At 62.4% G+C, this 55,335-nt stretch carries 57 protein-coding genes (2 of these 57 cut by a window edge); 14 read left to right on the top strand and 43 right to left on the bottom strand.

The window, feature by feature from the left end:
- Positions 1-566, bottom strand: the 5' portion of a protein-coding gene (locus tag V9T28_RS22030) for a PadR family transcriptional regulator (protein WP_199500161.1). It extends 55 nt beyond the left edge of the window; only the first 566 of its 621 coding nucleotides appear in the window; it begins with the start codon at positions 564-566; its stop codon lies beyond the left edge, outside the window.
- 83 nt (positions 567-649) lie between these two features.
- Positions 650-1,312 carry a TetR/AcrR family transcriptional regulator gene (locus V9T28_RS22025; protein WP_158554814.1) on the bottom strand — a complete coding sequence of 221 codons (663 nt, stop codon included), beginning with the start codon at positions 1,310-1,312 and terminating at the stop codon, positions 650-652.
- A 116-nt stretch (positions 1,313-1,428) separates the two neighbouring features.
- Here V9T28_RS22025 and V9T28_RS22020 point away from each other — a divergent pair, with 116 nt between their 5' ends.
- Positions 1,429-2,118 (top strand): MBL fold metallo-hydrolase, encoded by a 690-nt coding sequence (locus V9T28_RS22020; RefSeq protein WP_158554813.1) that lies wholly within the window; start codon positions 1,429-1,431, stop codon positions 2,116-2,118.
- 16 nt (positions 2,119-2,134) lie between these two features.
- Here V9T28_RS22020 and V9T28_RS22015 read toward each other — a convergent pair whose 3' ends face one another.
- The 6 genes from V9T28_RS22015 to hutI all read right to left on the bottom strand — a co-directional run bounded on the left by V9T28_RS22015 (position 2,135) and on the right by hutI (position 8,528).
- Positions 2,135-2,581 (bottom strand): RrF2 family transcriptional regulator, encoded by a 447-nt coding sequence (locus V9T28_RS22015; RefSeq protein WP_116401254.1) that lies wholly within the window; start codon positions 2,579-2,581, stop codon positions 2,135-2,137.
- Between the two features lie 81 nt (positions 2,582-2,662).
- Positions 2,663-3,217 carry a HutD/Ves family protein gene (locus tag V9T28_RS22010; protein ID WP_116401253.1) on the bottom strand — a complete coding sequence of 185 codons (555 nt, stop codon included), beginning with the start codon at positions 3,215-3,217 and terminating at the stop codon, positions 2,663-2,665.
- Between the two features lie 77 nt (positions 3,218-3,294).
- The gene (gene hutU / locus V9T28_RS22005; RefSeq protein ID WP_116401252.1) at positions 3,295-4,959 is read right to left on the bottom strand and encodes a urocanate hydratase; all 1,665 of its coding nucleotides are present in this window, start codon (positions 4,957-4,959) and stop codon (positions 3,295-3,297) included.
- Between the two features lie 10 nt (positions 4,960-4,969).
- Positions 4,970-5,785 (bottom strand): N-formylglutamate deformylase, encoded by an 816-nt coding sequence (gene hutG / locus V9T28_RS22000; protein WP_116401251.1) that lies wholly within the window; start codon positions 5,783-5,785, stop codon positions 4,970-4,972.
- Positions 5,782-7,323 carry a histidine ammonia-lyase gene (hutH, locus tag V9T28_RS21995; protein ID WP_116401250.1) on the bottom strand — a complete coding sequence of 514 codons (1,542 nt, stop codon included), beginning with the start codon at positions 7,321-7,323 and terminating at the stop codon, positions 5,782-5,784. Before hutH ends, hutG begins: the two co-directional genes overlap by 4 nt.
- A complete protein-coding gene (gene hutI / locus V9T28_RS21990; protein WP_116401249.1) occupies positions 7,320-8,528 on the bottom strand; it encodes an imidazolonepropionase in 1,209 nt (402 codons plus the stop codon). Before hutI ends, hutH begins: the two co-directional genes overlap by 4 nt.
- Positions 8,529-8,626: 98 nt before the next feature.
- On the opposite strand from hutI, the gene V9T28_RS21985 reads away from it, so the two are divergent.
- Positions 8,627-9,997, top strand: coding sequence for a formimidoylglutamate deiminase (locus V9T28_RS21985; protein WP_116401248.1), 1,371 nt, complete (start codon positions 8,627-8,629; stop codon positions 9,995-9,997).
- Here the strand turns inward: V9T28_RS21985 and V9T28_RS21980 are convergent.
- Positions 9,994-10,992 (bottom strand): AraC family transcriptional regulator, encoded by a 999-nt coding sequence (locus V9T28_RS21980; protein ID WP_245424120.1) that lies wholly within the window; start codon positions 10,990-10,992, stop codon positions 9,994-9,996. The two genes, V9T28_RS21985 and V9T28_RS21980, sit on opposite strands and share 4 nt — an antisense overlap.
- 29 nt (positions 10,993-11,021) lie before the next feature.
- On the opposite strand from V9T28_RS21980, the gene V9T28_RS21975 reads away from it, so the two are divergent.
- A complete protein-coding gene (locus tag V9T28_RS21975) occupies positions 11,022-11,909 on the top strand; it encodes a DMT family transporter (RefSeq protein ID WP_116401247.1) in 888 nt (295 codons plus the stop codon).
- On the opposite strand, the gene V9T28_RS21970 is transcribed toward V9T28_RS21975, so the two are convergent.
- Positions 11,877-12,614 (bottom strand): UTRA domain-containing protein, encoded by a 738-nt coding sequence (locus tag V9T28_RS21970; RefSeq protein ID WP_199500159.1) that lies wholly within the window; start codon positions 12,612-12,614, stop codon positions 11,877-11,879. The two genes, V9T28_RS21975 and V9T28_RS21970, sit on opposite strands and share 33 nt — an antisense overlap.
- A gap of 240 nt (positions 12,615-12,854) precedes the next feature.
- Here V9T28_RS21970 and sciP point away from each other — a divergent pair, with 240 nt between their 5' ends.
- Positions 12,855-13,130 (top strand): CtrA inhibitor SciP, encoded by a 276-nt coding sequence (gene sciP / locus V9T28_RS21965; protein ID WP_116401246.1) that lies wholly within the window; start codon positions 12,855-12,857, stop codon positions 13,128-13,130.
- A gap of 33 nt (positions 13,131-13,163) precedes the next feature.
- On the opposite strand, the gene V9T28_RS21960 is transcribed toward sciP, so the two are convergent.
- From V9T28_RS21960 to V9T28_RS21940, 5 genes are all read right to left on the bottom strand, one after another.
- Complete coding sequence (locus V9T28_RS21960; RefSeq protein ID WP_116401245.1) at positions 13,164-14,174, bottom strand: UPF0104 family protein; 1,011 nt, start codon at positions 14,172-14,174, stop codon at positions 13,164-13,166.
- A 100-nt stretch (positions 14,175-14,274) separates the two neighbouring features.
- The gene (locus tag V9T28_RS21955) at positions 14,275-14,724 is read right to left on the bottom strand and encodes a GNAT family N-acetyltransferase (RefSeq protein WP_116401244.1); all 450 of its coding nucleotides are present in this window, start codon (positions 14,722-14,724) and stop codon (positions 14,275-14,277) included.
- Positions 14,721-15,749, bottom strand: coding sequence for a peptidoglycan -binding protein (locus V9T28_RS21950; protein ID WP_116401243.1), 1,029 nt, complete (start codon positions 15,747-15,749; stop codon positions 14,721-14,723). Before V9T28_RS21950 ends, V9T28_RS21955 begins: the two co-directional genes overlap by 4 nt.
- A 2-nt stretch (positions 15,750-15,751) precedes the next feature.
- Positions 15,752-16,744, bottom strand: coding sequence for a flagellar motor protein MotA (locus V9T28_RS21945; RefSeq protein ID WP_116401242.1), 993 nt, complete (start codon positions 16,742-16,744; stop codon positions 15,752-15,754).
- 98 nt (positions 16,745-16,842) lie between these two features.
- Entirely contained in the window at positions 16,843-17,637 is a 795-nt protein-coding gene (locus V9T28_RS21940) for an inositol monophosphatase family protein (RefSeq protein ID WP_116401241.1), read from the bottom strand.
- Positions 17,638-17,802: 165 nt separating this feature from the next.
- Here V9T28_RS21940 and ppa point away from each other — a divergent pair, with 165 nt between their 5' ends.
- Positions 17,803-18,369, top strand: a complete 567-nt coding sequence (gene ppa, locus V9T28_RS21935) for an inorganic diphosphatase (protein WP_116401240.1) — start codon at positions 17,803-17,805, stop codon at positions 18,367-18,369.
- 190 nt (positions 18,370-18,559) lie between these two features.
- On the opposite strand, the gene V9T28_RS21930 is transcribed toward ppa, so the two are convergent.
- The 8 genes from V9T28_RS21930 to V9T28_RS21895 all read right to left on the bottom strand — a co-directional run bounded on the left by V9T28_RS21930 (position 18,560) and on the right by V9T28_RS21895 (position 25,440).
- Positions 18,560-19,414 (bottom strand): ABC transporter permease subunit, encoded by an 855-nt coding sequence (locus tag V9T28_RS21930; RefSeq protein ID WP_199500157.1) that lies wholly within the window; start codon positions 19,412-19,414, stop codon positions 18,560-18,562.
- The gene (locus V9T28_RS21925) at positions 19,407-20,216 is read right to left on the bottom strand and encodes a taurine ABC transporter ATP-binding protein (RefSeq protein WP_116401238.1); all 810 of its coding nucleotides are present in this window, start codon (positions 20,214-20,216) and stop codon (positions 19,407-19,409) included. The genes V9T28_RS21930 and V9T28_RS21925 overlap by 8 nt, the downstream gene beginning before the upstream one ends.
- A gap of 310 nt (positions 20,217-20,526) precedes the next feature.
- Entirely contained in the window at positions 20,527-21,555 is a 1,029-nt protein-coding gene (tauA, locus tag V9T28_RS21920; RefSeq protein WP_116401379.1) for a taurine ABC transporter substrate-binding protein, read from the bottom strand.
- Between the two features lie 336 nt (positions 21,556-21,891).
- Positions 21,892-23,238: an FAD/NAD(P)-binding protein gene (locus V9T28_RS21915; protein ID WP_116401237.1), complete on the bottom strand. Its 1,347-nt coding sequence runs from the start codon at positions 23,236-23,238 to the stop codon at positions 21,892-21,894.
- A gap of 156 nt (positions 23,239-23,394) precedes the next feature.
- Positions 23,395-23,601, bottom strand: coding sequence for a hypothetical protein (locus tag V9T28_RS21910; RefSeq protein ID WP_116401236.1), 207 nt, complete (start codon positions 23,599-23,601; stop codon positions 23,395-23,397).
- Positions 23,598-24,362 (bottom strand): COG4280 domain-containing protein, encoded by a 765-nt coding sequence (locus tag V9T28_RS21905; protein WP_116401235.1) that lies wholly within the window; start codon positions 24,360-24,362, stop codon positions 23,598-23,600. Before V9T28_RS21905 ends, V9T28_RS21910 begins: the two co-directional genes overlap by 4 nt.
- A 94-nt stretch (positions 24,363-24,456) precedes the next feature.
- Positions 24,457-24,882: a GFA family protein gene (locus V9T28_RS21900; RefSeq protein ID WP_116401234.1), complete on the bottom strand. Its 426-nt coding sequence runs from the start codon at positions 24,880-24,882 to the stop codon at positions 24,457-24,459.
- Between the two features lie 21 nt (positions 24,883-24,903).
- On the bottom strand, positions 24,904-25,440 hold the full coding sequence (locus V9T28_RS21895) for a GcrA family cell cycle regulator (RefSeq protein ID WP_116401233.1): 537 nt from the start codon (positions 25,438-25,440) through the stop codon (positions 24,904-24,906).
- Between the two features lie 514 nt (positions 25,441-25,954).
- Here V9T28_RS21895 and V9T28_RS21890 point away from each other — a divergent pair.
- Genes V9T28_RS21890 through V9T28_RS21880 form a run of 3 tightly spaced genes read left to right on the top strand, consistent with a single transcriptional unit; the run spans position 25,955 to position 29,081 of the window.
- Positions 25,955-27,160, top strand: coding sequence for an aspartate aminotransferase family protein (locus V9T28_RS21890; RefSeq protein ID WP_116401232.1), 1,206 nt, complete (start codon positions 25,955-25,957; stop codon positions 27,158-27,160).
- On the top strand, positions 27,157-28,086 hold the full coding sequence (gene argF / locus V9T28_RS21885; RefSeq protein ID WP_116401231.1) for an ornithine carbamoyltransferase: 930 nt from the start codon (positions 27,157-27,159) through the stop codon (positions 28,084-28,086). Before V9T28_RS21890 ends, argF begins: the two co-directional genes overlap by 4 nt.
- Entirely contained in the window at positions 28,083-29,081 is a 999-nt protein-coding gene (locus tag V9T28_RS21880) for an Hsp33 family molecular chaperone (RefSeq protein ID WP_116401230.1), read from the top strand. Before argF ends, V9T28_RS21880 begins: the two co-directional genes overlap by 4 nt.
- A 54-nt stretch (positions 29,082-29,135) precedes the next feature.
- On the opposite strand, the gene argE is transcribed toward V9T28_RS21880, so the two are convergent.
- From argE to V9T28_RS21860, 4 genes are all read right to left on the bottom strand, one after another.
- Positions 29,136-30,311 carry an acetylornithine deacetylase gene (argE, locus tag V9T28_RS21875; RefSeq protein WP_116401229.1) on the bottom strand — a complete coding sequence of 392 codons (1,176 nt, stop codon included), beginning with the start codon at positions 30,309-30,311 and terminating at the stop codon, positions 29,136-29,138.
- Positions 30,312-30,425: 114 nt separating this feature from the next.
- Positions 30,426-30,818 (bottom strand): Co2+/Mg2+ efflux protein ApaG, encoded by a 393-nt coding sequence (gene apaG, locus V9T28_RS21870; protein ID WP_116401378.1) that lies wholly within the window; start codon positions 30,816-30,818, stop codon positions 30,426-30,428.
- Positions 30,819-30,841: 23 nt separating this feature from the next.
- Positions 30,842-33,481 carry an FAD-dependent oxidoreductase gene (locus V9T28_RS21865; protein ID WP_116401228.1) on the bottom strand — a complete coding sequence of 880 codons (2,640 nt, stop codon included), beginning with the start codon at positions 33,479-33,481 and terminating at the stop codon, positions 30,842-30,844.
- Positions 33,482-33,561: 80 nt separating this feature from the next.
- Positions 33,562-34,023, bottom strand: a complete 462-nt coding sequence (locus V9T28_RS21860; RefSeq protein WP_158554812.1) for a Crp/Fnr family transcriptional regulator — start codon at positions 34,021-34,023, stop codon at positions 33,562-33,564.
- A 220-nt stretch (positions 34,024-34,243) separates the two neighbouring features.
- On the opposite strand from V9T28_RS21860, the gene V9T28_RS21855 reads away from it, so the two are divergent.
- Positions 34,244-35,899, top strand: coding sequence for a Na/Pi cotransporter family protein (locus V9T28_RS21855; RefSeq protein ID WP_158554811.1), 1,656 nt, complete (start codon positions 34,244-34,246; stop codon positions 35,897-35,899).
- Positions 35,900-35,906: 7 nt separating this feature from the next.
- Here the strand turns inward: V9T28_RS21855 and V9T28_RS21850 are convergent, their stop codons facing one another.
- Together V9T28_RS21850 and V9T28_RS21845 are read right to left on the bottom strand one after the other, a co-directional pair.
- The gene (locus V9T28_RS21850) at positions 35,907-36,623 is read right to left on the bottom strand and encodes a carbonic anhydrase (protein WP_116401225.1); all 717 of its coding nucleotides are present in this window, start codon (positions 36,621-36,623) and stop codon (positions 35,907-35,909) included.
- 44 nt (positions 36,624-36,667) lie between these two features.
- Positions 36,668-37,066 (bottom strand): hypothetical protein, encoded by a 399-nt coding sequence (locus V9T28_RS21845; protein ID WP_116401224.1) that lies wholly within the window; start codon positions 37,064-37,066, stop codon positions 36,668-36,670.
- Between the two features lie 130 nt (positions 37,067-37,196).
- Between V9T28_RS21845 and V9T28_RS21840 the strand changes: the two genes are divergently transcribed.
- The gene (locus V9T28_RS21840; RefSeq protein WP_116401223.1) at positions 37,197-38,072 is read left to right on the top strand and encodes an HpcH/HpaI aldolase/citrate lyase family protein; all 876 of its coding nucleotides are present in this window, start codon (positions 37,197-37,199) and stop codon (positions 38,070-38,072) included.
- Positions 38,073-38,291: 219 nt separating this feature from the next.
- Here V9T28_RS21840 and V9T28_RS21835 read toward each other — a convergent pair whose 3' ends face one another.
- The 3 genes from V9T28_RS21835 to V9T28_RS21825 all read right to left on the bottom strand — a co-directional run bounded on the left by V9T28_RS21835 (position 38,292) and on the right by V9T28_RS21825 (position 40,319).
- Positions 38,292-38,882: a helix-turn-helix domain-containing protein gene (locus V9T28_RS21835; RefSeq protein WP_116401222.1), complete on the bottom strand. Its 591-nt coding sequence runs from the start codon at positions 38,880-38,882 to the stop codon at positions 38,292-38,294.
- Positions 38,879-39,190, bottom strand: a complete 312-nt coding sequence (locus tag V9T28_RS21830; RefSeq protein WP_116401221.1) for a hypothetical protein — start codon at positions 39,188-39,190, stop codon at positions 38,879-38,881. Before V9T28_RS21830 ends, V9T28_RS21835 begins: the two co-directional genes overlap by 4 nt.
- A 214-nt stretch (positions 39,191-39,404) precedes the next feature.
- On the bottom strand, positions 39,405-40,319 hold the full coding sequence (locus V9T28_RS21825) for a LysR family transcriptional regulator (protein WP_116401220.1): 915 nt from the start codon (positions 40,317-40,319) through the stop codon (positions 39,405-39,407).
- A 105-nt stretch (positions 40,320-40,424) separates the two neighbouring features.
- On the opposite strand from V9T28_RS21825, the gene V9T28_RS21820 reads away from it, so the two are divergent.
- Entirely contained in the window at positions 40,425-40,823 is a 399-nt protein-coding gene (locus tag V9T28_RS21820) for a DoxX family protein (protein ID WP_116401219.1), read from the top strand.
- A gap of 101 nt (positions 40,824-40,924) precedes the next feature.
- On the opposite strand, the gene V9T28_RS21815 is transcribed toward V9T28_RS21820, so the two are convergent.
- From V9T28_RS21815 to V9T28_RS21795, 5 genes are all read right to left on the bottom strand, one after another.
- Positions 40,925-42,163, bottom strand: coding sequence for an RNA polymerase sigma factor (locus tag V9T28_RS21815; RefSeq protein WP_116401218.1), 1,239 nt, complete (start codon positions 42,161-42,163; stop codon positions 40,925-40,927).
- A gap of 37 nt (positions 42,164-42,200) precedes the next feature.
- A complete protein-coding gene (locus V9T28_RS21810; protein ID WP_116401217.1) occupies positions 42,201-42,551 on the bottom strand; it encodes a YciI family protein in 351 nt (116 codons plus the stop codon).
- 45 nt (positions 42,552-42,596) lie between these two features.
- Positions 42,597-43,697 (bottom strand): 3-deoxy-7-phosphoheptulonate synthase AroG, encoded by a 1,101-nt coding sequence (gene aroG / locus V9T28_RS21805; protein ID WP_116401216.1) that lies wholly within the window; start codon positions 43,695-43,697, stop codon positions 42,597-42,599.
- A 221-nt stretch (positions 43,698-43,918) separates the two neighbouring features.
- On the bottom strand, positions 43,919-44,188 hold the full coding sequence (locus V9T28_RS21800) for a hypothetical protein (protein ID WP_116401215.1): 270 nt from the start codon (positions 44,186-44,188) through the stop codon (positions 43,919-43,921).
- Positions 44,189-44,645: 457 nt separating this feature from the next.
- Positions 44,646-45,662 carry an Lnb N-terminal periplasmic domain-containing protein gene (locus tag V9T28_RS21795; protein ID WP_210210415.1) on the bottom strand — a complete coding sequence of 339 codons (1,017 nt, stop codon included), beginning with the start codon at positions 45,660-45,662 and terminating at the stop codon, positions 44,646-44,648.
- 341 nt (positions 45,663-46,003) lie between these two features.
- Here V9T28_RS21795 and V9T28_RS21790 point away from each other — a divergent pair, with 341 nt between their 5' ends.
- Positions 46,004-46,726: an MgtC/SapB family protein gene (locus tag V9T28_RS21790; protein WP_116401213.1), complete on the top strand. Its 723-nt coding sequence runs from the start codon at positions 46,004-46,006 to the stop codon at positions 46,724-46,726.
- A 113-nt stretch (positions 46,727-46,839) separates the two neighbouring features.
- On the opposite strand, the gene V9T28_RS21785 is transcribed toward V9T28_RS21790, so the two are convergent.
- On the bottom strand, positions 46,840-49,218 hold the full coding sequence (locus V9T28_RS21785; protein WP_116401212.1) for a heavy metal translocating P-type ATPase: 2,379 nt from the start codon (positions 49,216-49,218) through the stop codon (positions 46,840-46,842).
- An 85-nt stretch (positions 49,219-49,303) separates the two neighbouring features.
- Between V9T28_RS21785 and V9T28_RS21780 the strand changes: the two genes are divergently transcribed.
- Positions 49,304-49,576: a metal-sensitive transcriptional regulator gene (locus V9T28_RS21780; protein WP_116401211.1), complete on the top strand. Its 273-nt coding sequence runs from the start codon at positions 49,304-49,306 to the stop codon at positions 49,574-49,576.
- Positions 49,577-49,600: 24 nt separating this feature from the next.
- Here the strand turns inward: V9T28_RS21780 and V9T28_RS21775 are convergent, their stop codons facing one another.
- The 3 genes from V9T28_RS21775 to V9T28_RS21765 form a co-directional block, all read right to left on the bottom strand.
- Positions 49,601-49,999: a GFA family protein gene (locus V9T28_RS21775; protein WP_116401210.1), complete on the bottom strand. Its 399-nt coding sequence runs from the start codon at positions 49,997-49,999 to the stop codon at positions 49,601-49,603.
- 174 nt (positions 50,000-50,173) lie between these two features.
- Positions 50,174-51,364 (bottom strand): MFS transporter, encoded by a 1,191-nt coding sequence (locus V9T28_RS21770; protein ID WP_116401209.1) that lies wholly within the window; start codon positions 51,362-51,364, stop codon positions 50,174-50,176.
- 89 nt (positions 51,365-51,453) lie between these two features.
- Positions 51,454-53,016 carry a trimethylamine methyltransferase family protein gene (locus V9T28_RS21765; protein ID WP_245424119.1) on the bottom strand — a complete coding sequence of 521 codons (1,563 nt, stop codon included), beginning with the start codon at positions 53,014-53,016 and terminating at the stop codon, positions 51,454-51,456.
- A 248-nt stretch (positions 53,017-53,264) separates the two neighbouring features.
- On the opposite strand from V9T28_RS21765, the gene V9T28_RS21760 reads away from it, so the two are divergent.
- Positions 53,265-54,482, top strand: coding sequence for an MFS transporter (locus V9T28_RS21760; protein WP_116401207.1), 1,218 nt, complete (start codon positions 53,265-53,267; stop codon positions 54,480-54,482).
- Here V9T28_RS21760 and V9T28_RS21755 read toward each other — a convergent pair.
- A complete protein-coding gene (locus V9T28_RS21755; protein WP_147306448.1) occupies positions 54,479-55,018 on the bottom strand; it encodes a hypothetical protein in 540 nt (179 codons plus the stop codon). The genes V9T28_RS21760 and V9T28_RS21755 overlap by 4 nt on opposite strands.
- Positions 55,019-55,039: 21 nt before the next feature.
- Positions 55,040-55,335, bottom strand: the final stretch of a protein-coding gene (locus V9T28_RS21750; RefSeq protein WP_116401205.1) for a ketopantoate reductase family protein. Its footprint extends 709 nt past the window's final position; 296 of the gene's 1,005 nt are visible here — the last part of the coding sequence; its start codon lies off the right edge, out of view; the stop codon is at positions 55,040-55,042.

The raw sequence follows: 55,335 nt of genomic DNA, 5'->3' as shown, positions 1-55,335 counted from the left end.
CGAGCGATTTCCTCCGACGTCCAATGACCGGCGCGCAGGTGTAGCGCGTGGCGCATGGTGTGATAGGCTTCGCGTACCGCATCGGGGGTCGAGCGGCCTCGGAAAGCGCTTGCCGCCACGTCCATGCGCGCCATCAGCGCATCGGCCGTGTCGCGATTGGCCGCAAGAAAAGCCTCGCCCTCGGGGGTGATCGTGTAGAGCTTCTTGCCGCCGCCCACGGCTTCGCTGCGGACATGGTCTTGCTCCTCCAGCAACGTTAAAGTCGGATAGACCGCACCAGGGCTCGGGGCATAGGCGCCGCCGAACTTGTCTTCGATCGCGCGGATGAGGTCATAGCCGTGCCGCGGCTTTTCCTGGATCATGACCAGGAGCACAAGCCGCAGATCGCCGTGCCCGAACATGCGGCTGCCCCGGCCGCCCGACCAGCCCCCGCGGCCAAAGCCGAACCCGCTGCTTTCGGAGTCCTCATCCCCACCGCGCCGCCGCGGCGCGCAATCGCGCTCCTCGCCCCGATGCCAGCCCCGGTGAGACGAAGAGCGGCAATCGCCAAAGTGTCGTCCAAACATACGATAATCCTTTCATGCGTATCGTTAGATATGATTTAAGATATATCGTAAGTAACATCTTTGCAAGCGGGAAGTGGCGAGTCTCAGGTCGATTTTCCGTGTTTTGGCGTCAGGCCGGCGATGAACCGCACGAATACCTTCATCGCCAAACCCTCAACCGCTTCGCGCTTCACCATTCTCTCGATGAGCCCATCAATGATCAGAAGCGTGAACCCGTGAACGAGGGATCCCGCCGCAACAACCGTCGTCGTGACGTCGTCCGCATCGTCGGGATCAACCGCAAACTGACCGGTCCGAGCCCCTGCGAGGATCACATTTCGTACAACCGCGCGGTTAGCGTTGGCGGCCTCGACAATGTCTGGGGAGCGGCCATCGATGTTGGGAACGGCCTGGCCGAACATCAATCGGTAGAGCGCGGGATTGGAGGCCCCGAAGTCCACATAGGCTTGTCCCAAGGCCTTCAAGGCTTCAACGGCGTCTGACGTTTCTTTCGCTGCCGCCGTCGTGCGTGCGCGCAGCGCCTCGAAGCCCGCCACACCAACGGCCGCGAGCAAGGCCTCCTTGTCCGCGAAGTGTCGGTAGGGAGCGTTGTGGCTGACACCTGCACGCTTGGCGACCTCGCGCAGCGAAAAGTCCCACCGCCCCGTCTCGGACAGGATCGCGCTCGCGCTGTCCAGCAGGGCCCGGCGCAAATCGCCGTGGTGGTAGGGCGTCGTGGGTTTGGTCGTTTGCTCAAAAGTGTTCATGGCAAAAACATCGCACGACGGTGTTGACATTGTCAACTTTCGCCCCTATGTTGCCATTGTCAACATCGTTTCCAATCGCATCGCAACCCGACCGATTAGGCGAAGGAGAACGAGTCATGGGTATGAACAAGATCACCGAAAACGCGTGGCTTCTGGCGCTCGGCAACGCGAATGCCATCCTGCTTCAGCATGGCGGGGAACTCACGCTGATCGATGCAGGCTTTCCGGGCAAGGCGGGGGTGGTCCTGGATGCGATAGCCCAACTCGGCAAGCGCCCCACCGACCTCAAGCACCTGGTCTTCACCCACAGCCACCCCGACCACATTGGCAGCGCGGCGGCCATCGTCCGCGCAACCGGTGCGCGAACTTACATGCACGCGGTTGATGCGCCCCTTGCCGAGAGCGGTGGCCCATTCCGGCCGATGACGGCCGCGCGCGGCCTCGTCCAAAGAATCGCGTTTCGCACTGTCTGGGACCCCAACGAGCAGATGGAGCCGTTCAAAATCGACCAGCACATTGCCGATGCGGAGACGCTACCACTCGCAGGTGGTTTGCACGCGATCCACGTGCCGGGACATGACGCCGGACAGCTCGCCTTTTTGTGGCAGGGGAGCCGCTTGCTCATCGCGGGCGATGTCTTCACGAACATTTTCGGCCTCGCCGATCCGATCGGCTTCGAGGACGAGGCGGAAGGACGGCGCAGCCAGCGCAAACTGGCGGCGCTTCAGTTTGACAGGGCCGTTTTCGGCCACGGCAACGCCATCCTGTCCAAGGCGTCCGAGCGCTTCCGTCGCAAGATGCGCTGATGTGCCCGCGCTCTACTCAAATATGATACATCGGCACCTCGTCGAGATGCGCGAGAGTGCGCATTTCAGCAAGGCTGCGGTGGTCGAGAATGCGGGCGATGGCGTTGCGCACTTCCACCATCATGAGCCGCGTGGCGCAGGTGCTTTCGTCGACGCAATCCTCGCAGCGGCGATAATAGTTTGGGCTGGCGCAGGCGAGCGGCGCGAGCGGCCCGTCGAGGATGCGGATGATCTGGCCGACCATGATCTCATGCGCCGGCTTGGCCAGCACATAGCCGCCGCCCCGCCCCTTTTTCGAATGCAAAAGGCCGGCGTTGCGCAGATCGCCCAGGATCGCATCGAGGAATTTTTTCGGAATGTCGTTGGCCGCGGCAATGTCGGACACGAGGGCTGGCTGGCCGGGCTGCATGCCGGCGAGGTGGACCATCGCCTTCAATCCGTACTTGCCTTTGTTGGTGAGCATTTTGGGCCTGCGGAAAAACTTTGCGGAATCAATCTATAGAATAGCTAGATAGTCCCTACAATGCACGTATTTATGTGTGAATTATCCGCGATTCAAGCCGATGACATAAATTCGTGACGCGCCGTCGGCCGAGAGTTCGGCCTGCTCGCCCTTTTCCAGCACGAGGGTCCCGCCGGTCACCTCGTCGCGCGCGAGCGAAATATGCCCCGCTGCGCAATAGATCAGCACCAGGTCGTCGAGCGCTTCGTCGACCCAGCGGCTGTCGAAATCGACGCATTTGACACTGTGCGTCCATTCCCCGCGCCGGGTCATGACATTGAGGTCGTCGATCGCGCCGTCGATCAGCGCGGCGCTGACGGGCGTGTCGGCGGCAAAAGCGTAAGGCATGGTTTGCGGGGTGAGCGAGACGGTTTCGCCACCATGCAGGACGATGCCGCCGCCGTTGAGCACCGAAAGCGTGCGGTCGATGTTGGGAAACAACGAGAACGGCCCGTCGCTAGCGACATGGGCCGTACTCACGCGCCATTCAAACGTCTCGAGCCCGGCGCCTTCCGGATAGACGGCGATTTCCGTCGTGACGCCGCCGCCGTTCTTCCAGGGCATGGATGTGTAGCTGCTGGCGGGAATCAGGCGCATGGCGGTTTTTCCTGGAACATTGAGCACAGATCCTCCTCCCGCAGCCAAGCTGCGGGAGGAGGAATCAACAGCCCTTCTTACACCAGGCTCGGCAGGTTGAGGCCATGTTCCTTGGCGCAATCGATCGCCTCCTGGTAGCCCGCGTCCGCGTGACGCATGACACCCGTCGCCGGATCATTCCACAGCACGCGCTCGATACGCTTGGCCGCATCCTCGGTGCCGTCGCAAACGATCACCATGCCCGAATGCTGCGAGAAGCCGATGCCGACGCCGCCACCGTGATGCAGCGACACCCAGGTCGCGCCCGAGGCGCAATTGATGAGCGCGTTGAGCAGCGGCCAATCGGACACGGCGTCCGAGCCGTCCTTCATCGCTTCGGTCTCGCGGTTGGGTGAGGCGACCGAACCGGAATCGAGATGGTCGCGGCCGATCACGATCGGCGCCTTCAATTCGCCCCTAGCGACCATTTCGTTGAAGGCGAGGCCGAGGCGGTGGCGGTCGCCGAGGCCAACCCAGCAGATGCGCGCCGGCAGGCCCTGGAAGTGGATGCGCTTCTTGGCCATGTCGAGCCAATTGTGCAGGTGCTTGTTGTCGGGCAGCAGTTCCTTCACCTTCGCGTCGGTCTTGTAGATGTCCTCCGGATCGCCCGAGAGCGCAGCCCAGCGGAACGGGCCGATGCCGCGGCAGAACAGCGGACGGATATAGGCCGGCACGAAGCCCGGGAAATCGAACGCGTTCTTCACGCCCTCTTCCAGCGCCATCTGACGGATGTTGTTGCCGTAATCGACAACCGGAATGCCCATGGCGTGGAAGTCGAGCATGGCCTGGACCTGCAGCGCCATCGACGCGCGGGATTCCTTTTCCACCTGCTTCGGATTGGTCTCGCGCATGTGATCCCACTGGGCGAGCGTCCAGCCCTTCGGCAGATAACCGTTGATCGGATCGTGGGCCGAGGTCTGATCGGTCACCATGTCGGGCTTGATGCCACGGCGCACCAGTTCGGGGAAGATTTCGGCGGCATTGCCGAGCACGGCGACCGAGACGGCCTTCTTTTCCTTCGCGGCCTTGTCGATGATGGCGAGCGCATCATCGAGATCCTTCGCCTGAACGTCGAGATAGCCGGTGCGCAGCCGCATGTCGATGCTGGAGGGGCGGCATTCGACAGCGAGCATCGAGGCGCCGGCCATGGTCGCGGCGAGCGGCTGCGCGCCGCCCATGCCGCCGAGACCGCCGGTCAGGATCCACTTGCCGGCGAGGTCGCCGTTGAAGTGGCGGCGGCCCATTTCGACGAAGGTTTCATAGGTGCCCTGCACGATGCCCTGGCTGCCGATATAGATCCAGGAGCCTGCCGTCATCTGGCCGTACATCATCAGGCCCTTGCGATCGAGTTCGTGGAACTTTTCCCACGTGGCCCAATGCGGCACGATGTTGGAGTTGGCGATCAGCACGCGCGGCGCATCCTTGTGGGTGCGGAACACGGCGACCGGCTTGCCCGACTGCACGATGAGCGTCTGATCGCTCTCAAGCTCCTTCAGGCTCTTGACGATCCGGTCGTAGCTTTCCCAATCGCGCGCGGCACGGCCAATGCCGCCATAGACGACGAGCTCGCCAGGGCGCTCGGCGACGTCGGGATCGAGATTGTTCATCAGCATGCGCAAGGGGGCTTCGGTGAGCCAGCTTTTCGCGGAAAGATCAGTGCCATGGGCCGCGCGGATGACGCGGGAATTGTCGAGACGGGTCATATTTTCCTCGTTAGCGTTGAGCAAAGTGAAGGGCGGCGATCAAGATTTTTTCCAGAGTGGCGCGCATGGGTTCGGCAAATTCGGAATCGTAAGGCGACGGCCATTGTCCCTCTGCCACAGGGCCAATCGGCTCTTGCATGTAACTTCGGCAGGCAAGTTCCATCTGGATCGCGTGCACGCCGTGATCGGGCTGGCCGAGCGAGCGAGTGATGTAGCCGCCCTTGAACCGGCCGTTGGTGGTTTGCGAAAAGCCGCTCTCCGCGCAGATGTCTTGCACAGCCTTGGTGAGCGCCTCGTCGCAACTCGCGCCGGAATTCGTGCCGACGTTGAAATTCGGCAATTCGCCATCGAACAGGCGCGGAATGCTTGATCGGATCGAGTGGCAATCGTAGACGACGATCTTTTCGTGATCGTTGCGCAAGCGACGCACTTCGCTGGCGAGCGCGTCATGATAGGGCGCGAAATATTTGCGCTTGCGCCGTTCGATCTCTTCCGCATCCGGCGTCGCGCCATCCTTGTAGAGCGGCTCGCCGTCGAACGTCGTCGTCGGGCACAGCTCCGTCGTCGCCTGGCCCGGATAGAGCGAGACGCCGGACGGGTCGCGATTCACATCGATCACCGTGCGCGAAATATTGGTGCGGATCCACGTCGCGCCGAGATGTTTCGCGAAGCCGTAAAGCTGCTCGATCCACCAGTCGCAATCCTTGCGCGCGAGCCAAGGCGAGACCAGATGCTGCATCGTGCTATCGGGAATCGTCGTGCCGGTATGCGGCACGCTGACGATCAGCGGCGCGTCACCGCGAGTGATCTGCAGCCACTCGTTCATAACGCGCTCTCCGAAACGCCTGGCAGCATATGGTCGCCGACGCTCGCGATGAGCGTGCCGTCCTCGACCAGCGCGGTGGCGGCGGCCATGTCAGGTGCGAAATAGCGGTCATCCTGCAACATCGGCACGCGGTCGCGCAGCAATTTGCGGGCGCGCTCCAGCGGCGCGGACGAAGCCAGCGGTGCGTGAAAGTCGATACCCTGCACGGCGGCGAGCAATTCGATGCCGATCACATTGGCCGCATTCTTCGCCATCGCCAGCAAGCGACGTGCGCCATGTGCCGCCATCGAGACGTGATCTTCCTGGTTGGCCGAGGTCGGAATCGAATCGACGCTTGCCGGCATGGCGCGCTGCTTGTTCTCCGACACGAGCGCTGCCGCGGTCACCTGCGGAATCATGAAGCCGGAATTGAGGCCCGGTTTCGGCGTCAGGAACGCGGGCATGCGCGACAGGGCCGGATCGACCAGCATCGCAATGCGGCGTTCGGAAAGCGAGCCGATTTCGCACACCGCCATGGCCAGCATGTCGGCCGCAAAGGCGACGGGCTCGGCGTGGAAATTGCCGCCCGAAATCGCTTCCTGCGTTTCGGAGAAGATGAGCGGATTGTCCGACACGCCGTTCGATTCGGTATGCAGCGTGTTAGAGGCTTGCCGCAACACGTCGAGCGCCGCACCCATCACCTGCGGCTGGCAGCGCAGGCAATAGGGGTCCTGCACGCGGTCGTCGCCGGTGAGGTGCGACGCGCGAATCGCGCTGCCCTGCATGAGGTTGCGCAAGGCATCGGCCACTTCGATCTGGCCACGATGGCGGCGCAGGCGATGAATGCGCGGATCGAACGGCGCATCCGAGCCCTTCGCCGCATCGGTCGACAAAGCGCCGGTGACGAGCGCCGACTGGAACACGCGTTCGATGTGGAACAGGCCGGCGAGTGCCAGTGCGTTGGAAAATTGCGTGCCGTTGAGCAGCGCGAGACCTTCCTTCGCGCCGAGCACGATCGGCTTGAGGCCGGCGCGATCAAGCGCCACGGTGGCTGGCATGCGCTCGCCGTTGAAGAAGGCTTCGCCATGGCCAATCATCGCCAAAGTCATATGCGACAGCGGTGCGAGATCGCCCGACGCGCCGACCGAGCCCTGTTCGGGCACGACGGGAATGACGTTGCGGGCCAGCATCGATTCGAGCAGCAACAGCGTTTCGCGCCGGATGCCGGAGGCGCCTTGCGCGAGGCTCGCAAGCTTCAGCGCCATCATCAGCCGCGCTTCGGCGAGGCCGAGCGGCGCGCCGACGCCGGCTGAATGCGAGAGCACGATATTTTCCTGCAAACGAGCGAGATCTTCTGCCGCGATACGCACGGATGCGAGCTTGCCGAAGCCCGTATTGACGCCGTAGACCGGCGCGCCGCGCGCCACGATGGCCTCGATCGTTGCGGCGCCTTCGTCCACCGCCGCATGGCAAGCGGAATCAAGTTGTATCTCTGCGCCAGCGTGAATCGCGCGCCAATCCGCGAGACTCATAGTTCCCGGTCTTACCAACAATGTCATTGTCCTCTCCAAACGCGACGATGCAGCGGGTTCAGTCCCATGCGGTAAACAAGCTCCGCCGGCTCTTCGATATTCCAGATCGCAAGATCGCACGCTTTGCCCGCTTGCAGCGTGCCGATTTCGTTCAAGCGACCGAGCGCCCGCGCCGCTTCGCGCGTGATGCCGGTCAAGCATTCCTCGACCGTCATGCGGAACAAGGTCGCAGCCATGTTCATCGTCAGCAGGAGCGAGGTAAGGGGGGATGTGCCGGGATTGCTGTCGGTCGCGAGCGCGAGCGGCACGCGATGCTTGCGGAACAGATCGATGGGCGGCACTTTGGTTTCGCGAATGAAATAGAAGGCGCCCGGCAGCAGCACGGCCACCGTTCCGGCCCGTGCCATCGCGGCAGCGCCCTCTTCGCTCGTATATTCGAGATGGTCGGCGGACAGCGCATCGAAGCGCGCGGCAAGCGCGGCGCCGCCCAGATCTGACAATTGATCGGCATGCAGTTTCACCTGCAGCCCAGCGGCTTTCGCCGCCATGAAGACGCGGGCGATCTGCTCCGGCGAAAAGGCGATGCCTTCGCAGAATCCGTCCACCGCATCCGCGAGCTTTTCCTGCACCACCGCAGGCAGCATCTCGTCGCACACGCGCTTTATATAAGCGTCCTTGTCGCCGTTCGCTTCGGGCGGCAGGGCATGCGCGCCCAGGAATGTGGTCGTGATCGAAATCGGACGCACGGCGCCAAGGCGCTTTGCCGCGCGCAGCAGCTTCAATTCGGAAGGCGTATCAAGTCCGTAGCCCGATTTGATTTCGATGGTGGTGACGCCTTCATGGATCAGCGCGTCGAGCCGCGGCAAGGCGCTAGTGATCAGCGCGCCTTCGCTCGCCTCGCGCGTCGCGCGCACCGAGGAGACGATGCCGCCGCCGGCCCGCGTGATCTCTTCGTAGCTCGCGCCTTTCAGGCGCAGCTCGAATTCGCGCGCACGATTGCCGCCATAGACGAGATGGGTGTGGCAGTCGACGAGGCCGGGCGTGATCCACCGCCCCTCGCAATCGATCCGCTCCTTCGCCTCGAGATTGGCGGGCAGGTCGCCGGCCGGGCCGGCATAGACAATATAGCCGTTGAGGGCGGCGATGGCGCCGTCCTCGACGATTCCCAGCCCAGGCTGGTCCGGCGCCATGGTCGCCAGGCGGGCGTTCAGCCACAGACGGTCAACCAACATCTGGCTCGACAAAGAATGCCTCCCGGGTTTCGCTTGCATTTTGCTGCGAGCTGCAGCAATATGTATAGACATATAACCGAAGATTGAGGAGCGCACAAGTGCCCAGTTTACTCTTCACGCAGGCTTTGACGACGGATGGATGGAAAAAAGACGTTCTGGTGGAGGTGGAAAACGGGACGATCGCCCGCGTGACCGCCGATGCGCCGCCGGCCGCGCGGGCTGGTGCTGCGAAAGTCGCGGGCATCGCCCTGCCGGGGGTCGGCAACCTGCATAGCCATACGTTCCAGCGCGGCTTTGCCGGCCTGTCGGAGCGGCGCGGCGAGACCGAGGACCATTTCTGGACGTGGCGGGCGGAAATGTATCGCTTCGCCCTGGCGCTCCGCCCGGAGGATGTCGAAGCCATTGCGGCGCTCGCTTTCGTCGAGATGCTGGAAAGCGGCTACAGCGCGGTCGCCGAATTTCACTATGTCCATCACCAGCCGGACGGGCGGTCTTACGACGATCCGGCCGAACTCAGTAAGCGCGTCGTCGCGGCGGCGGCGCAGACCGGCATGGGCCTGACGCTGCTGCCGGTGTTTTACGCCCATAGCGGCTTTGGCGGTGCGGCACCTTCGGACGGGCAGCGGCGCTTCATCTGCGATCTCGATCTTTTCGCCCGCGTGCATGCAGGCGGCGCGGCGGCGGCGCAAGCCTTACCGAACGGCCGCATGGGCGTCGCGCCGCATTCGCTGCGGGCCGTGACGGCGGAAGAGCTAGCAGCCCTGGCGAAAGTCCATGCCGAAGGCCCGTTCCATATTCATATCGCCGAGCAGACCAAGGAAGTGGAGGATTGCGTCGCGGCAACCGGTGCGCGGCCGGTGCAATGGCTGCTCGACCATGCGGATGTGAATGCGCGCTGGTGCCTCATCCATGCGACCCACATGACCGCCGACGAAACCCGGCGCTCGGCGGCGAGCGGCGCGGTTACCGGCCTCTGCCCGGTGACCGAAAGCAATCTCGGCGACGGCATTTTCCCCGGCGTCGCATTCTTAGGCGCAGGCGGCACAGTCGGCGTCGGCACCGATTCCAACATCTGCATTTCGCTCGCCGAAGAGCTGCGCACGCTCGAATATTCGCAGCGGCTGCACGACCGCGCGCGCAATCGCCTGAGCGAACCCAAGCGCTCGACCGGGCGGTTGCTGTTCGAAGAGGCGGCGAAAGGCGGCGCGCAGGCTTTGGGGCTGCCGATCGGCAAGATCGCGCCGGGCTATCGCGCCGATATCACCGTGCTCGACAACAACGACCCGACGCTGATCGAGCGCTCCGGCGATGCGCTGCTCGACACCTGGATTTTCGCCTGCCGCCGCTCACCGGTGCGCGACGTGTTCATCGGCGGCGAGAAGGTCGTTAGCGACGGCCGCCACCATGCGCGCGATGCGGTGGAGGCGAATTGGCGCAAGGCGATGCGACGCATCGCGGCGGCAACCTAAAGGTCGCGAAAAACCTTCGGCGTGACGCCGGTCGCTTCGCGAAAGCGGGCGGTGAAGTGGCTTTGGCTGGCGAAGCCGCACGCCGCGGCGACATCGGCGAGCGGGGCGTCGTGCAGCAGGGTCTTGGCGCGCGCGATGCGCTGGCGCGTCACGAACGCATGCGGCGCCTCCCCCGTCGAGCGCTTGAACGCGCGGGCGAAATGATAGGGGCTGAGGTCCGCGCAAGCGGCGAGATCGGCAATCGCCAAAGGTTCGGCGAGATGGGCCGCGACGAAGTCCTGCACGCGCCGCAGCATCTGCGGCGCGAGGCCACCGGCCGCGTCGAGCGCGCGGGGGCCGCGCTCGCTCATCCGCGCGAGGAGATAGGCGAGAATGCTTTGTCCCGCGTGGCTGACGGCGATCCGTTCGGCCGGCTCGTCCCAATTCAGCGGCAGGATGGCGGCGCGGATCATGCCTTCGAGCACGGGGTCGCGAAAATAGGTTTCGTCGCGCAGGCTGATGCGCGCGGGATCGCCGCCCAAAGTCTCCGCCACGGCGTGGTCGAAGGCTTGGCGCGATATGTAGAGATGGAAGAGCTGAATGCTGCCGCTGACGCCCCAGACGCAGCGGGCGCCGCGCGGCATCAGGCACAGGCTGCCCTCGCCATGACTTGGCATGATGGTCTTGCCGAAGCGACGCACGAAATCCGTGCCGCCGGAGACATAGAGGCTCAACGTGTGATGGTTCGGCGCGTCATAGACCGAATCGGTGATCTCATTGCGATCCCACAAAGCTGCCGCAAGCCCGGCGCCAAAATGGGACGACGCGCGTAAGGGAACTTTCGCGCCATAGAGATGGTCGAAAACCGCGTAGCCTTGCAAAGCCGACATGAGCGCGAAGAGAGCGGATTTGCCAGCGCTATGCAATCTTTTCCTGCCGCGCCCTTGCAAGAAAATCGCAAGATCGTGACAAAGTCTCGCGAGGCTTGGCAGACTCAAGGCGGTTTGATGCGCCAAAACACACTCCCGCCAAGGAGTGTTTTCGCGTGACACCTATCCTCTTCCTCATCGTCGTTCTGGCCTGGGGCCTGTCGTGGTACGGCATCCATCTGCAATTGGGTCCGGTGCCGGCCGATACGTCCATCTTCCTGCGCTTCTTTTTCGGCACGATGGTGATCTGGCTGTGGCTTTGGCTCGCCAAGCGCTGGCAGCCGGTGTCCTGGCACCAGCATCTGTGGTTCGCGGCACTCGGCCTGTGCCTGTTCTGCGTGAATTTCCAATGCTTCTACGCGGCCGAGGCCTATGTGCCGAGCGGCATCGTGTCAGTCGTGTTCAGTCTCGCCACCGTGTTCAATGCCTGCAACCAATGGCTGTTTCACGGCATCCGGCCGTCGTCCCGCGTGGTCGGCGGCGCGCTGCTCGGCACCTGCGGCGTCGGACTGCTGTTCGCCGACCAATTGCACCTGCAGGGCGCGCAAACCGGCCTCGGCATCGCGCTCGCCTTGGCCGGCACTTATTGCTTCTCGCTCGGCAATCTCATCTCGCGCCGCATCGCCGCCGAAGGTGTCAGCCTACCTAATGCGGTGGCGCGCGGCATGGCCTGGGGCTCGCTGGTCCTGGCCTGCGGCGTCATCGTCCGCGGCCATGGCTTCATGCCGGAAATGTCGGTGCAATACCTTGGCGCGCTCGCCTATCTCGCGCTGATCGCCTCGGTCGTGGCATTTCTGGCCTATCTCGCGGTGGTCGCCCACATCGGGCCCGAGCGCGCGGCCTATGTCACCGTGCTCTCGCCGATCATCGCGCTGCTGCTCTCGGCACTGCTGGAAAATTACGCCTGGAGCCTCACCGCCGCGCTCGGCCTGGTGCTGATCCTGCTCGGTAACGTGGTGATTTTCCTGCCCTTAGGTGCTTTTCAACGGCTGAAAGCGGCCTGACAGGCGCCGCCGAGCGCCATCGTGCCAGAGGCGGGCGAAGGTGATCGGCGCGTCGTCGTTCCAGGTGCGCCGCTCCACCACGAGACAGGCACTGCCCTCCAGCATGTCGAGCTTCTGGGCAATGCCGCGTGGCGCCTCCTGCGCCGAAATCGTGTGCTCGGCCTCGGTCCAGGCCAAATGGTTGAGCAGCCAGGTACCGGGCGGAACGGCGTCGAACTTTTCCGCTTCGGCCTGCGGGGCCGTGGCGAGGTTGATGACCCGCTCCTCCAATTGCAAAGGCTCGTCGTTGGCACTGTGCAGGCTCACCAGCCACAACAGGGGCGTGTCCGCCGGCACGGCCAGTACCTCGCGGCGCGGATCCTCGCTCTTTAAGATTTCGCGTTCGATGACGGTGAAGGAATATCGGCCGCCGCTGCGCGCGACCTCGCCGGCAATGTCCCAGATTTCCAGCACCGGCCGGTCCGGCGGGCGCACCGCGACCACCGTCCCGAATTTGCGCTTGCGCTGCACCAGCCCTTCGCTGGCGAGGCTGCGGATGGCCCGGTGCACGGTCATGCGTGCCGCGCCGTACCGGGCAATCAGGTCGGTTTCCTTGGGGATCTTGGCGCCGGGCGGCCACCGACCGGAGGCGATGTTCTTCGCCAGCGCCCGGCGAATCTGCTGCCACAGGGGGCCTTCGCCATCGAGAGTTTCCAAAGAATCCATTGACCCATCCGGTTCCGGCGACCCGCGCCCGTCTCCCTTAAGTGCAACGAGGGGAAAGTCCGCGTCAATACCTGTGCCGATCTCGGACGAATTGACACCCGACGTTCAGACTTTGGCAAGAAACGGCCCGATTTCCCGGGGATTTCAGCCGAATGCCGGCAGGGCGGTTTAGGTAAATCTTAAACCACGGCCCTTATGCTCGCCTTATTCCAGTGGTCAGTGAGTATGTGAGTAACCAAAATGACCGAACCGCACCGTCCGAGGATCAAATACGTCATCGGACCCGATGGCAGCCCTCTGACCATTGCCGATTTGCCCCCGTCCTCCACCAAGCGCTGGGTGATCCGGCGTAAGGCCGAAGTGGTTGCCGCGGTGCGCGGCGGCCTGTTGTCGCTGGAAGAGGCCTGCAACCGCTATACTCTGACCGTGGACGAGTTCCTGAGCTGGCAGATGTCGATCGACCAGCACGGCATGGCAGGCCTGCGCACGACCCGCATTCAGCAATACCGGCAATAGTCCTTTAAGGGCCGGCGCAACTCCGGCCCGTTCTCAGGCATCCGCAGGCGGATAGGATTTCTGCGAGGACGGCTCGCCATCCTCATGATGATGCAACGCCTGTTCGGCCTTGCGGCTCTCGAAAATGATCACCACGAAAATCGCGAAGATCAGCGGGACAATCAGGTAGAACAGCCGGAAGACGATGAGCGCGGCGAGGACAGCCGTTTTGTGCACTTCCGGCAGGCAATGCACGAAGAAAAATTCAAACACGCCCAGGCCGCCCGGTGCATTGGAGACAAGCCCCGCAGAGAACGACGCCAGGAACATCCCCAGCACGACGAAATAACCGGGATTGCTGTCGGCGGGCAGCGCGAAATAGATGATGCCGGCCGCACCGAAGAGCTCGAGCGGCGCCGCGATCAATTGGCGCACCATGATTCCGGGGCGGGGATATTCCAGCTTGAACTTACCGATCACCAGCGGGTGCAGGCGCAGGACCGAGCCGGCGACATAGAGGCCGATGAAGGCGAGAAACGCCCCACCGATCCAGATCGCATACTCGCGATGGGTTAGGAAACCCGGCACGAGGCCTTCGAGCCGCCTAAGCTCGGTCGGTTCGATGGTCAGCACCAACCCGGCAAGCAGAATGACCCCAAGGCCGAAGGTGAGCGAACAGAAGGCCACGAGAATCGCCACTTGCGTGGCGCTGAGCCCCTTGGTCGAGTAGGCGCGATAGCGCACCATTGCCCCGGAAAAGACCGACGCGCCGATATTGTGCGACAAGGCATAGGTCGTGAACGAGCAGAGCGAGATGAATGGCCAGGAAATGTGCGTGACGTTGAGATGCTGCAAAGCGATCCGGTCGTACCAGGCGAGCGCGGCATAGGCGACGAGGGTCGAGAGGCCGGCGGCAAAATATTGCGACGGCGTGATTTGATGCAGCCTGGCCCAGACATGCGCCCCGACCGCTTCGCCCTGAAATTCCCTGTACAGCAGAGAGACCGAAATGACGACCGCCACCAAGCCAAGAGCTGGCCAGAGAAAATCAAGAAAGCGCTTCATAAAATGATGTTTCCAACCCGCGGCGGCGGCATGACCGGTCGCTTATGCCATAGTGACCCACGCGGGGAAAGCGCGGGACTTAGCCAAAGAGGTGAGAATTTCACGACCGCCACTCCAGTTTCACGGTTTTGAGACCGGAACGGGTGCTTATCCCCTCGCCGATCTGGTAAAAGCCTTCGCGCACGTAGAAGCGGAGCGCGCGCGGATTGTCGACATTGACGTCGAGCAGCAACAGGTGCGGCGAAAGGGCGCGCGCTGCCTCGAGCAGGCGCCGTGCCGCGCCGCTGCCTTGCGCCCGGGGCGCGAGCGCGATCTGGTCGATGTAATGCTGGTCAGCGTCGATGGTGACGAAGCCGATGAGGCCGCTCGCGTCGAAGGCGCAAATCACCTTGGCACCGTTGTTCTGCAACGCCGCGACATGTTCCTCGAACCAAGGGCGGCGGGCGGCGAAATCGATTTGAGGCAGCACCGGCGCCCAGGCTTCGATCCACAAATCGGCGAGCGCGGGCAGATTTTCGGCCCGGAACGGCGCCAGGGTAAGGCCGCTCATCGCTCGGTCAATTTCAGCTCGATGCGGCGGTTGCGGCGCAGGGTCTCGTCGTCGTCGCCCTGTTCCAGCGGCTGATATTGGCCGAAGCCTGCCGCGACCAGACGATCGGGCGGAATGCCTTTGGAAATCAGATATTGCACGACAGCGATGGCGCGGGCCGAGGATAGCTCCCAATTGGAGGGGAACTGCACCGATTGGATCGGCCGCTTGTCGGTATGGCCGTCGACCCGCAGGACCCATGGAATTTCCGGCGGAATTTCGCGCTGCAGATCGGTGATGGCGGCTGCGACCTGGTCGAGTTCCTGTTTGCCGTTCGGATTGATGCTGGCCTGGCCGACTTCGAAGAGCACTTCGGATTGGAACACGAAGCGGTCGCCGACCACCAGAATGCCGGGCCGGTTGCCTAAGATCTCGCGCAGGCGGCCGAAGAAATCGGAGCGATAGCGCGACAATTCCTGCACTTTCTGGGCAAGCGCGACATTGAGGCGCGAGCCGAGATCGGCGATCTGCGCCTGGGATTGCTTGTCGCGCGTTTCGGAGGCCGAAAGCGCATCCTCGAGGGCCGCAAGTTGGCGCCGCAGCGCGGCAATCTGCTGATTGAGAATATCGACTTGCGCCAGCGCCTGGGCCGAGATCTGCTTTTCGGCATCGAGCGCAGTGCTGGCCGCGGCCACCTGGCTATTGGCGGCGCTCTGGCCGCTGGCGTTCTGGTCGATCAGGCCTTGCAGGCGCTGGCGCTCCTTTTCCTTGGAATCGAGCGTCGTCTGCAACACGTCGAGATTGGCCTGCACATTGGTTTTCGCGTTGCGCTCGAGCGCCAGCAATTGGGTGAGCTGCTCAACCTGCTGATTGAGCTTGGTCAGCGCCGTATCCTTGCTCGTCACCTCGCGCGACAAGAAGAATTGCGCCAGCATGAAGACCGACAACAGGAACACGATGACGAGCAGCAGGGTCGAGAGCGCATCGACGAAACCCGGCCAATAATCGATGCCGCGGCTGCGGCTGCGGTGACGCGCCAGAGCCATGGCTAGCCGAGGTGCTCTTCACGCCGCACGGCGGGCAATTTGGGCTGTGCCGCAAGTTTTTCCAGCAAGCTGCGAATATCCTTCTGCTGATCGGCCTGCGCCTCGACCCAGTCGCGGATCATCTGCTGCTCCTGCCGCATGTGCTGCACCAGATTCTGGATGCCTTCGGCGAGATTGGCCATGGCGGCAGCCGAGGCGCCGCCCGGGCCGTCGTGGCTCGCGATGATATGGCTCAGCGCCGCCTGCAGGTCCTCGGGCAAGCCCGTCGCCTGGATCGTCGGCATGTCGAGCGCTGAGGCGGAAAGATAGTCTTCGAGCTCGTTGTAGAAGCGATTTTGCGCCTGACCCGCCTGCAGGTCGAGAAAGCCGAGGATCAGCGAACCGGAAAGGCCGAAAAGCGAGGCGGTGAAGGAGATCGAGATACCGGCGAGCGGCTCCTGCAGGCCGTTCTTCAGGTTGTCGAACATCACACCCGCGTCGCTGCCGCCCTGCATGGATTTGATCACGCCGCCGATCGAACCGACGGTTTCGAGCAAGCCCCAGAACGTGCCAAGCAGGCCGAGAAAGACGAGAAGCCCGGTGAGGTAGCGTGCGATCTCGCGCGATTCGTCGAGCCGGGTGCCGATGGAATCGAGAATCGCCCGCAGCGTGACGGTGGAGATCGCACTGCGCCCGGCCTGATCGCCGAGCATCGTCGCCATCGGCGCGAGCAGCACCGGCGGACGGACCGGCCGTCGCGGATCGAACGGTTTCTTCAAACTGTTGACCCAGCGCACTTCCCTGAACAGGCGCACCACTTGCCGAAAACTCAAGATGATGCCGATGGCGAGCGAGCCGATGATGATGCTGTTGAGGCCCGGATTGGCCATGAAGGCCGTCTGGATCTTCCGGTTGAGAATGACCGCGACCAGTGCCGCCAGCACCAGGAACACCAGCATCCGGAACAAGAAAATGCTGGGGGCGGACAGGCGATAAGGGTCGTTCGATGCGCGCATCTGATTCCGTTAAGTTTGGCCCATCAGACGCCGGGAAGGTGACGTAATCAAGACCGGATCCGTCTTGCACCCCCCTGCTTTCGGCTAGAGGACCGGGTTTATGCCGCCTTTTTCAACAACATCAGCAAGGCGCGCTGGATATATTCGTTGCCGCAGCACAGCGACCGCTTGGTCAGATAATCGTCGCCGCCCTCGATGGTGGCGACATAGCCGCCCGCTTCGCGCACGAGAATGCTGCCCGCGCCAATATCCCACGAATCCGCGCCGCGGCCCCACAGGGCGTCGATGCGGCCGGCGGCGACCGCCGCCATATCGAGGGCGATGGCGCCGAAATTGCGGACATTGCCGGCGCTCGCCATCACCTCTTCGAGCTCACGCTTGAAGCGCGGATGTTCCTTGGCCGCGGCGAGATGCGGGATGGAGCAGCCGACGAGCGCATGGGCGATCTCGCGGCGGACCGAAACGCGGATCCGGTGGTTATTGTGGTAGGCTCCCTGCCCGCGCTCGGCGATATACATATCCTCGGTGACCGGATTGTAGACGACACCCGCGACAATCTGCCCATCTCGTTCGAGCGCGATCGAGACGGCGAAATAGGGGACGCCGTGCAGGAAGTTGGTGGTGCCGTCCAGCGGGTCGACATGCCACGTATGCGCCTTGTCGGTGCCGGCGACCGAGCCGCCCTCCTCCATTTCGAATCCGTAGCCGGGCCGCACCTTCGACAATTCCTCGAACAGGATCTTTTCCGCCTTTTTGTCGGCTGCGGAGACAAAATCGCCCGGGCCTTTCAGCGAGACCTGCAGATTTTCCACCTCGCCGAAATCGCGTCTCAAGCCCCGTCCGGCCTTGAGGGCGGCGGCGGTCATCACATTCATCAAGGCGGTGCGGATCATGGTCGGTCTTAAGTTCGTGGGAAAAATTGACCCTAGCGCATACCCAATGGCGCTCGAAAAGGCCATACCTTTGCGAAGATTTACCGATTGCGCCCGGTTTGCGCTCTTGCGGTCGGGGTTGCCGACAGCGTAAACCTCCACGATTGTTCAGCTAGGGAGCCTCATATGCGCTTGGACGCCGTGCCAATCGGCAAAAACCCGCCTGTCGACGTCAATGTCGTGATCGAAGTCCCCATCGGCGGCGAACCGATCAAATATGAGATGGATAAAGAATCGGGTGCGCTGTTCGTCGACCGCTTCCTCTATACGTCGATGCGCTACCCCGGCAATTACGGCTTCATTCCGCACACGCTGTCCGGCGACGGCGACCCGTGCGACGTGGTTGTCGCCAATACTCGCGCCATCGTGCCCGGGGGCGTCATCTCCTGCCGCATCGTGGGCGTTCTGGTCATGGAGGACGAGGCGGGCTTCGACGAAAAGCTGCTGGCGGTGCCCTCCGACAAGCTGACCAAACGCTATACCAAGGTGCAAAATTATACCGATCTGCCCGAGATCACGCTGCAGCAGATCCAGCATTTCTTCGAGCATTACAAGGACTTGGAAAAGGGCAAATGGGTCAAGGTGGTCCGCTGGGGTGATGCCGCCGAGGCACAGAAGATGGTGCTCGAGGGGATCGAGCGCGCGAAGCAGGCCAAGCTGGCGCCGGCTCCCCATGGGACGAACCCGGATTAAGGCGGTGTTTCGCAAAAAAGCGGCGTTGGGCAAGAGCCAGCGATCCGCGCGGTGAAAATGCGATAGAACAAAAGCTTAGGGCAATTCGGAGGTTCGACAAGGAGCGCTTCTTGCCCTAAGCGACTCTCGCCCTATTCGTATTTTTCGGCCGAGATCGCTGGGACCTTGATCCTTGGCGAGCGCCTTTCCGTCACATTTTGCCTTTCCACGGCACGAGCACGCGTTCGATGAGCCGCAGCGCGTAGGAAAATGCGAAAGCCCAAGCGGCGATCACCAGAATCCCGACGAACACCACATCAGTGGCGAGGAACTGCGAGGCGGAGAGGATCATATAGCCGATGCCGCGCGTCGCGGCGATCAGTTCCGCCGCCACCAGCGTGCCCCAGCCGACGCCAAGCGCGATACGCGTGCCGGTGAGAATTTCCGGCAGCGCACTCGGCAGCACGATATGGCGGAACAATTGCCATTTCGTCGCGCCGAGCGACAGCGCCGCATTCACTCGTTCGACCGGCACCGAGCGCACGCCGGCTTGCGCCGAAAGGCAGATGGGCGCGAACATGGCGAGGGCGAGAAGCAGGATTTTCGAGGTCTCGCCGATGCCGAACCAGATGATCATCAGCGGCAGATAGGACAAAGGCGGCAGCGGCCAGTAAAATTCGATCGGCGGATCGAAAATGCCCTTGGCCCAGCGGCTCACGCCCATGGCGAGCCCCAACGGCACGCCGATGAGAAGCGCGAAGGCCGCGGCGGAGAAAATGCGGATGAGGCTCGCCGAGAGATGCTGCCAAAGGGTCGCATTGGCATAGCCGTCCTCAAACACCGCGTACAATTGCGCGAGCACTTCTTGCGGCGTCGGCAGGAACAGCGGCGCAACGAGATGAAGGCTCGTGACGAGCCACCAGGCGAAAAGCAGCACGAGAATCGTGGCCGCGCTGATCAGACCGGTTTGGCCCGCATTCCAATCGCCGGCGCGCAAGCGCACGAGGCGCGGCGGATCGTCTTCGGTGGCTGCAGCGCCGGTTCGGATGGCGGAGAGATCAGACATGGGCGATGGCCTCGGGAGCATGCGCCGGCTGCGGGCCGGAACGGTGAATGAGTGCGCGAATCTCATTGCGCAGCCGGATGAAATCGAGATCGGCCTCCAGCACGGCGCGGTCGCCGTCTGCGGCAAGGCGATGCACGAAGGCGGTTTCATAGCGTGCGACGATGCGGCCAGGGCGCGGCGACATGACGAGCACGCGCGTACCGAGGCTCAACGCCTCCTCGATCGAATGGGTGATGAGAAAGATCGTCTTGCCGGTTTTGGTCCAAAGCGAAATCAGCAAATCGTGCATCTGCTCGCGCGTGAAACTGTCGAGCGCGCCGAACGGTTCGTCCATCAGCAGAATCGCCGGATCGGTCGCAAGCGCGCGGGCAATGCCGACGCGTTGACGCATGCCGCCCGATAGTTCGTAGGGCGGTGAGGCTTCGAAATCCTGCAAGCCGACGAGCCGCAAGAGATCGCGTGCGCGGCTGCGCGCCTGTGCCTTGCCGAGACCGGAAAAATCGAGCCCGAGCGCCACATTGTCGATCACGCTTTTCCAGGGCAGCAGCGTGTCTTTCTGAAACACGACGCCGCGATCGGCCCCCGGTCCTTCGATCGCGCGGCCGCGCAAGGTGATCGTGCCTTGGCTGAGCGGCAGGAAACCGGCGATCGCATTCAAGAGAGTGGATTTGCCGCACCCCGATGTGCCCAGCGCGACGACGATCTCGCCGTCCGCGATGTCGAGCGTGATGCGATCCAGCGCTTTGACCGGCGCGTTGCGCGGACCTTTGAAGAATACGGAGGCATTGTGAATCTTGAGCATGGCGGCCTCAAAAAAGGGGCCGTCCAGAATGAGGAAACTGGACGGCCCTATGATTGCTCCGATGTTTGGGAGAGAGATGGACATCGGGGCAAAACTTTAGTGGGTGAACAGTCGCATCTAGGTGCGCAGTAAAACTGTTGCATTCGCTTGGGCTCGACCCGGGATCCATGGTTGCGGGCAAATGCGCAATTTCATTCGCCCTGGGACAGAGGCACGTCTTGCAACATGTGGGGCTTTGTCCTGGATCCCGGGCCGAGTCGGGGAGGATAAACACTGCAGTTTTGAAGTCGCAGTGCTCATCGTGTTCGCGTCAATTCGTCACTTGCTGGGCCGCCTCGACGGCATCGGTCGTCACGAAGGCGCCGTAGCTCGGCAGCACGCTCGTGATCTTCTTCTGGTCTTTCAAGAACGCCGATGTCGCCTTCAGGATTTGCGCGACACCGCCTTTGTCGCCGCCACCGAGCCAAGCGTCGGAGGCCTGCTCATTCAGCGTTACGAAGACGGGATTGGCGAGCGCCGCCGCCTGATCCTGCGGCGTCCCGCCTAGCAATTTGGCGAGCGCCTTGGCATTGTCCGAATCCGGACCCCAGGCGGCCTTATCGTTGAGATAGGAGGTCGTGTATTTGTTGATCACGCTGGCGAATTGCGCCAAGAATTTCGGATTGTCTTTCGCAAAGGCGTTTGTCGCCACCCACACCGAGAAGGTCGGCGCGCCGCGGTTGGCCACTTGTTTCGCGGTCAGCAGCACCTTCCCGGTTTTCTTGATTTCCGTGAGCGCGGGATCCCAGACGAAAGCGGCATCGATATCGCCGCGGTTCCAGCCTGCGACAATGTCCTGCTGCGGAATGGCGAAGACCTGTGCATCCTTTTCGGCAATGCCTTCCTGCTTCAGCACCGACAGCAACTGATAGTGGTCGGTCGAAACCGGCGCCGCGGCGAGGCGCTTGCCGCGCAAGTCGGCGGGCGTTTCGATGCCCGAGCCATTGCGCGCGATCAAGGCTTCATCGGTGCCCGAGGTCGAGGCAAGGTAGAACGCCTTCACGTCGAGGCCGCGGCTGGTCGCGGCGGCAAAGGGGCTGGAGCCGACATAGCCGACCTGCACGTCGCCCGAGGCGATGGCCGCGAAAATCTCGGCGCCGGAATTGAAGCGGCGGAAATCGATGTCATAGCCGGTGGTCTTGGCGAAATCGCCATTGGCGATGGCAACGCTGGAGGGAACCGCGTCGGTCTGGTAGCCGACGACGACTTTTTTGCCGTCGGCAAAAGCCGAGGCGGAGGAGAGGGCGAGGCCCGCGAGAAGGGCGCTGGCGCCAAGAAGGGAACGGCGGGTGAAAGTCATGGGATGTCCTTGTTGCAAATCCAAAACCATGCGCGCGCGTCGTTGTGCAGCGGCAGGCGGAAGGTGATGTCACGAGGTGAAGAGCGCGCGCCGATGTGGCGGCGATGGTCCGGTTCAGCGTCGACAGGTCTTGGTCATGGCTGGTCCTCTCGTTATGGGACCCACGAATTTCATCGTGGCGCTTTAGCAATGGGTGACGCGGTGCAAGCTGCTCCCTCAAATGCCGCGATTGAATTTATATTTCTATAAATTCAATAGAAATAATTTTGTATAAAACCGCCGATCTGTCAACAGCCATTTCCAGAAATGGAACAAAATTTGTCTTTCACATAAATATCAATACACTAGCTCATGTTCGTCGACCAGCGCAGTGGCGAGCGCGACCGCCTGCCGGCGAATGTCGGGCACCGCGACGATCTCCCAAAACACCCCGGCGGTCACCGGACCGAGGGCATAAAGCCGGTCCGAGTCCTCGCCGTCCACCCCGATCAGGGCGCAGTTCGCCGCAACATCCAGGCCGAACGACAAGGCATCGGGCCGCGCCTGGCCCGAGGCGAAAAGCATTTGGATGATGGGATTGGCGGTGGCGGCAATATTATCGGCACGGCCGCGGCATTCGAACACCGCCTGTGCCGCGATGCGCCGGCTCTTGCCCCGCGCGCTGTAATGCACCGTCACGTGATCTTTTTCCGGCTCGAAACGTTCGACCCGCCCGGCAACGATCGTCAATTGGCCACGCGCTTCGGCTTCCGCGATCGTCCTTGCAGCGCTTGGCGCCATGCGGTGGCGGTGGCTATCCCACCAAGGCCGGGCGTGCCGCAGAAAGCGCCGCCGCGCGTCGAGCGGCAGGCCGCGCCACAGCGCCTGGGTATGCGGGCGCAAGCCATCGACCACGCCGCGCCAATCGCCGCCGGCCGCTGTATGGGCGCGGATAAGGCCGCGCAGCCAGCGCATCAAAGTGGCGATTCCGGCGCCAAAAGGCACGCCGGCGGCATTGATCTGCAGCGGCGGCGCGGCCCCATGCGGCTGCGGTTTCAGTCCGCGCCGCGAGATCGCCACGATCGGGCCCTGGTGGCCGCCGTGCAGCAGGGACAAGACGCGGTCCGCCATGGTCAAGCCGGTTCCGACGATCACGACGGTCTTATCGGGTGCGAGAATTTGCGCCTCACCGTTCAGCCAGCCATCGAAACGCCAGGAGGCGACAGGCTGCGGTGGCCCCTCGTTCCCCGTCGCCAGAACGGCCTTATCGGCATAGAGCCGATCCTTGGACAGGAGCAGCGCTTCGACCCCCCGCCGGGTCGGCGCCAAATGAGTCACTTCATTGTGCAGGATTTTCAATCGCGCGTCGGCATGCGGCGCGAGATACGGGGCCAGAAGGTGGGCGAGATAGGCGCGATAGAGGCGGCGCGGCGCGAAAGTCTCGGCGTCGGGACAGTCGCTTTTTTGGTGATTGGTCGCCCAGCGCCAGAAATGCTGCGGATCGTCCGGGAAGGCGCTCATATTGGCGGCGCGCACGTTCAGGAGATGGTCGGGATGGCTGGTACCATAGGCGATGCCCGCGCCGAGTTCGACCCGGCGCTCCACCAGCGTGACCCGCACATGGGGGCGGCGCAAGAGATGCACCGCCATCAGCACGCCGCTCGCGCCGCCGCCGATCACCAGAATATGCTTGCTTCGCGCCATGCCGCTGCATCCGATCCGAGTGTCGCTTCAAGGCTTTATCGGTCCTCGCGCCGGTGTCTCCGACTGCGTGGATGCACACATTGTATATTTATTCTATATAAATACTATATTTTATTTCGCACAGCCCCTCACCTCGCTATCCCCTCGGCAATCTGGCTACTTACTGGCGCGGCGGATCGCGCTCTCGAGCAGGATCAGGCCGAGGCCGGCGAACAGGATTATCCCCAGCCATGACGAGTCGATGCCGAGCCGCGGCAGCAATCCGCCGGTCACGGCAAGCCACAGCACGATGGAGACGGCAAAATGGCCGTCGTCGACGAAAAGGCCCCAAACTTCCGTCGCAATCGTCTTCATCCAAGTCATGACGCGTCCCCGGTGGGGCGAAGCGGCTGCGTTCCCGCGCGCTGTTTGCAAAGGTGAACGGCGGCGAGGGCGGCCAAAAGGAAGGCAAAAGTCAGCGCCAGGATCGACCAATCTTCGCCGGGCCAGGCGGCGCCGATCCCCTCACCCACCCAGAAGGTGCCAAAGGCCGACAGCAGGACGCCGACGGCGAATTTGAGCGTATTCTCCGGCAACGTAGCAATCGGCCGGTGCAACAGGAGGCCGAGGGCAACCACCAGCAGCAGTGCGGCGAGGGCGCCGAAGCAGGCCGGCAGCAACAGGCCAGGACCTGCCCCCACCGCGATGACGATGAAAATGACCTCGAGCCCTTCGAGCATGGTGATCTTGAAGGCGGCCGTCACCGCGATCTTGTCCCAGCCGGGACCCGCTTGCGCCAGGCCGCGGAGGTTCGCCGTCTCTTTTGCGAAGGTTGCTGCTTCATCATGCAGGGGAATGACGCCGGCGGCGCGCAGCACGGCCTTGCGCAGCCACCGCATGCCGAACAGCAGCAACAACGCGCCGACCACGAGTTGCACGTAAGTGAGCGGGATTTGCGTGAGCGCCGGGCCGAGCACGATGACGATGAGGCAAAGGGTTGCAAGCGCGATGCCTGTGCCCGCGAGCGCGCCGCGCCAGCCGCGCACCGTGCCGACCGCGAGAACCACGGTCAGCGCTTCGACAAATTCCACCAACGAGGCGAGAAAGGCCGCCAGAATGACCGGCCAGACATGATGCCAATCCATGCTCAATCCATCGCTCCAAACAGGCCGGCAGGGTCGCGATAAAAATGGCTATTTCAAGAGCGTTTCAGGATCAAAGGCATTTTGGCAAGAAGGTTCAATCCGGCGGCGCATCGCTCGGCACCACATGCCCTTGATATTGCGGCAGATCGTCGGTGATCGTGAACCAGGGCGCTTTCGAGCCGACGAAAATATGCGCCGACGGGCGGATGCCGGGATCGTCGATGAGCGTACCCATGGCCACATGAACATAGGCTCCCTCGCGCACCACTGAGAACAGCAACGAGCCGCAGTGCCGGCAATGGGTGTTGTTGGCGTTCTCCTCGCCGAAAATCAAAAGGTCCTCGGCGCCCTTGGTGATGGTCAGGCGCTCGCGCGCAATACCGGCGAAAGATTTGAAGGCCGAGCCCGTCGTGCGCCGGCAATCGGAGCAATGGCAATTGAGCGCATAGGCGAAATCATCCGCCACCACATAATGCACGGCGCCGCAATAACAGCGCCCGGCAAGCGTGCGGCGGCTCATGGCGCCGGAAACGCTCGCCGATTACCGGCCGGCAGCCGCGGCGCGGCGCTCGCGCTCTCGTTCGCGGCGACGGTCCTGCGGCGGCTGATAGGCGATACGCGAATGATGGGCGCAATAGGCGCCGACCCCGGGCGTTTTCGAGCCGCAGAAGCGGAATTCGCTCGTCGTCGGGTCGCCGAGCGGCCAGCGGCACATGGATTCGCGCAATTCCATCAGCGTGACCCGCTCCGACATCGGAATGACGATGTCCTCGATCGGACGCGGCGCGATGACGGGCACAAGATCGGCGGTGACGGCAAGCGCCGTATTGCCGACGCTGACGGTTGAGGAGCGATGCACCGGCGCCCGCGGTGCGGCCGGCCGCACCCGTGGCCGCGGAGCCGCGTGGGTGGGCGCCGCAGCGGCCTTCTCGCGGCCGGCAAGGCCAAGACGATGCACTTTGCCAATCACCGCATTGCGCGTAATCCCTTGGCCGAGCTCCCCCGCGATTTGGCTGGCGGAAAGACCGTCGGTCCAGAGCTTCTTCAAATATTCGACGCGCTCATCTGTCCAGGACATGTGGGCTCTCGCTTTCAATCAATAGGCGTCGCGACTCCAAGGCGTGAGTCAACAGCCGTAAAAAACGGTCAACGCTTCACACTCACGCTTTCGGATGTGCTGTGACACGAAATCTCGTGTCTGATGCAGGTAAACTTACACTAGCTATTGAATCTCGCGCAAGAGTCCCCTTGACCGCACCAAGGTTTTCCCCAGACAAGTGAGTCGCGGCGGTAAAATTTCAACCGCGTGAGTCAAGTGCAGATAATCGTCTGCCGCAAAAAAGTGACGCGTGCCGCCCGCGATCGCGCGGCGCGATGTCATCAATTCGTCGCATGTTTGACCCGCGCGACGCTCCCCCACCAAAGACGGATGATCCGCGCATCGACGGCCTTGCAAATGGTAAAGATCACGGATTCTGATTTGACCAAAGCGCGCGGATTTCCTACATTTAGCGGTGTCGGTCGCCGTCCCCATGGGGCGGCACTTTGATTTTTGGCTGGGCTTTTCCGCCCAAGCATATGGAGATGCACCCGTGACTTCGCCGCTGCTCCCGACCTATGCCCGCGCCGACCTTGCTTTCGAGCGGGGAGACGGTGCCTGGATGACGGCAACAAATGGCGAGCGATATCTCGATTTCGGCGGCGGCATTGCCGTGGCCTCGCTCGGCTATTCCCATCCGCATCTCGTCAAGGCCCTGACCGATCAAGCCCAAAAGATCTGGCACACGTCGAACCTGTTCCAGATTCCGGAAGGCGAACGCCTGGCCCAGCGCCTGGTCGACGCGACCTTCGCCGATGTGGTGTTCTTCACCAATTCGGGCGCCGAGGCGCTCGAATGCGCGATCAAGATGGCCCGCAAATATCATTCGGCGGACGGCCATCCCGAGAAGTTTCACATCATCACCTTCGAGGGCGCCTTCCACGGCCGTACGCTCGCGACCATCGCCGCCGGCGGCCAGAAGAAATATCTCGACGGTTTCGGCCCCAAGGTCGAGGGATTCCACCAGGTTCCGTTCGGCGATCTCGAGGCGCTCAAAGCCGCGATCACGCCGCAGACCGGCGCGCTGCTGATTGAACCGGTGCAGGGCGAGGGTGGCATCCGCCCGGTGCCGGCCGCCTTCCTGCGCGCCCTGCGCGAGCTTTGCGATGCGCATCGCATGCTGCTCATCTTCGACGAGGTGCAATCGGGCGTCGGCCGTACCGGCAAATTCTTCGCCCATGAGCTTTCCGGCGTTGCGCCGGACATCATGGCGATCGCCAAGGGCATCGGCGGCGGCTTCCCCATGGGCGCGTGCCTTGCGACCCACGAGGCGAGCAAAGGTATGACGACGGGCGTCCACGGCACGACCTTCGGCGGCAACCCGCTCGCCATGAGCGTCGGCAATGCCGTGCTCGATGTGGTGCTGGCCGATGGTTTCCTCGATCATGTCGCGCAGACCGCCCTGCTGCTCAAGCAGCGCCTCGCCGAATTGAAGGACCGCCACCCTGGCGTGATCGCGGAGATTCGCGGCGAGGGCCTGCTGATGGGCCTGAAGACCGTGTGCCCGAACACCGAGTTCACCGCCGCGGCGCGCGCCGAGCATCTGCTGACCATTCCGGCCGGCGACAATGTCGTGCGCCTGTTGCCGCCGCTGATCATCGGCGAAGAGGAGGTGCGCGAGGCGGTTGCACGCCTCGATGCCGCTTGCGTCCAGATCGAAAACGCCCAGGCCGCGACGCAGCGGGGAGCTGCGAAATGAGTGCGCGGCATTTTCTCGATCTGAGTGAAGTTTCCACACCCGAATTGCGGCAAATTCTCGATGCAGCGGCCTCGATGAAGGCGGTGCGCGTGAAAGGCGCGCCGTCGACGTCGAAACCGCTCGCCGGCAAAGTGCTGGCGATGATTTTCGATCAGCCCTCGACCCGCACCCGCGTCTCCTTCGATATCGGCATGCGCGAACTCGGCGGCGAGACGCTGATGCTGACGGGCACGGAAATGCAGCTTGGCCGCGGCGAGACAATCGCCGATACGGCGCGCGTTCTCTCGCGCTACGTCGATGCGATCATGATCCGCATTCTCAATCACGACGACATGATCGAGCTCGCACAACATGCCACCGTGCCGGTGATCAACGGCCTGACCAAGCGCTCGCATCCCTGCCAGGCGATGGCGGACGTGATGACCTTCGAGGAACATCGCGGACCGATCAAGGGCCGCACAGTCGCCTGGTCCGGCGATTCCAACAATGTGCTGGCGAGCTGGATTCATGCGGCGCAACGATTCGATTTCAACATCAACGTGGCGACGCCGCCGGAATTGCAATTGCCGGACGCGCTCACCGATTGGGCCAAGCGCAACGGTGCGAAATTGAAACTCACCACCGATCCGTTCGAGGCAGCCAAGGGCGCCGATGTGGTCGTGTCCGACTGCTGGGTGTCCATGGGCGACGAGGAAGAGGCGCGCCAGCGCCACAATCTGCTGGCACCCTATCAGGTCAACGAGCGCCTGATGGCGGCCGCGCATAAGGATGCGTTGTTCATGCATTGCCTACCCGCCCATCGTGGCGAGGAAGTCACCGATGCGGTGATCGACGGCCCCAATTCTGTCGTCTTCGATGAGGCGGAAAACCGGCTGCATGCGCAGAAGGGTATTCTTGCCTGGTGTCTCGGGGCGGTGCCGGCATGAACGACGCACAAGCCGCCATAAGGGCGATGAGCGATGCGGGCCGGGACGATGCCGTCCTGCCCTTCGCGGTCGAGCCGCTCGACGTGCGTGGCCGTGTCGTGCGGCTCGGGGCGGCCATCGATCACATCTTGAAGCAGCACGCCTATCCCGACCCAGTCTCGCGCACGCTTGGCGAAGCGATCGCGCTGACCGCGCTGCTCGGCTCGGCGCTGAAGCTCGAAGGCCGCTTCCAATTGCAGACCAAGACCGACGGCATCATCGACATGATGGTCGTCGATTTCGATGCGCCGAGCGCGCTGCGGGCCATGGCGCGGTTCGACCGCGCGCGCTTGGCGGAAGCGGGCATCGAGAAGTATTCGAGCGCCAAACTGGTCGGTTCGGGCCATCTTGCGCTCACCATCGACCAGGGCGGCGACATGTCCCGCTACCAAGGCGTGGTCGCGCTCGACGGCCATGGCTTGGAAGAGGCGGCCCATCAATATTTCCGCCAGTCGGAGCAGATCCCGACCTTCGTGCGCCTTGCGGTCGCCGAAAGTGTTACCGTGTCGACGGGGACACATTGGCGCGCGGGCGGCGTGATGGTGCAATTCCTGCCCGTCTCGCCGGAACGGCAGCGCCAACAGGAATTTCACCCCGGCGATGCACCGGAAGGCACGGCGCAAGCCGAATTCATCGAGGACGATGCCTGGGCCGAGGCCAAGGCCCTCGCCGCGACCGTCGAAGATCACGAACTCGTCGATCCGACCTTGTCGAGCGAACGGCTGCTGTACCGGCTCTTTCATGAGCGCGGCGTCAAAGTGTTCGAGTCGCTCCATCTGCGCGACCAGTGCCGCTGTTCGGCCGAGCGGATCGAGCAGATGTTGCGCCGTTTTTCGCCCACTGAGCGCCGCGACATGACTGGCGACGACGGCATGATCAGCGTGACCTGCGAATTCTGTTCCGTGCGCCGCGAATTCAATCCGGCGGATTTCGAAGGGCAAGACGTCGACGAGTGATGGCAACGAAGTCTTCTCCTCCTTTGGCGTGAGAAGACTTCGTGTGGGCTTCGCCTAAACGCTCATCTCTTCCGCGAGGCGCTCCATGAATTTCAGCCCCGCCTCCACTTCCTTCACCTCGATATATTCGTCCGGCTGATGCGCCTGGTCGATCGAGCCGGGGCCGCAGACAACGGTGGGAATGCCCGCCGTTTGGAAGCGCCCGCCCTCGGTCGCATAAGGCACAGCGATCGTGTTGTTCGATTGGCTAAGTTTCAGCGCCAGGGTTTCGGCGACCGAGCCGGCCTCCGCCGTGAGGCAAGGAATGTCTACCTCCACGTCCGTTTCGATCGAAGCATTCATGGTGAAGCGGCGCAGCTTCGGCAAGGCGACGCGTGTTGCATAATCCCGCAGGTGCTGCAGGGCGAAATTGGCCGGCATGCCCGGCAAGCCGCGAAATTCCCAGAGGAAGGTGCATTCCTTGGCGAGAATGTTGCGCGCCGTGCCGCCCTGAATCTTGCCCACATGCACGGTCGCATAGGGCGGATCGAATCGACCCGACGGATCGCCCATCACCTCCAGCTTGTCCTGCAATCGCGACAATTCGCTGACGAGATCGGCCGCTGCGGCAATCGCATGCGCGCCGAGCGCGGGCTTGGCCGAATGCGCTTCGAACCCATGCACCCTCGTGTCATAGGTCGAGATGCTCTTGTGGCTGTCGGCCACTTGCATCAGCGTCGGCTCGCCGACGATCACGGCGCGCGGCCGCGGCAGATCCTTGCCAAAACGCGCGATCGTCTCGACCGGGCCGAGGCAGGTCGTTTCCTCGTCATAGCTGAGCAGAATGTGAATCGGCCGCTTCAAGGCGGCTTGCTGGAAGGCGGGCGCCATCGCCAGTGCAACCGCGGCGAAGCCTTTCATATCGACGGACCCGCGGCCGTAGAGGCGATCCTTGTCGCGGCGCAATTGGAACGGATCGGTCGTCCATTCCTGTCCCTCGACCGGCACCACATCGGTATGGCCCGAGAGCACGATGCCGTCATCGACCATCGGGCCGATCGTCGCGAAGAGCGCGGCTTTGTCGCCCTTGTCATTGGGCACGACCATGAAAGGAACACCCAAATCGCGCAGATACGTTTCGACGAAGGCGATCAACGGCAGATTGGTTTTCGACGACTCGGTGTCGAATGCGATGAGATGTTCCAGCAGTGCAACGGCTTTGGCCAAACGATCCGGTGGCGCGGCTTGCATACGCGAACTCCTCTTAAGCGAAGAACGAACAGGAAATTGCGACGAACAGATGACGCGTCCTGTTCGCAACTCCTCCTTCGCTCTTCCGACCTTAACCCGGCGTCCGCGCGAAGATCAATTCAGCACCGGCTTCGCATCGGGCAGATCGAGCGAAAAAGCCGGAATCGCGATGTCGAAGCGATGGCCGTTGGCATCGATCATTTGATAGCTGCCGACCATGATGCCGCTCGGCGTCGTGAGCGGACAGCCCGACGTGTAACGGAACCGCGTACGCGGCGAGAGCACTGGCTGTTCGCCGACCACGCCTGGGCCGCGCACCTCCTGGCGATGGCCGTGCCCGTCGGTGATCAGCCAATGGCGCGACAAGAGCTGCACTTCGACGCTGCCATGATTGACGATTTCGATCGTATACGCCCAAACATAACGATCCTCCGCGGGATCGGAATGATCCGGCAGATATTCGGGTGTCACGAGAACCTCGATGTCGCCTGTCGTCTTGCTGTACATGGTGCCGCAACTCTTGCAGACCATTATAGCACGCGTGCCAGCGCCTCCAAGCGTCCCTCGCGCAGATCAGGCAGGACGGGAGTGAGGTCGCAGCGCGCTTGCAGCGCGCGCGTAAACACACGGCCTGATCCCGGCGGTCCGACGAAGACCGCGCCGGTCACTTCACGATCGCGCAAGATGAACGACCACCATGCCGTCTCGGCAGGCGGCGCACTGATGACTTCGTCGCCGGCCTGCGCTTCCAGCATGCCGTAGGAGCGCAGATCGATGCCGTCGCATTTGAGCTGCACCAACAGGCGCGGCACTTCATAGGCTTGCGGCGCCCCCAGCATGGTTGAGACGACCGCCGTCGCCTGCGCCGCACCGACCGGCCAGAGGCCGCCCGGCGCACCAGGCAATTCGGCAACGTCGCCGACGGCGAAGATCGCAGGATCTGCGGTCGCCATATGCGCATCGACGACAATGCCGCGACCGGTCGCGAGGCCGCAGGATTTGGCGAGCTCGATATTCGGCACGATGCCGACGCACGCAATGAACAAGTCGCCGGTAATGATCGTGCCGTCGCTGAGAGCGATCTGTTCAAGCTCGGTCTCGCCGCTGAACGACGCAACGACCGCATTGTGCACGACCTCGATGCCGATGTTGTTGAGATATTGCGTGAGCCGCACCGCGCCGGTGGAATCGAGCTGACGGTCCATCAGCCGGCCGGAACGCTGCAGCAGCACCACATCGAGCCCGAGATGATGCAACGCATCCGCCGCTTCGACCCCCAGCACGCCGCCGCCGATCACGACTGCGCGGCGCGCGCGCCGGGCCTGCGCGAAGGCCCGCACCGCTTCCGCGTCACTCGCCGCGCGCAACACGAAAGCGTTGGTGTAGCGGCTGTATTCCGGCCCCGGGCTTGCGGCATGGGCGCCGGTCGCCAACACCAGCCGGTCATAGGGCAGGGTTTCGCCGGTGCCGAGATGCAATTGACGCGCCTCGCGATCCACTGCAGTGGCGATCGTGTTGCGCCAGACATCGACGCGGTTGTCCTTGTACCACGCATCGGGCAGCAGATGCAGGCCATCCATGGCCGAGCGGCCGTAAATCACGCGGCCGATCGCCATGCGATTGTAGAAATGGTGGCTCTCGCCGGTGATGACCGTGATTTCGACCGACGCGCTCTTGCGCCGCAACGCTTCGGCAACGCCAAGTCCTGCGACGCCGTTGCCGATAATGACGACATGGCGAATGCCGAGCGCGGCAGCACGGTCCTCCGTGTCACTCGCCATCACGGCCGATGCCGCGGCTTTTTGCAGATTGGTGTCGACCGTTACCGGCCCGCGCACCTGGCACATGCAGGCGAGCCGCGCTTTGCCTTCGAGGCCGAGCCGACGCAGCGTCGCGGTCTCGTCTTCGCCAGGAGGCGAAAGATTGCCGCTGCCTTCATGTATGGCGACCGCGTCAGCGCCGCAAAGCCCCGAACGGCAGCCGAAATTGATCTTGATGCGCGCCGCTTCCATCGCATCGAGCAGGGTTTGATTGGGCGCGACGGAAAAGGATGTGCCGGAGCTTTTTTCGAGCACTTGCGCGGCGCCGGCGGTCGCGAGACGCTCGCGCAGGCTGTGGCCGCTTTGATCGACTTGCAGATGATTGGCAGCGCGCGCCATCTCTTCATAGGCGTATTCATTGCGCCAGCCCTGATAGATGACGAGTCCGGCAATGACCAGGCCCGTCGCACGGCTCGCATCAATCAAGGCCTGCGGCACGGCGACATCGGCGAGGGCCGATAAGGTTTTGACAATGGTGGGGCCGCTAAAGACATAAAACAGTGCGAGCGCCGCCGCCGCAAAGAGATTGGCGGTGCGAAACAGATTGAGGCCCAGGAACCCGGTCAGCATCTGATAAAGGCCGACGCTGCCCATCGTGGTTCCGACGAGAATAGCAAATTGAACCCATGGGCCATAAGCCGGCGCCTGGTCCTGCAGAAAATATCCGAGGATGACGCCCGGCATCATCGCCATGAAAAAACGGCGCTGGCCGGAATAGCGCGGATCTTCATCATAAAGATCGCTGAAGACCGCTGCGCGCGGATTGAAATCGTAACAATTCTTCTGACAACCGAGGCAGGTGTCGCAAAAGCCGTTACGAACTACGGCAAGGGGCGCATGACCGTAATCACGCTGGATCGGTCCGAGCGGACAGAATGTTCCGCACCAGCCGCTGCGTCCCTTGAAGACGAGGCCGCCGAGAAAGGCGAGTGCCAAAACGAGAACGATGCCGATCGCCACCAGCGCGGGGCTTGCATTCAGTAAGGGCGCACGCAATGCGATCGTGCCGAAGAAAAAGGCAACGGCGATTGCGAAAGCCCAAGTTTTCGCCTGCTCCGGCAGATCGCGCCCTTGGGTGAAACCGCCTTGGCGCGGCATCTGGTTGAGCGTCGCCATCGGGCAGACTTGCCGCCACACGCCTGGCGCCAGTGCGAAGACGCCCGGCAGCACCGGAATGGCCAAACCCCAGAAAAGCCGCAAGCCGATCTCGGGCCAAAGGGTCAGCACAACGGCGAGGCCGATGGTGCCGGCCAGCACGAGAGTACGCAACGCAACCCACACCGCGAGCGGGATGCGCCGTGGCATTTTCGTATAATTGACAAAAAGCTTACCCGCCGCCGCAACAGACATGAAGCCCCCACTCCTGCGCGCGTCCGCAAATCCATCGACGTTCAATTGGCAAATGCACTAAAACAAAGGTTAGGCCAGGCCTAGACAAGTTGGTTGACGTGGCGGAGACGGCGGCTGAGCACGCGTCCCAGATCCATCAGCAATTTGGTGGCGATGCGCGGATGCCAGGCGACGAGCTGTTCGAAACGGTCCTGCTGCAATGCCAGGACCTCGACCTCGCCGCGGGCCAGAATATCCGCCGAGCGTGGGCCGCCGTCGAAAAACGCCATTTCGCCAAACACCGATCCCTCGCCGATCACGGCGAGATGCTGCACACCGGCCGTGGTCGTGGCGACGACGTCCACGTCGCCGGCGGCAATGATATAGAGGGTGCGGTCGCTGCTCCCCGCCTCAAGGATGAGCGTGCCCGGCGCAAAACGCCGCCGCTCCATCACTTTCAGCAATTCCGTCCATTCGGCATCGCTGAAATGCGACAAAATCGTATTGTCGTCGGTCAAGACGTTGGCGCGCGGATTGCTGTAGTTAAAGAGATCAAGGGCCAAGCCCGATACTCCCTCGAGCGCGTCTGCGGAAAGTCCGGCAAGATTACGGCAAGACTTAAGTTTTGCAAGCATGGCCATTTGGCCGATGTGGCCGCTTGTCGCTTTTGGAATGCTGCCGTTCGGATCGAGTTCAGTATGCGCGAATTATTGTCATAAAACTGTCATAAATTCGAGATGGCCATGCCTGCCCGTTATCATTTTGTTTCAGGGACTGCATTTTGTGAACGCTACTCAACTTCTGCTGCACATGATGGGCAGCGTCGCGCTGCTCTACTGGGGGATCCGCATGGTGCGCACCGGCGCCACGCGCGCGTTCGGCGCCGCCTTGCGACGGATGATTGCCGCTTGCAGCCGCAGCCGCGTGGCCGCGTTGACGACCGGCGCCACGATCACGGCGGTCATCCAATCGTCGATGGCCACGTCGCTGCTCACCTCGGCGCTCATCGGGCGCGGACAATTGTCGCTTAGCGTCGGCCTCGCCATCATGCTCGGCGCCAATGTCGGCACGACCTTGGCCGCACAGATCCTGTCCTTCGACGTCAAAGCGGTCTGGGCGGTGCTGGTTTTTGTCGGGGTCGCACTGCATACGGCGAGCGAGGCCGGCAAGCTCAAAGGCCTTGGCCGCATGGCGATCGGCCTCGGTCTGATCATGCTCGGCCTCACTCATATCGACCTTGCCGTGACGCCGCTGACCCAATCCGCCGCCTTTAAAATGGTGCTCGGCAGCATGTCCGGCGCGCCGGTCATCGCCGTTTTGGTCGCAGCGCTGATCACCTGGGCCGTGCATTCGAGCCTTAGCGTCGTGCTGATCGTGATGGCGCTTGCCGCGGCCGGCGCGCTGCCGATACCGGCAGCGCTCGCCCTGGTGCTCGGCGCCAATCTCGGCGGTGCCTTCACCCCTTATGTCGAACAATCGGCCGCGGCCCCCGCCGTGCGGCGGTTGCCGCTGGGCAATCTGATCGTCCGCCTCGTGGTCGCCCTGCCGCTCCTGGCGGTGCTCGGGCCGGTTGCCGGCGGGCTCGGCCTGATGGAATCCGCACCGGCTCGTGTCGTGATCAATTTCCACACCGCCTACAATGTGCTTGCCGCGATCCTCGCGCTGCCGTTCTGCGATGCCTTGGCCAATCTGTGCAGCCGTCTTTTGCCCGATCCGCCGCAGCAGGCGGAAACCGTCGGGCCGCGCTATCTCGATGAGAACGTGCTCGACCAACCGCCCGTAGCTTTGGCCGATGCGCTGCGCGAGGTGCTGCATGTCGGCGACAAGATCGAGGTGATGTTGCGCAACGCCATTCTGGTCCTGGAAAACGACGACCAGAAGCTGATGAAACAGGTCGCGTCGGCCGACGACGAGGTCGACACATTATACGAAGCGATCAAGCATTATCTCATGCAGATCTCGCGCAGCGAATTGTCGGAGGACGAGGCGCAGCGCTATGTCGATATTCTCGCTTTCGCGACCAATCTCGAACATATGGGCGATATTATCGACAAGAATCTGATGGAGCTCGCGGCCAAGAAGATCAAGAATCAGCTGAGCTTTTCCGCCGAGGGAATCGCCGATATCCGGCGCGTTCATGCCCATGTCGTGTCGAACTTGCGTCTGGCGCTCAACATCTTCACGACCGGCAACATCACGCTCGCCCGCCGGCTAATCGCCGAAAAGGTGGCGCTGCGCGATATCGAGCGGGTCGCCGCGGACAAGCATTTCGCGCGTCTGCGCGAGGGCCGGATCGAAACGGTGCAGACAAGTTCGATCCATCTCGACGTCTTACGCGATTTGAAGCGGATCAACAGCCACATCACTTCGGTCGCCTATCAGATTCTCGATGCCGCGGGCGAGCTCCAGGGGTCGCGGTTGAAGGGCGATCTGGAATAACGCCGCTTTAGAATCTCGGCTGCGCGGTAACGGCTGCATGCTGTTCTTCGGCAATAGGCACGAACGTGCCGTGCCCTTCGTCGAGCGCGAGCAGCTTGCCGGTCGCCACGCCGAAATAGGCGCCGTGCAAATGCAGAATGCCGCGATCTTCGAGATTTTTCACCCACGGGAACGTGCGCAGATTGACGAGACTCTGCTTGATCGATTCCTTTGCCAGCTTTTCGACATAGTCGGGCAGAGGTTGGGTCGGCGGGCCGATCCGTTCCGCCGCCGGCGCGATCAGCCGCATCCAGCCGCCAATGAAATCCCCCGGCGACAAGGGCCGCTTATACGGATCGGCTTCGCCCTCCGCATAGGCCTTCACGCCCCCGCACTGCGCATGGCCGAGCACCACCACATGCTCGACCCGAAGGCCCATGACGGCGAATTCGAGAGCCGAGGAGGTGCCGTGATAATCGTCGTTCGGCCGGTAAGGCGGCACAAGATTGGCGACATTGCGCAGCACGAAAATCTCACCCGGACCGGCATCGAAAATTACCTCCGGCGACACGCGGCTGTCGCAGCAGCCGATCAGAAGAATGCGCGGGCTTTGCCCGACGGTTGCAAGCTCCTCGTAGCGCTTCTGCTCGTTGGCAAGGCGCGTGCCCAAAAACGCCTGATAGCCTTCGATCAGCCGCTCGGGGAAAGCACTGGCATGGGCGCGCGGTTCATTATCGTTGCTCATCGGCAGTCCTTGCGCTTTCGCTCAGATGATGTCAGGGCCGCCGGTCAGAGCGGGTCGGTCTGGCTGTTCTTGTTCGCCGGTGTATCGGGCGACAGGTCGAACGGGACCGTCGCGGTCACGTTCAAAGTCATCGGCAGTGCACCATAGATCGGGCCGGCCGGCATGGAGTTGATATTGATAAGACCGGAAGGGCGGCAGCCGGTGTGAAAGGCGGCAACGATATTGTCGCATTCCTTATTGATCGCGGCATAGATCGTTTTCCGCGCCGCCGCCGTCATTTCCAGCACCTGATCCGGCGGCGTGTTCGGCGGGATGATTACCGGAACCGTGAAGGTGACTTGGACACGCGGCAGCGCCTTGCTCGGCGGCACGACGACCTGGGCATGGGCCGCACTTGCAGCGACGAGCGGCAGGACAGCCAGGACGATCTTGGACAGACGCATAACCACCTCGCATCACGGACGACCCCGTCCTCTATAGCCTGCACGGGCGGGCGAGGCAAAGGCGGCCCGTCGGATTGCTTTACAGCTCTTGGCGGCTAAGGTGGGCCGTGTCGATTTTAGGGAGTCCCATATGATCCGCCCGCGCCGCTCTGCCCTCTACATGCCCGGCTCCAACGCCCGGGCGCTGGAGAAGGCACGGACGCTGGCAGCGGATGCCCTGATTTTGGACCTCGAGGACGCCGTCGCCCCCGACGCCAAGGTGCTGGCGCGCGATCAGGTCTGCGCCGCCGTACGGGCCGGCGGCTACGGACCGCGCGAGGTGGTGATCCGCATCAACGGCCTTACCACCGAATGGGGCAAAGCGGATCTCGAAGCGGCCGCCGCCGCCCGGCCTGATGCGGTGTTGATCCCCAAAGTCTCGAACGCCCCGCAGGTGCAGGAGGCCGATGCGCTGCTGAAGGCGCAAGGCGCATCCGCGGTCGGCCTGTGGGCGATGATGGAAACGCCGCTCGCTATGTTGCAGGCCGCCGAAATCGCCGCCGCGGGCCAGACGACGGCGCTCAGCGTGTTCGTGATGGGGACCAATGACCTCGCCAAGGAGACGCGCGCCCGCCTCGTGCCTGGCCGCGCCGGCATGCTGCCCTGGCTGATGACCTGCGTCGCCGCCGCCCGCGCGCATGGCGTCGAGATTCTCGACGGGGTGTGGAACAATTTTGCCGACGAAGCCGGTTTTCGCGCCGAATGCGAACAGGGCCGGGACCTCGGCATGGACGGCAAGACGCTGATTCACCCCAACCAGCTTAGCATCTGCAACGAGGTCTTCGCTCCCGGAACCGCAGAGGTCGCCTGGGCGCGCAAAATCGTGGGCGCTTTCGACCTGCCCGAAAACGCCAACAAGGGGGCTCTGCAGCTCGACGGCAAAATGGTGGAGCGCCTGCATGCGGATATGGCGCGGCACACGCTTGCGGTGGCTGACGCGATCGCGGCCCGCGTGGTTGCTGGCTAAGACATCAAAAGCGGGCAATATTCGGACAATATATTGATATTTTTTATATTTATTTAGTCTCTTAAAATTGCCCGGATGTTGTCCATCTGAGGTACCGGCCGTCTGGAAGGGCAAAAGGGATGGCGAGGTCCGAGGTTCATGGAGTACCGCATAATTTTACACTAATGAAAAGCCCGCGCCGGGAGAGCGCGGGCTTGACTGGACGAATCGGCATTCCGGTTAGGCTGCTTCCGGCTCTCCATCCCAAGTACCATCATCGATTTCATTTCCGCCCGCATCTTTGAGTGGTCGCGACCGGTGGAAATGCAGTTCAAGGCACTCGTTCACATCGAAGACCGAAACCGGTTTAATAACGTCGAACAGCCGATCCAAAGCATCTTCCAATTTAGCCTTCGCATCACACGCCTTTATTTTGTAAAGTTTCATCGCCGTCTTCAGAACAAAAATCCGAAGTAGTTTTTCAGTAGATGGCGCTAGCACTTGAGTACTGCTCTCGCATCTTGACAGATGCTCCACGGATAGTTCGATCTTGCTTGCTAGCTCCTTTTGCTTCAGCGATACGGCTTTCCTGAGAAATTTTATATCAGGGCCGAAGAGTTTGCGTGGGTGCAAAATCCTTGCGATGACGACTGCTCGAAGCAATCCGTCAAGATCAGGAATCCTGTAACTGACGGGTTCGCGTGTCGTCTTATCAACGGTCACCTTGACTGAGTTGTGCAAGACAACCTTAAACGGTGCTTTGAGATCAATCGCTTCGAACTGATCGACAACACGGGTCAACCCCATAGCCCCATGCTCGACTACGTTCATTTCCTGCTCCTCTTCACTTTCACGACTTGTAATAATTCCACCTCATATTCCGACGACACAACCGCGACTCTTATCCCCACAGATATGTCTTCGACTGTTGTTCCTAGAACATCCCAAAGGCCGCGCCGTCCAATCATATCGCTGCGAACGACACGACCCGTTCGCAGCACATGATTGACATCGACGAGATCTATTCCCTGCCGTCGCATCTGCGCCGAAACGGTGGTGTTGACCACCAACTCATAAACGCCCGTCTCTACCCATTCGTTGATGTAGGTTGTTTCGAGGTCGTGGCGCGCTGCGGCCATGTGTCATTAGTCCCGGTTGAATGCCAGTGTGGTGTCGATAGTCGTTATGGACAAAACTTGATATAATGTCAAGTTTTTTCAGATCGTCTTTTGCTCTTCGTGCCAGGGACCTTGGCAGTTGGGTCCTAGCCGATGATTGGTCAATGGGGTGGAGCCTTCACGCCGGGTTGTTACCCGGCGCACGGACGACTCTCCGAACCAAGGCAATCACCGGTCAATCGGCCGGCGCCATGAGGCGCGCGACTTCCCGCTCCACGTTGGCGACGACCGAATCGACGAAAACCTGGACCGCACGCGAAACCTGCCGGTTGGTCGGGTAAACGACGTTCATCGCCAAATCGACCCGGCTGTACTGCGGCAGCACGCGCATCAGGTGGCCGGCGGCAAGGTCGGACGCCACAAACATGCCGGGGAGCAGTGCGATGCCGAGGCCTGCAAGCGCCGCCTTGCCCAGCACTTGTATGGTGTTCGCTGCGAAACGGCCCATGACTTCGATCGTCTCTTCGCCGTTCAGGCCTTGCACGCGCCAAGTGGTGGCACCGTGCGACTGCTCCACGACAAGACAATCGTGCTGCGCGAGATCGGCAAGTGCGCGCGGTGTGCCGTGTTTGGCGAGATAGTCGGGGCTAGCGACGAAAATGGCAGGCGCCGCAAGCACCCGCCGCGCCACATAATCGGCGTCTCGCGCCTGGCCGCCACGCAAAGCCACATCGATTCGCTGGGCGATGAGATCGGCGAACGCGTCCTCCAGCAAAAACTCCAGTTTTATGAGTGGGTATTTTGCTTGGAACTCGGCGATCCAGTGCATTTTGTACACGTCGAAGAAGCTGGCTGACGCGGCGACGCGCAACAGACCGCTCGGCACCTGGCTGCCGGCCATCAGGTCCATGCTGGCCTGTTCCAGATTGTCGACCGCCGCCGCGCAGCGCGCGTGAAAGGAGCGGCCGGCATCGGTCAGGGTCAGCTTGCGCGTCGAGCGCTGCATCAGCCGTGCGCCGAGCCGCATTTCGAGATCCTGGATGCGGCGGCTGACCGTATTGGCTGGAATGCCGAGTTGCCGGCCGGCTTCCGAGAAGCTGCCCCAGCGGACGACTTGGACGAACAAGCCGATATCGTTCAGGTCGGTCATGATCTTATTCGTTCACATCATGGATAAATGTGTTCCAAAATATCCATATAGTCAATCAATCGAGCCACGTTAAATAGATGCGAGGCGCAACAACGGAATCTCGTCATGAACAACGTCTTCCTTCTCATTGGCCGGATCTTGCTGTCCGTGCTGTTCATCGTCAGCGGCGCGGGAAAATTCGGTGCGTTCGCGGGGCCGCTTTCCGGCATGCTTGGGAATTTAGGGCTACCGGCACCGCTCCTTCTGACCTATCTGATCGCGCTGTGCGAAGTGGTCGGCGGCATTGCCGTGGCCATCGGCTATCAGACCCGGATCGTCGGCATTCTGCTGGCTGTTTGGTGCGTTCTGACCGGCGTGGTGGTGCATGGCGGCGATCCGGTCGAACTCATGAAAAACATCGGCCTGGCCGGTGGATTCCTCGTGCTCGCCGCGACCTCGCCGGGATCGATTGCCTATTACGGGACTTGGCCGGAGCGCCGCGATCTCTCGACGTCCACACCGTGATCTAAAACATCTTCCAGAAAAGTTGTTCGACTTTTCGATTAAGAAAATACAATAAAACAAGATGTTAGAGAATTTTCCGATTCTGAAAGAACGAAAATTCTCTAGACCCGTAGTCGCATGCGCGCGCCGCGGAGAAAATCGCGCACGGCCGGGTCTGGTTCGAGTTCGATCGCCTTGGCATAAGCGGTATCGGCTTCGAAAAACGCGCCGGTCGCCGCAAGCAGGCGAGCGCGCGCCGCCCAATAAGATTGGTAATCGGCAAGGCGCGGATCGTCATGGATGGCGTCCAGCGCCAGCAGAGCGGCGGCAGGGCCTTCGATCTCGCTCAAGGCGACGGCGCGGTTCAGCACCAGCACCGGCGAGTCCGAAAGCTGGATTAGCGCGTCATAGAGCGTCAAAATAGCCGACCAATCGGTTTTGCCCGAGAGGCGCCGCGCCGCATGCGCCGATTGTACCGCCGCCTCCAATTGATAGCGCCCAATGCGGCCGAGCCGGCTCGCGCGGAGCAGTGTTGCCTCGGCCTCCGCGATCATGTCCGCGCGCCAGAGGCGCACATCCTGTTCGGCGAGGGGCACATAGGCGCCGCTCCCATCACGCCGGGCGTTCCGCCGCGCCTCGGCATGCAGCATCAGCGCCAGCAGGCCGAGTGCTTCCGGCTCGTCGGGCATGAGGTCTCCCACGAGGCGAGCCAGCCAGATGCCCTCTTGCGCCAAATCGTGCCGCCGGCCGGCGCCGCCCGGCTCCGGCCAGCCTTCGGCATAGACGGCATAAATCGCGTCGAGCACTGTCGCCAGCCGGCCCGGCAACTCCTCCGCGTCCGGAACCCGGAACGGGATGCCAGCCTGACGGATCTTGGTCTTGGCGCGTACCAGGCGCTGGCTCATCGTGGCCGGCGCGACCATGAAGGCAGCGGAGATCATGGCCGCATCGAAGCCGAGCACGGCCTGCAAAATGAGGGGCGCGCGCACCTGCGCATCGAGCGCGGGATGGGCGCACGCGAACATCAGGGCGAGCCGGTGGTCGGGAATGTGGCGCTCGTCGTCCGCCATGGCGCTCGTTTCCTGCGCGAGGAGAAGAAGATAGGGTTCCTGGGCGGCGGCGCTCGCTTTGCGGCGCGCCATGTCAATCATGCGCCGCTGCGCCACACGCATCAGCCACGCTTCCGGATTGGCGGGGATGACGTCGCGGGGCCAGGATTCGAGCGCAGCGGCGAAGGCCTCCGACAAGGCATCTTCCGCCGCCGCGACATCGTGATCGCGCGCCGCGAGGAGCGCGATCAGCTTGCCGTAGGACCGCCGCGCGACGGCCTCGGCCTCAAGACATGCGTCGGGCTGGTGCATGCTGCCTCAGAAGCGTGGCCTGTCGGCGAGGGTACGTTCAGTAGACCGGCCAGATCGGGCGTACTTCCATCGTGCCGTATTTCGCGCCGGGACATTTGCTGGCCCAGGACAGTGCCGCGTCCAGATCCGGCACGTCGATCAGATAATAACCGCCGAGCTGCTCCTTGGTTTCGGCATAAGGACCGTTGAGCACGCTCGCCGTGCCGTTCGGCGCCCGCACGACGGTACCGGTCGACGTCGGGCGCAGGCGGTTGCCGCCCACCCATACGCCGGCCTTTTGCAGCGCCTCGGTATAGGCGGCGTAAGCCGCCGTTATTTCCGCCACCGCCTCCGGCGGGTTCGCCAGCATCTTGGACTCGTCGCCGTAGATCATCAGCAAATGTTGCATTTGTCTCTCCTGTTACGAGCGTGAGGGCCGGATGCCATCATGCTCTCAAACAGGTGACGTTTGAAGAACGGGCATTTCGACAGCGGCGCGATTTTTTTCGCGCCGGATCGCGACGGCCTGCGCCAAGCGCTCCAGCACCGAGACCGACGTGTCCCAATCGATGCAGCCGTCCGTGATGCTCTGGCCGTAGACGAGCGGCTTGCCGGGCATGAGATCCTGCCGTCCCGCGACAAGATTGCTCTCGACCATGACGCCAGTGATGCGCGCATCGCCCGCCTCGATCTGCCGCGCCACGTCGGCGATGACGAGCGGTTGGTTTTCCGGCTTTTTCGAACTGTTGGCATGGCTCGCATCGATCATAACCTGCGGCCGCAGATTAGCCTTGGCGAGTTCGGTGCAGGCGGCATCCACATGGGTGGCACTGTAATTGGGCGTATGGCCGCCGCGCAGGATGATGTGGCAATCTTCATTGCCGCTGGTCGCCGCAATGCCGACATGGCCGTGCTTGGTCACAGCCATGAAATGGTGCGGCTGCGAGGCGGCACGGATGGCGTCGATGGCGATGCGCACGTTGCCGTCGGTGCCGTTCTTGAACCCGACCGGGCAGGAGAGGCCGGAGGCGAGTTCGCGGTGCACCTGGCTCTCGGTGGTGCGCGCCCCGATGGCACCCCAACCGACAAGGTCGGCGATATATTGCGGCGTAATCATATCAAGGAATTCGCAGCCGGCCGGCAGGCCGAGCTCGTTGATGTCGCGCAAAAGGCGGCGTGCGATGCGCAGGCCCTTGTCGATCGCGAAGGTCTCGTCGAGATCGGGATCGTTGATCAGCCCCTTCCACCCCACCGTGGTGCGCGGCTTCTCGAAATAGACCCGCATGACGATTTCAAGCTCGTTGCCCAACCGGTCGCGCTGCGCCCGCAGGCGATGGGCATAGTCCATCGCGGCCTTGGGATCGTGGATCGAACAGGGGCCGATCACGACGATCAGGCGGTCGTCCTCGCCATGCAGAATGCGGTGCACGGCGCGGCGGGCGTCTGCCACCGTACCGCTCGCCGCATCGGTGCGGGCGATTTCGCGCATGATGGCGTCGGGCGGGCTGAGCTCGTGAATGTCGCGGATGCGAAGGTCGTCGGTTGAGATAGGCACGGGGCAGGTCCTTGGCGTTGAGCGGGACCGGCGGCATAAAAAAACCGCCGGAACCGGCGGTTGGTGGGTTTAACGTTTGATCCGTTTCAGATCGTGCGCCATCCTCCCTCCGCCAGCGGCTTGGGATAAGCATAAAACCAGAAAAAGGTGCTGGCGGCGGTGTGGATCATCACGCCTATCTAGCGCAAAGCGGCTGGCTTGTCACCCCTCCGCCGGCTAAATCAATCGCGATGGCCCGGGACCGTTCCGATCCCGGCCTGGGCCAGGATATGTTCGGACTGCGAGGGCAGGATCGCCTTTGCGTCCGGCCGATGATCCGGATGGGCGCCGTCGCCCGCGGCAATATGCGGCTCCTCTTGCGATTTCTCGAAAGCCGTTTCCAAGCTGCGGATGCGGTGGCCGAGTTCGTCGAGCTTGCGCTCGATCAGGTCCTGGCTCGCCTTGAAACTCTTGAAATGTTCGAGCAGCAAGCTTTCGAGTTCGGGATTCATGCGCGATCCTGCGGGCTGAGTTATCCAATGAAAGCAAGCTATATAGGTCGGCGTGGCGGCCAACAAGGAGATAGCGATGGCTCGCGCCGGCAAATCGCAGGCTTCCGCGCAATCGGGCTTTGGCCTTTTTCACTGGCGCTTCTTGCATTTCAGACCGAGCCACGGTCGCTCGTATACGTATAAGCGTTCACATATTGACCGTTTTCGCCTTGAAGCCTAGGATTACTCATCCCGCTGCTATTTCAATGGCGGGAGATCGTGAGGTCAGCGATGTTTCATGCGATCGAACTCAGTTTAGCAATTGTTGCCGGATGCAATTTTTTGGCACTGGCCTGGTACATGAACCGCGCGGTGCGTGTCACGAAGTGATAATCCTTTCGCCGGGAATGTGTCTCCCGGGCCCTTCTGCGTAAGGACCGGCCGGGTTGCCGGTCTTCTTTATGCAAGGCACAAAATCTCAGTTTTGGGGAATGCCGGGTACGCCGGCACGGATGGCGCGGGAAAATTCCGCCGACGGCAAAGAATCCGCCGCTTGGCCGCGTTGCGAGAACTTCGCTTTCTCCAGCAGAATATCGAACGGCAGCGATTGATCGAGCGCCTGATGGTCGTAGGCGTAATTGGGGAAGTAACCACTGAACAAGACGCGCCAATCGAGGGGAATGCCCGTTTCGACCATACGCGTCACGTCGAACACCACGGTCGTGCAATTGGTGGTGAGCGTATTGTACCAGCGCGGATGTATGGCGAGCTTATTGGCCTCATCGACATAGTGGAGCAACACGGCACGGGCGATGGCCACCGGCAGCATGACCCGATAGATGCGCAAGTCTTCTTTGCGGACGTTGGTGCGCAGGCGCAGGAAGTCCCGCTCGTCGCCGGCGAGAATGACCAGCTCGCTTTGTTTGAAGAAGCCGGCGACGACGGAGAAGCTTTGCCCTTCGTGCTTGCGCACTTCGGTCGACCAGACGAGATATTGCCCGTCGGAGAACCCATAACTCACCAGGATATGGGCGATCGCCTCGCCCATCCAATAGTCAGCGATGAGATCGACCGACTGCAACTTGGAAAGATCGTAGCGGCGTGTCTCCCAATGGGGCGTGAAGTCGGTCTCGCTGCGCCAATCGAAATTGCGCAGGTTGGTGAGGGTGAGACTATCACCCTCCAGGTCCCCGTGCAGATTGCGCGCGACATCCGGCGTCCAATCGCGGGCGTTGGACGGCACGATTGTTCCCCACCACAGCAGCAGCAGCGCCATGCCGAGCGCATAGGCCAAGGCCGCGCGCAAGCGCCAGCCACGCCAATAGCTGACGAGCAGGACGAGGCAGAAAATCGGCCATAGCAGCGCGGCAATGCCGTTTGCGTAGGGGCGCGGCTCAAGACAATACCAGAGCGCCAGGGCGCCCCAGACCGCACTGGCGAGGAGGACGAGCACCGCCACACCCGTCATCAGGGCCGAGGCAAACGCAAGTGTCATACGGGAGAAATTGGCAGCCACGCCGAAGCCTAACGTGGAAATATCCGCGATGCTAGAGCATGCGGACTTTGAGATGAAAGCACAGCGATGATGTCCGGGAGACCCACTGCGACTTAAAGGACCGCGACCGTCCCGGTCGCACTGCAATCTTCTGTGTTGCGGCCCCATGCGACCGGGACGGTCGCGGTCCTGTGCGATGCCGCCAAAAAACAACACGCTCTAAGCGGGTTTCCGCGAGGGCTCCGCTCTCGGCGACATTCCGATGGACTGTGACAAAGAAGCGGGCTACGGCCAGCCGGTCCCTGCCCGCTTCATGTCATCCCGATTGCCGAGTGACGCCGATGAGAATTGCCGACACGTTCAACTTGGTCGATTTCGCCAACACGACCGTCTGTCTGCTCGCGGCCTTGGCACTCGGCACGTTGATCGGCGCGGAGCGGCAATACCGGCAGCGTTCGGCGGGTTTGCGGACGAATGTCCTCGTCGCCCTGGGTGCGGCGGCCTTCGTCGATCTGGCCGTCCGAATGGCCGGTGTCGACGGCGGCGTGCGGGTGCTCGCCTATGTGGTCTCGGGCATCGGCTTCCTCGGTGCCGGCGCCATCATGAAGGAAGGTTTCAACGTTCGCGGTCTCAACACCGCCGCGACATTGTGGTGCTCGGCCGCAGTCGGCGGGTGCGCCGGATCGGGCTACCTCGCCGAGGCCGCCCTGCTCACGGTTCTCATCATCTCCGGCAACACATTGCTGCGTCCGCTCGTCAATGCGATCAACCGCATTCCGTTCGACGAACGCGCGACCGAGGCCAATTACGAAGTGCGCCTCACGGTCGCGGCCGACTCGGTCGCGCAAGTGCGAGAATCTTTGGTGGACCATCTCGAGCGCGCTCACTACCCGGTCGCCTCGGTCGAAACGGAAGATCCATCCGAGAACGATCAGACGGTGGAGGTCGTTGCCTCGCTCGTCAGCACCTCGATCAATCCGGAAGAGCTCGACGCCGTGCTCAACCATCTTGAGAAGGTACACGGCATTTCCCACGCGACGTGGGAGATGCATGTCAAGAATTGAGCCGAGCTGACTGCGATCTTATCGGACCGCGAACCCTTGTGTTCGCGGTTCGGCACACACACTTCCCGGTATGCTTCCTGATAAAAGCAGCATGGTCTCAATTAGGCCGATGGCTAGCGCTGCGCGCGCAGTCGCAGCGCATTGCCGATCACGGAGACGGAGCTAAAGCTCATGGCGAGCGCGGCGATCATCGGCGAGAGCAGGTGGCCGGTGAAGGGATAGAGAATTCCGGCGGCGATCGGGATGCCGAGCGCATTGTAGACGAGGGCGAAGGCGAGATTCTGGCGCATATTGCCGACCGTCTGCTGCGACAGAACGCGCGCGGCGAGAATGCCGCGCAAGTCACCCTTGACCAGCGTGACATGGCCGTTGTTCATCGCGACATCGGTGCCGGTGCCCATGGCAATGCCGATATCCGCGCGCGCCAGCGCCGGCGCATCGTTGATGCCATCGCCCGCCATCGCCACTCTATGCCCCTGCCCTTGCAGCTTGGCGACAAGGGCGAGCTTGTCGGCCGGCTTGACCTCGCCGATCACATCGTCCAGGCCGAGCTTGGCAGCGACAGCGCGAGCCGTCGTGAAGCTGTCGCCTGTCGCCATGATCAGGCGCAGGCCGGCTGCCCGCAAGGCGTGCACCGCCTCAGGCGTCGAGGCCTTGATCGGATCGGACACGGCGATGAGGCCGGCCAATTTTCCGTCGACGGCAACATGCATGACGCTCGCGCCCTGCTGGCGCAAGGTCTCGGCTGTGTCGCGCAGCGGCGCCACATCTACCTGCACCTGTTCCATCAAGGTCGCATTGCCGATCAGCACATGCCGGCCACGCACCGACCCTTTCGCCCCGATGCCGGTCAGGCTCTCGAAAGCCGCGGGCTGATCGAGCGTCAGATTGCGCTGCCGCGCTTCTGCGATAATGGCTTGCGCGAGCGGATGTTCGGCGGCCTGGTCAAGACTCGCGGCCAATTGCAGCACCTCTTCCGCCGCAAATCCGTTGGCCGGTGCGACGGTTTCAAAACGCGGCTTGCCTTCGGTGAGCGTTCCGGTCTTGTCGACGACCAGCGTATCGATGGTGCGCATCGTTTCGATTGCGGCGGCATCCCGGAAAAGAATGCCCGAATGCGCACCCTTTCCCATCGCCACCATGATCGACATGGGCGTCGCGAGGCCGAGCGCGCAGGGGCAGGCGATGATGAGCACCGACAACGCGTTGATCAGCCCGTAGACCCAGCTCGGTTCCGGCCCGAACCAGCCCCAGAGGAAAAACGCGGCGATGGCGACGGCGACCACGGCGAGGACGAACCGTCCCGCGATTGCATCGGCCATCCGCTGCATCGGCGCGCGCGAGCGCTGCGCCTGCGCCACCATCTGCACGATCTGCGCCAGCATGGTTTGCGCGCCGACTTTTTCCGCGCGGATGATCAAGCTGCCCGTCGTGTTCAGCGTGGCGCCGATCACGCGGTCGCCCGACTGTTTGGTCACGGGCAGCGGCTCGCCGGTCAGCATGGATTCGTCGACAGCGCTGGCGCCGTCGAGAACGAGGCCGTCGACAGGCACTTTTTCACCCGGGCGAATACGCAGGCGATCGCCTTCGAGCACGTCGTCGAGCAGCACGTCCGCCTCGGTGCCATCGTCATGCAGGCGCCGTGCGGTTTTCGGCGCAAGCTGCAAGAGCGCACGGATCGCGGCCGAGGTTTGCGCGCGGGCGCGCAATTCCAGCACCTGGCCCAGCAACGTGAGCGAAACGATCACGGCGGCGGCTTCGAAATAGACGGCGACGCGGCCGTCGACGACGAAGGCAGCCGGAAACCATTGCGGCACAAGTGTCGCCGCGACGCTGTAGCCGTAGGCGATCGCCACACCAAGGCCAATCAAGGTCCACATATTCGGGCTGCGATTGGCGAGTGACTGAACGAGACGGACGAAGAACGGCCAGCCGCCCCATAAAACCACCGGCGTCGCCAAAGCGAGCTCGATCCAAGATTGGGCTTGCGGCGTCACCAGGCCGATCCGATCCCCCGCCATCGCCAAGATGAAGACGGCGGCGCTGAGCGGCAGGCACCACCAGAACCGGCGCTTGAAATCGTCGAGTTCGCTCGTGTCCTCAGCCTCCGCCGTCGGCATGAGCGGCTCGAGCGCCATGCCGCAGAGCGGGCAGGTTCCGGGGCCGACCTGCTCGATTTCCGGGTGCATGGGGCAGGTGTAGATCGTACCGGCCGGCTGTTCCGCCACGGGCTTTGCCGCCGCTGGTTGGAGATAACGGACAGGATCTGCCTCGAATTTGGCTTTGCAGCCGGCACTGCAGAAATAAAAGGTTTCCCCTGCATGGCTCGTTTTGTGCTTCGTCTGGGCCGGGTCGACCTGCATGCCGCAGATCGGGTCCTTCACAGTGTCCGCCGATGGCGTTTGACCATGTTGATGACCGTGCTGGCTGCAGCAAGAGCCGCCGTGATGCGCGCCATGGTGATGAACGTGGTGAGCCGAGGCTTCGGACATGGTCGATTCCTGGAGGAGCAATCTTTATACTGGATAGGGGTATATCACGGCTTGGCTTATATACCCACATGGGGTATATAGCAACATGCAGATGAAAACCAAGGCCGCATGCGCCAAACGCTTGAACCGGATCGAAGGGCAGGTGCGGGGAATTTCCCGCATGGTCGAGAAGGACCGGTATTGCATCGACATCATGACGCAAATCGCCGCCGTGCGCGCCGCGCTGAAACGGGTCGAATCCGAAGTGCTTAAAGACCATCTCTCGCATTGCGTGGCGCAAGCGATGACGTCGGACGACGCGGCCGACCGGCACGGCAAGATCGCCGAACTCGTGGAACTGCTCGAGCGGTCGAAATAAGGATCGGCGGCGAAACGCGCCGCCCTAATCCGCCGCCAGTTGTTTGACGCCCTCGTCAATCTCGTAATAATCGCCTTTGTCGGCGCAGAAAATATGCATCGCGACCGAAACGCCGAGCGGCCCGTCGAAGGTACCGCCGGTGATGCTGATGCGGCGCTCGCCAGTCGGTTGCCAGAAGAGATTCGAACCGCAGATCCGGCAGAAGCCGCGCTGTGCCAGCGGCGAGGCGCTGTACCAGCTCAAGCCGTCATCCTTGGTGATGACGAAGCGGTCGTGCGGCACCGAGGTCATGGCGGCGAAATGACCGCTCTGCTTGCGGCACTGGGTACAATGGCAGGCGATAACATTGCGCAACTCGCCCTCCGCCTCGTAACGCACCGCGCCACAGAGACAGCCGCCGTGATGGATGGTGCGAGGGGTCATCGGAATCCCTTTCGAACATTGGCAAGGATGCTAGAGCATTTTGCGTTCTTTCAGAATCGCAAAATTGCTCTACTTCTTTGTTTTGTCGCATTTTCTTAATCGAAAAGTCGTGCAACTTTTCTGGAAAATGCTCTCAAGAACAGCGGGTCGAATCTTGGCCAAACCCAACATTCACTATCCTTCGATGGCGGGTTGCGGCGCCGGGCTCTGCGTCGCGGGCGCTTTCACTATGCCGAGCGCGAACATGATCAGCAAGGCGGCCGCGAAAAGGCCGGTGAGGAAGATGAATGCGGCGGCGAAGGAATAGCGCGCCGACAATTCGCCGATGATGAAGGGCGCCGGCAGCCGCGGCACGGCGGAGACCATGGCGACGAAAGACAAGGTCGCGGCCGCGGGCAGGGAGGAGCGGGCGACCGCCAGGGCGAAGCCGCAGGGGACGATCGCCCCGGTGCCGAAGCCGATCAGCGCAAAGCCCAGAACGCTGGCCGCAAAACCGAGATCGCAAGCGACGACGCCGAACCCGACCAGCGCGATCACAAAGGATGCGACGATCAGCACGTAGTCGCTGACCATTGTGCGCAACCGGTCGGCGAGAAGGCGGATGGCCACCTGGAACGCCGCGAAGAATGCCGTTCCCGCGCCGGCGAGGGCGGCGAGACCAGGCGCCTGCACTTCGAGAAACTTCGCCGACCAGGTCGCCGCCGCCATTTCTCCGGTGATCGAAATGCCGATCGCGAGACCGAGCAGGCTGAGCGCAAGGCCTGGCCGGCCAATTCCCGCGCGGGCGGCGGCGGAGGAATGTTCCAGGCCGCGTTCGGGGATGCTGCGCCACACGACCATCGTGCCATAGGCGAACAGAATGAGTGCGATGGCTGCGACGGCGCCCAAACCAACTTCAACCGCCAGCAAACTGCCAAGCAGCGCCGGCAGGCAAATGCCGAAGGAGGCCATGCCATGCAGGCCGGCAAGGACCGGGCGGCGCATGTCCGCCTCCACCTTCGTGCCTTCGGCATTCATCGTGCTGTCGACCAGTCCGCCGGTCAGGCCGAACGCGACAAGCAGGACGCAACAGATCAACGAACTCGGCGACATGACGAGGGCGGGGACAACCAGGCCGAGCAACGGCACGCCGACGCACAGTATCCGCCGCAACGAAAAGTGCCGGGACAGGCGGCCGACGCTCGACATCGCCGCGATATAGGCCACGGCATAGAGGGTCAACGCCTGGCCATAGAGCGCGGGTGTGAGATGGGCTTGCCGCAGCACGCTTGGGATGGCACCCGCCCAAAGGCCCGAGCCCGAACCGAAAATGGCGAACACGATCTGCACCGCGCGGTGCGGCGAAACGGAAAAGGATGACAGCATATGCCCTTATAGCTTTTCCCGCACGATTCGCTCGTGCGGGAAAAGCTCATGGCTGCAATGTCGCCGTGGCGCGCGAATGGACCGCTCAGCTAGAAATCCGTCGCGACGCCGCCTTCGGCCTTGCGCTTGGCGACGAACGCTTCCAGCTCCTCGCGGATCGCCGGGTCGAGCGGGGGCGGCGTATAGTGTTCCAGCTTCTGCTTGTAGAGCGCGTTGGTGCGGTCGTAGGCGTCCGGGCTGCCGGCCTCGCGCCAGGTCTCGTAATTGCGCCAGTCCGAGACCATCGGCGCGAAGAAGGCGTTGCGGTAGCGCGCCTGGGTATGCGGGCTGTCGAGATAATGGCGCGGTACGCCCGGTGCGCGGGAAGCAACTTCACGTATCGCGTCGAGCGCAAGCTCGTCCTGGTTCACGACGGTCGGGCGCAGGAAGTCGGCGACCATGCCGAGGAGGTCGGCATCGAGCACCATCTTTTCGAACGACGCGTGCAGGCCGCCCTCCATCCAGCCGGCGCCATGCATCAGCAAATTGACGCCACCCATGATCGCGCCCCAGAGCGAGAACACGCTCTCATAGGCAGCCTGCGCGTCGAGCGTATTGGCGGCGTTGGTGTTGGACGAGCGATAGGGCAGGTTATAGCGGCGGGCAAGCTGACCGCCCATCAGGGCCGATTTCATATATTCCGGCGTGCCGAAGGCCGGGGCGCCGGACTTCATGTCGACATTCGAGGTGAAGCCGCCGTAGACGAAGGGCGCGCCGGGCCGCACGATTTGCGAGAAGACGAGGCCGGCGAGCGCTTCGGCATTTTGCTGCGCCACCGCGCCGACCACCGTCACCGGCGCCATCGCGCCGGCAAGCGTGAAGGGGGTGAGCACCACGGGCTGGTTGCGCCGCGACATCTGGATGATGCCCTCCAGCATCGGATTGTCGAGCTTCAGTGGCGACGACGAGTTGATGATGGTGAACACCGACGGTTCGCGATCGAGGGTGTCGTGATCGATGCCGCGGCCGATACGCACCAGTTCCAGCGCGTCGAGGTTGCGGTCCTTGCCGAGGCTATAGGCATGCAATGCCTTGTCCGACAAGATGAGCATGTCGAAGATCGCATCGAGGTGGCGGATCGAGGCATGGATGTCCGCCGGCTCGACCGGATAGCCGCCCCACAGATGCACCGCTTCGAGCGATTGGCCGAGGCGGATGAAGTTCTGGTAGTCTTTGTGGTTGCCGGGCCGGCGGCCGCCGTCGCGATCGGCGGAATTGGGCGCGCTCGCCACCGAGCAAAAGGCGACATGATCGCCGCCGATCTGCAGGTTGCGCGCCGGGTTGCGCGCATGCAGCGTGAATTCTTTCGGCGCCTTGCCGAGATAGTCGTCGACCATGCCGCGCGGAAAACGCACGCAGTCGGAATTCGCGTCGACCTCGGCGCCGGCCTGCTTGAGCATGGCCTTGGCGTCCTCGTGCAGGAAATCCATGCCGAGTTCGGCAAGGATGGTGATCGAGGTTTCGTGAATGGCTTCGAGTTCGTCGTCGGAGACCACGGCGACCGGCTGGAAGGAGCGGCGCGGCTGCGGCTTGATCTCCGCCGGGCCGCTGGCGCGTGCGGCCCCGCGGTCGCGTCCCCGGCGCCCGGAGCGTCCTTCGGACTGCTGTTCCATGATCGACCTCTTACCCTTCATCGCTTGGGAGTTCGACTGCAAACTTAAAGCCGCGCAGAGGAGCCGCCAAGGCGATTTGCCACGCCGATTTTCTGCGCTCCCATCGAATTTCTATTGGCTTGCCAGGCCGTATCAAAAAATTGCTTGGCAGGCCCGCGCTGCATCATCTTGCAGCCTTGCACGCGGACACGCATTGTCAAAAACCAATGCGCGCCGAATCGGTGGCATGAAAAGCAAGTGCCACCGAGATGAAGTTCCTGCGCCCCTATATTCCGCTGCTCCTTGCCAGCCTGCTCCTTTTTGTCGGCAACGGCACGCTCTCCACCGCAATCCCCTTGCGCGGCAAATTCGAGAATTTCAGCGATCAAGTCATCGGCCTCATCGGATCGGGCTATTATGCCGGCATGCTGGTCGGCAGCATTCTCCTGCCCTGGCTGGTGACGCGGTTCGGCGCCGTGCTCGCCTTCAGCATCTGCGCCGCCGTGGGGGCGCTCGCCGGCATTCTCGTGCCCGTCTGGGCGGATCCGCCGTTCTGGTTTTTGCTGCGCTTTGCCATCGGCATTTCCCTGACCGGCGTCTATGTGATCATCGAGGGTTGGCTCAACGGCCGGGCAACGGCGCGCGACCGCGGCCTGCTCCTCGGCTTTTACAGCGTCGTGCAATATTGCTCCTGGGCGCTCGGCAACCAGGTGATCAAAGTCTCGGTGCCGCAGGCCTGGACGCTTTTCATCATTGCCGCCGCCGCCATTGCGCTCGCAGGCATTCCGCTCTGGTTCATGCGCGAACCCCCGCCTGAGCAGGACGTATCGCAAGCCTCGTCCCATCCACTTGCCCCCGTCATTCAAGCGGCGAAATCCCTCACATGGTTTTGGCGCGTGTCGCCCGTCGGCTTCGTCGGCGCGCTGTTGATCGGCACGTTGAACGGGCCGATGTGGGCGCTCACGCCGGTCTATGCGCGCGAGGTCGGGATGCAGACGAATGAGATCAGCAATCTGATGTCGGCGCTGATGTTCGGCTCCGCCGCCATGCAAGTCCCGGCGGGCTTCCTGTCCGACCGTTTCGACCGGCGCAGCGTGCTCGTGGTGCTCTGCGCGCTCTCGGCCGCGCTCGAGCTCGTCTTTTTCTTTTATGGCGCATCCTTGCCGGTGCTGACGATCTACGCGCTCGGCTTCGTGCTCGGCGGCTTCATGGCAACGCCCTATTATGTCGTCTCCGCCCATTCGGTCGACCGCGCCGGGGAAAGCCGGGCGGTGGATGTCATGGCAGTTCTGGTGCTGCTCTACGGCATCGGTGCGGTGGCCGGGCCGAATATCGCGCCGCAAATGATGGCCTGGCTCGGACCGTCCGGCGTCTTCCTGTTCGAAGCGTTGCTACATATCGCCATCATCGGCTTCACCCTATGGCAAATGAGCCGCCGCACCGCGCCGATCCCGCAAGAATCGCAGCCGGTGCCGCCGCCGATTTAACGATAGGGTATCCACCCAGGAGGAGGGTAAGTTCCGGATGGAGCGAATGCAAAGTCGGTCAGTGACCAGCCGGCATCATCTTTCATAAACGTATACCGAAAGAAAACATGCCGCAGATTTATTTTGTCTAATGGTAGCGGAAAATCCATGTGATATATTTTTACGACCACCGACGATCCGTATTCAACGTCTTGCAGCTCGTCCACAATATTTGGACTTCCATAAGCAGTTATACTTCTCAACTTAGTCGATAGATCTTGCCATTGAAGGGTTTCCCCAAGTCGCGAACCCTGAGTTAATCTTTTAAAAAGATCGTTTGTAGCGTCGTCGATTCTCCCCTCAGAGATGTATTTGTTGATTTCTTTCGCGACCATATCTGGATTAGATCTCAGATTTGGTTCAATCTTATTTTCTTTTTTTGTTTCAATCTTCTCGATGTCATCCATCACGGTTTGTGAAATGGCTATTTTTGGCAGACCGAAAAAGAGCGCGAAGCATAGGATCATTGACCTCCGCATATTACGACCCACCACCATATTGTTACTCCCAAGATTTGTTCACAAAAGCGACTTATGAATCGTTTTGCCCGCGGGAGCCAAGCTGCGTTCGGCGGCGAGCGCGCCGATGGCGTCGATCATGGGCGTCTTGACGCCGACGAGCTCGGCTAATTCGCCGACGGCCCCCGAAAGGGCGCCGAGTTCGAGCGGCCGGCCGGCTTCGAAATCCTGAAGCATCGACGTTTTGAAATCGAGCATCGATGGCGGCATGTTCAGGCGCGCCTCGATATCGACCGTGCCCTTGAGGCCAAGCGGGCCGGCGACCGCCACCGTTTCTGCGATCATCGCGACGAGGA

Source organism: Methylovirgula sp. 4M-Z18 (assembly GCF_037890675.1).
Lineage (GTDB): Bacteria > Pseudomonadota > Alphaproteobacteria > Rhizobiales > Beijerinckiaceae > 4M-Z18.
Note: the sequence above shows the minus strand (reverse complement) of the source record. Positions and strands in the feature narration are given on the sequence as shown.

What these genes read in the sequence shown, in the direction of transcription:
- V9T28_RS22025 (WP_158554814.1), bottom strand. Translation starts at nt 1,312, where the DNA reads ATGAACACTTTTGAGCAAACGACCAAACCCACGACGCCCTACCACCAC.
- V9T28_RS22020 (WP_158554813.1), top strand. Translation starts at nt 1,429, where the DNA reads ATGGGTATGAACAAGATCACCGAAAACGCGTGGCTTCTGGCGCTCGGC.
- V9T28_RS22015 (WP_116401254.1), bottom strand. Translation starts at nt 2,581, where the DNA reads ATGCTCACCAACAAAGGCAAGTACGGATTGAAGGCGATGGTCCACCTC.
- V9T28_RS22010 (WP_116401253.1), bottom strand. Translation starts at nt 3,217, where the DNA reads ATGCGCCTGATTCCCGCCAGCAGCTACACATCCATGCCCTGGAAGAAC.
- hutU (WP_116401252.1), bottom strand. Translation starts at nt 4,959, where the DNA reads ATGACCCGTCTCGACAATTCCCGCGTCATCCGCGCGGCCCATGGCACT.
- hutG (WP_116401251.1), bottom strand. Translation starts at nt 5,785, where the DNA reads ATGAACGAGTGGCTGCAGATCACTCGCGGTGACGCGCCGCTGATCGTC.
- hutH (WP_116401250.1), bottom strand. Translation starts at nt 7,323, where the DNA reads ATGACATTGTTGGTAAGACCGGGAACTATGAGTCTCGCGGATTGGCGC.
- hutI (WP_116401249.1), bottom strand. Translation starts at nt 8,528, where the DNA reads ATGTTGGTTGACCGTCTGTGGCTGAACGCCCGCCTGGCGACCATGGCG.
- V9T28_RS21970 (WP_199500159.1), bottom strand. Translation starts at nt 12,614, where the DNA reads ATGGATTCTTTGGAAACTCTCGATGGCGAAGGCCCCCTGTGGCAGCAG.
- sciP (WP_116401246.1), top strand. Translation starts at nt 12,855, where the DNA reads ATGACCGAACCGCACCGTCCGAGGATCAAATACGTCATCGGACCCGAT.
- V9T28_RS21960 (WP_116401245.1), bottom strand. Translation starts at nt 14,174, where the DNA reads ATGAAGCGCTTTCTTGATTTTCTCTGGCCAGCTCTTGGCTTGGTGGCG.
- V9T28_RS21955 (WP_116401244.1), bottom strand. Translation starts at nt 14,724, where the DNA reads ATGAGCGGCCTTACCCTGGCGCCGTTCCGGGCCGAAAATCTGCCCGCG.
- V9T28_RS21950 (WP_116401243.1), bottom strand. Translation starts at nt 15,749, where the DNA reads ATGGCTCTGGCGCGTCACCGCAGCCGCAGCCGCGGCATCGATTATTGG.
- V9T28_RS21945 (WP_116401242.1), bottom strand. Translation starts at nt 16,744, where the DNA reads ATGCGCGCATCGAACGACCCTTATCGCCTGTCCGCCCCCAGCATTTTC.
- V9T28_RS21940 (WP_116401241.1), bottom strand. Translation starts at nt 17,637, where the DNA reads ATGATCCGCACCGCCTTGATGAATGTGATGACCGCCGCCGCCCTCAAG.
- ppa (WP_116401240.1), top strand. Translation starts at nt 17,803, where the DNA reads ATGCGCTTGGACGCCGTGCCAATCGGCAAAAACCCGCCTGTCGACGTC.
- V9T28_RS21930 (WP_199500157.1), bottom strand. Translation starts at nt 19,414, where the DNA reads ATGTCTGATCTCTCCGCCATCCGAACCGGCGCTGCAGCCACCGAAGAC.
- V9T28_RS21925 (WP_116401238.1), bottom strand. Translation starts at nt 20,216, where the DNA reads ATGCTCAAGATTCACAATGCCTCCGTATTCTTCAAAGGTCCGCGCAAC.
- tauA (WP_116401379.1), bottom strand. Translation starts at nt 21,555, where the DNA reads ATGACTTTCACCCGCCGTTCCCTTCTTGGCGCCAGCGCCCTTCTCGCG.
- V9T28_RS21915 (WP_116401237.1), bottom strand. Translation starts at nt 23,238, where the DNA reads ATGGCGCGAAGCAAGCATATTCTGGTGATCGGCGGCGGCGCGAGCGGC.
- V9T28_RS21910 (WP_116401236.1), bottom strand. Translation starts at nt 23,601, where the DNA reads ATGACTTGGATGAAGACGATTGCGACGGAAGTTTGGGGCCTTTTCGTC.
- V9T28_RS21905 (WP_116401235.1), bottom strand. Translation starts at nt 24,362, where the DNA reads ATGGATTGGCATCATGTCTGGCCGGTCATTCTGGCGGCCTTTCTCGCC.
- V9T28_RS21900 (WP_116401234.1), bottom strand. Translation starts at nt 24,882, where the DNA reads ATGAGCCGCCGCACGCTTGCCGGGCGCTGTTATTGCGGCGCCGTGCAT.
- V9T28_RS21895 (WP_116401233.1), bottom strand. Translation starts at nt 25,440, where the DNA reads ATGTCCTGGACAGATGAGCGCGTCGAATATTTGAAGAAGCTCTGGACC.
- argF (WP_116401231.1), top strand. Translation starts at nt 27,157, where the DNA reads ATGAGTGCGCGGCATTTTCTCGATCTGAGTGAAGTTTCCACACCCGAA.
- V9T28_RS21880 (WP_116401230.1), top strand. Translation starts at nt 28,083, where the DNA reads ATGAACGACGCACAAGCCGCCATAAGGGCGATGAGCGATGCGGGCCGG.
- argE (WP_116401229.1), bottom strand. Translation starts at nt 30,311, where the DNA reads ATGCAAGCCGCGCCACCGGATCGTTTGGCCAAAGCCGTTGCACTGCTG.
- apaG (WP_116401378.1), bottom strand. Translation starts at nt 30,818, where the DNA reads ATGTACAGCAAGACGACAGGCGACATCGAGGTTCTCGTGACACCCGAA.
- V9T28_RS21865 (WP_116401228.1), bottom strand. Translation starts at nt 33,481, where the DNA reads ATGTCTGTTGCGGCGGCGGGTAAGCTTTTTGTCAATTATACGAAAATG.
- V9T28_RS21850 (WP_116401225.1), bottom strand. Translation starts at nt 36,623, where the DNA reads ATGAGCAACGATAATGAACCGCGCGCCCATGCCAGTGCTTTCCCCGAG.
- V9T28_RS21845 (WP_116401224.1), bottom strand. Translation starts at nt 37,066, where the DNA reads ATGCGTCTGTCCAAGATCGTCCTGGCTGTCCTGCCGCTCGTCGCTGCA.
- V9T28_RS21840 (WP_116401223.1), top strand. Translation starts at nt 37,197, where the DNA reads ATGATCCGCCCGCGCCGCTCTGCCCTCTACATGCCCGGCTCCAACGCC.
- V9T28_RS21835 (WP_116401222.1), bottom strand. Translation starts at nt 38,882, where the DNA reads ATGAACGTAGTCGAGCATGGGGCTATGGGGTTGACCCGTGTTGTCGAT.
- V9T28_RS21830 (WP_116401221.1), bottom strand. Translation starts at nt 39,190, where the DNA reads ATGGCCGCAGCGCGCCACGACCTCGAAACAACCTACATCAACGAATGG.
- V9T28_RS21825 (WP_116401220.1), bottom strand. Translation starts at nt 40,319, where the DNA reads ATGACCGACCTGAACGATATCGGCTTGTTCGTCCAAGTCGTCCGCTGG.
- V9T28_RS21820 (WP_116401219.1), top strand. Translation starts at nt 40,425, where the DNA reads ATGAACAACGTCTTCCTTCTCATTGGCCGGATCTTGCTGTCCGTGCTG.
- V9T28_RS21815 (WP_116401218.1), bottom strand. Translation starts at nt 42,163, where the DNA reads ATGCACCAGCCCGACGCATGTCTTGAGGCCGAGGCCGTCGCGCGGCGG.
- V9T28_RS21810 (WP_116401217.1), bottom strand. Translation starts at nt 42,551, where the DNA reads ATGCAACATTTGCTGATGATCTACGGCGACGAGTCCAAGATGCTGGCG.
- V9T28_RS21800 (WP_116401215.1), bottom strand. Translation starts at nt 44,188, where the DNA reads ATGAATCCCGAACTCGAAAGCTTGCTGCTCGAACATTTCAAGAGTTTC.
- V9T28_RS21795 (WP_210210415.1), bottom strand. Translation starts at nt 45,662, where the DNA reads ATGACACTTGCGTTTGCCTCGGCCCTGATGACGGGTGTGGCGGTGCTC.
- V9T28_RS21790 (WP_116401213.1), top strand. Translation starts at nt 46,004, where the DNA reads ATGAGAATTGCCGACACGTTCAACTTGGTCGATTTCGCCAACACGACC.
- V9T28_RS21785 (WP_116401212.1), bottom strand. Translation starts at nt 49,218, where the DNA reads ATGTCCGAAGCCTCGGCTCACCACGTTCATCACCATGGCGCGCATCAC.
- V9T28_RS21780 (WP_116401211.1), top strand. Translation starts at nt 49,304, where the DNA reads ATGCAGATGAAAACCAAGGCCGCATGCGCCAAACGCTTGAACCGGATC.
- V9T28_RS21775 (WP_116401210.1), bottom strand. Translation starts at nt 49,999, where the DNA reads ATGACCCCTCGCACCATCCATCACGGCGGCTGTCTCTGTGGCGCGGTG.
- V9T28_RS21770 (WP_116401209.1), bottom strand. Translation starts at nt 51,364, where the DNA reads ATGCTGTCATCCTTTTCCGTTTCGCCGCACCGCGCGGTGCAGATCGTG.
- V9T28_RS21765 (WP_245424119.1), bottom strand. Translation starts at nt 53,016, where the DNA reads ATGGAACAGCAGTCCGAAGGACGCTCCGGGCGCCGGGGACGCGACCGC.
- V9T28_RS21760 (WP_116401207.1), top strand. Translation starts at nt 53,265, where the DNA reads ATGAAGTTCCTGCGCCCCTATATTCCGCTGCTCCTTGCCAGCCTGCTC.
- V9T28_RS21755 (WP_147306448.1), bottom strand. Translation starts at nt 55,018, where the DNA reads ATGGTGGTGGGTCGTAATATGCGGAGGTCAATGATCCTATGCTTCGCG.